This is a genomic window from Aquitalea magnusonii (genome assembly GCF_002217795.2).
Lineage (GTDB): Bacteria > Pseudomonadota > Gammaproteobacteria > Burkholderiales > Chromobacteriaceae > Aquitalea > Aquitalea magnusonii_B.
In genome coordinates this window covers 514,561-572,231 of the sequence record NZ_AP018823.1, presented here as the reverse complement: position 1 = coordinate 572,231, position 57,671 = coordinate 514,561, and the positions used below count along the sequence as shown (strand labels likewise).

53 protein-coding genes (2 of these 53 only partly in view) are annotated in these 57,671 nt (G+C 58.5%); 31 read left to right on the top strand and 22 right to left on the bottom strand.

Translation table 11 applies throughout. From position 1 onward, the window contains the following. Positions 1-801, bottom strand: the 5' portion of a protein-coding gene (locus tag DLM_RS02780; protein ID WP_089085089.1) for a bifunctional 5-dehydro-2-deoxygluconokinase/5-dehydro-2-deoxyphosphogluconate aldolase. 1,137 nt of this gene lie to the left of the window's left edge; the window shows 801 of its 1,938 coding nt (coding positions 1-801); it begins with the start codon at positions 799-801; its stop codon lies off the left edge, out of view. 235 nt (positions 802-1,036) lie between these two features. Here DLM_RS02780 and DLM_RS02775 point away from each other — a divergent pair, with 235 nt between their 5' ends. Beyond that, positions 1,037-1,903, top strand: coding sequence for a MurR/RpiR family transcriptional regulator (locus tag DLM_RS02775; RefSeq protein WP_197715497.1), 867 nt, complete (start codon positions 1,037-1,039; stop codon positions 1,901-1,903). Here the strand turns inward: DLM_RS02775 and DLM_RS02770 are convergent. The 6 genes from DLM_RS02770 to iolD form a co-directional block, all read right to left on the bottom strand. Continuing rightward, on the bottom strand, positions 1,833-2,750 hold the full coding sequence (locus tag DLM_RS02770; protein WP_167467026.1) for a DMT family transporter: 918 nt from the start codon (positions 2,748-2,750) through the stop codon (positions 1,833-1,835). The genes DLM_RS02775 and DLM_RS02770 overlap by 71 nt on opposite strands. 177 nt (positions 2,751-2,927) lie before the next feature. Next, a complete protein-coding gene (locus tag DLM_RS02765) occupies positions 2,928-3,953 on the bottom strand; it encodes an ABC transporter permease (RefSeq protein WP_089084898.1) in 1,026 nt (341 codons plus the stop codon). A gap of 49 nt (positions 3,954-4,002) precedes the next feature. After that, positions 4,003-5,550 (bottom strand): sugar ABC transporter ATP-binding protein, encoded by a 1,548-nt coding sequence (locus DLM_RS02760; RefSeq protein WP_089084899.1) that lies wholly within the window; start codon positions 5,548-5,550, stop codon positions 4,003-4,005. A 58-nt stretch (positions 5,551-5,608) separates the two neighbouring features. Continuing rightward, the gene (locus DLM_RS02755; RefSeq protein WP_089084900.1) at positions 5,609-6,547 is read right to left on the bottom strand and encodes a sugar ABC transporter substrate-binding protein; all 939 of its coding nucleotides are present in this window, start codon (positions 6,545-6,547) and stop codon (positions 5,609-5,611) included. A 362-nt stretch (positions 6,548-6,909) separates the two neighbouring features. Continuing rightward, positions 6,910-7,818 (bottom strand): myo-inosose-2 dehydratase, encoded by a 909-nt coding sequence (gene iolE / locus DLM_RS02750; RefSeq protein ID WP_197715564.1) that lies wholly within the window; start codon positions 7,816-7,818, stop codon positions 6,910-6,912. 29 nt (positions 7,819-7,847) lie between these two features. Then, positions 7,848-9,707 carry a 3D-(3,5/4)-trihydroxycyclohexane-1,2-dione acylhydrolase (decyclizing) gene (gene iolD / locus DLM_RS02745; RefSeq protein ID WP_231960017.1) on the bottom strand — a complete coding sequence of 620 codons (1,860 nt, stop codon included), beginning with the start codon at positions 9,705-9,707 and terminating at the stop codon, positions 7,848-7,850. 418 nt (positions 9,708-10,125) lie between these two features. Between iolD and DLM_RS02740 the strand changes: the two genes are divergently transcribed. The 5 genes from DLM_RS02740 (at position 10,126) to DLM_RS02725 (ending at position 14,284) form a co-directional block, all read left to right on the top strand. Then, positions 10,126-10,950 carry a TIM barrel protein gene (locus tag DLM_RS02740; protein WP_089084903.1) on the top strand — a complete coding sequence of 275 codons (825 nt, stop codon included), beginning with the start codon at positions 10,126-10,128 and terminating at the stop codon, positions 10,948-10,950. Between the two features lie 52 nt (positions 10,951-11,002). Then, a complete protein-coding gene (locus tag DLM_RS02735; RefSeq protein WP_089084904.1) occupies positions 11,003-11,182 on the top strand; it encodes a hypothetical protein in 180 nt (59 codons plus the stop codon). A 690-nt stretch (positions 11,183-11,872) separates the two neighbouring features. Further along, positions 11,873-12,103, top strand: a complete 231-nt coding sequence (locus DLM_RS22915; RefSeq protein WP_145985754.1) for a hypothetical protein — start codon at positions 11,873-11,875, stop codon at positions 12,101-12,103. Positions 12,104-12,222: 119 nt separating this feature from the next. After that, positions 12,223-13,209 carry an inositol 2-dehydrogenase gene (gene iolG, locus DLM_RS02730; RefSeq protein WP_089084905.1) on the top strand — a complete coding sequence of 329 codons (987 nt, stop codon included), beginning with the start codon at positions 12,223-12,225 and terminating at the stop codon, positions 13,207-13,209. Positions 13,210-13,267: 58 nt separating this feature from the next. Next, positions 13,268-14,284, top strand: a complete 1,017-nt coding sequence (locus DLM_RS02725) for a Gfo/Idh/MocA family oxidoreductase (protein WP_089084906.1) — start codon at positions 13,268-13,270, stop codon at positions 14,282-14,284. A 207-nt stretch (positions 14,285-14,491) separates the two neighbouring features. On the opposite strand, the gene DLM_RS02720 is transcribed toward DLM_RS02725, so the two are convergent. Continuing rightward, positions 14,492-15,964, bottom strand: coding sequence for an acetyl-CoA hydrolase/transferase family protein (locus DLM_RS02720; protein ID WP_231960166.1), 1,473 nt, complete (start codon positions 15,962-15,964; stop codon positions 14,492-14,494). A 532-nt stretch (positions 15,965-16,496) separates the two neighbouring features. Between DLM_RS02720 and DLM_RS02715 the strand changes: the two genes are divergently transcribed. The 5 genes from DLM_RS02715 (at position 16,497) to DLM_RS02695 (ending at position 23,469) form a co-directional block, all read left to right on the top strand. Then, positions 16,497-17,111 (top strand): TetR/AcrR family transcriptional regulator, encoded by a 615-nt coding sequence (locus DLM_RS02715; protein ID WP_089084908.1) that lies wholly within the window; start codon positions 16,497-16,499, stop codon positions 17,109-17,111. Between the two features lie 81 nt (positions 17,112-17,192). Then, positions 17,193-18,737 carry an efflux transporter outer membrane subunit gene (locus tag DLM_RS02710; protein WP_089084909.1) on the top strand — a complete coding sequence of 515 codons (1,545 nt, stop codon included), beginning with the start codon at positions 17,193-17,195 and terminating at the stop codon, positions 18,735-18,737. Positions 18,738-18,785: 48 nt separating this feature from the next. Continuing rightward, positions 18,786-19,913: an efflux RND transporter periplasmic adaptor subunit gene (locus DLM_RS02705; protein WP_089084910.1), complete on the top strand. Its 1,128-nt coding sequence runs from the start codon at positions 18,786-18,788 to the stop codon at positions 19,911-19,913. Positions 19,914-19,922: 9 nt separating this feature from the next. Next, positions 19,923-22,979, top strand: a complete 3,057-nt coding sequence (locus DLM_RS02700) for an efflux RND transporter permease subunit (protein WP_089084911.1) — start codon at positions 19,923-19,925, stop codon at positions 22,977-22,979. 265 nt (positions 22,980-23,244) lie between these two features. Continuing rightward, positions 23,245-23,469, top strand: coding sequence for a hypothetical protein (locus tag DLM_RS02695; protein ID WP_089084912.1), 225 nt, complete (start codon positions 23,245-23,247; stop codon positions 23,467-23,469). A 137-nt stretch (positions 23,470-23,606) separates the two neighbouring features. On the opposite strand, the gene DLM_RS02690 is transcribed toward DLM_RS02695, so the two are convergent. After that, positions 23,607-24,089: an Lrp/AsnC family transcriptional regulator gene (locus DLM_RS02690; RefSeq protein WP_089084913.1), complete on the bottom strand. Its 483-nt coding sequence runs from the start codon at positions 24,087-24,089 to the stop codon at positions 23,607-23,609. Next, entirely contained in the window at positions 24,058-24,330 is a 273-nt protein-coding gene (locus tag DLM_RS22910; RefSeq protein WP_145985753.1) for a hypothetical protein, read from the bottom strand. Before DLM_RS22910 ends, DLM_RS02690 begins: the two co-directional genes overlap by 32 nt. Between DLM_RS22910 and DLM_RS02685 the strand changes: the two genes are divergently transcribed. Further along, positions 24,329-24,805: an FKBP-type peptidyl-prolyl cis-trans isomerase gene (locus DLM_RS02685; protein ID WP_089084914.1), complete on the top strand. Its 477-nt coding sequence runs from the start codon at positions 24,329-24,331 to the stop codon at positions 24,803-24,805. The genes DLM_RS22910 and DLM_RS02685 overlap by 2 nt on opposite strands. Before the next feature lie 211 nt (positions 24,806-25,016). On the opposite strand, the gene DLM_RS02680 is transcribed toward DLM_RS02685, so the two are convergent. After that, complete coding sequence (locus DLM_RS02680) at positions 25,017-25,901, bottom strand: LysR substrate-binding domain-containing protein (RefSeq protein WP_089084915.1); 885 nt, start codon at positions 25,899-25,901, stop codon at positions 25,017-25,019. A gap of 106 nt (positions 25,902-26,007) precedes the next feature. Between DLM_RS02680 and DLM_RS02675 the strand changes: the two genes are divergently transcribed. From DLM_RS02675 to DLM_RS02665, 3 genes are read left to right on the top strand one after another with little or no spacing between them, the layout of a single operon-like run. Further along, positions 26,008-26,328 carry a carboxymuconolactone decarboxylase family protein gene (locus DLM_RS02675; RefSeq protein ID WP_089084916.1) on the top strand — a complete coding sequence of 107 codons (321 nt, stop codon included), beginning with the start codon at positions 26,008-26,010 and terminating at the stop codon, positions 26,326-26,328. A gap of 7 nt (positions 26,329-26,335) precedes the next feature. Further along, positions 26,336-26,728, top strand: coding sequence for a tautomerase family protein (locus DLM_RS02670; protein WP_089084917.1), 393 nt, complete (start codon positions 26,336-26,338; stop codon positions 26,726-26,728). Between the two features lie 10 nt (positions 26,729-26,738). Then, on the top strand, positions 26,739-27,305 hold the full coding sequence (locus DLM_RS02665; RefSeq protein ID WP_089084918.1) for a DUF4865 family protein: 567 nt from the start codon (positions 26,739-26,741) through the stop codon (positions 27,303-27,305). 213 nt (positions 27,306-27,518) lie between these two features. On the opposite strand, the gene DLM_RS02660 is transcribed toward DLM_RS02665, so the two are convergent. Beyond that, positions 27,519-27,665: a lmo0937 family membrane protein gene (locus DLM_RS02660; RefSeq protein WP_119313184.1), complete on the bottom strand. Its 147-nt coding sequence runs from the start codon at positions 27,663-27,665 to the stop codon at positions 27,519-27,521. Positions 27,666-27,740: 75 nt separating this feature from the next. Then, the gene (locus DLM_RS02655; protein ID WP_089084919.1) at positions 27,741-28,148 is read right to left on the bottom strand and encodes a PRC-barrel domain-containing protein; all 408 of its coding nucleotides are present in this window, start codon (positions 28,146-28,148) and stop codon (positions 27,741-27,743) included. Positions 28,149-28,399: 251 nt separating this feature from the next. Here DLM_RS02655 and DLM_RS02650 point away from each other — a divergent pair, with 251 nt between their 5' ends. Beyond that, positions 28,400-28,690, top strand: a complete 291-nt coding sequence (locus DLM_RS02650) for a CsbD family protein (protein ID WP_089084920.1) — start codon at positions 28,400-28,402, stop codon at positions 28,688-28,690. Between the two features lie 186 nt (positions 28,691-28,876). Next, a complete protein-coding gene (locus DLM_RS02645; RefSeq protein ID WP_089084921.1) occupies positions 28,877-30,076 on the top strand; it encodes an SAM-dependent methyltransferase in 1,200 nt (399 codons plus the stop codon). A 132-nt stretch (positions 30,077-30,208) separates the two neighbouring features. Here DLM_RS02645 and DLM_RS02640 read toward each other — a convergent pair whose 3' ends face one another. From DLM_RS02640 to DLM_RS02630, 3 genes are all read right to left on the bottom strand, one after another. Beyond that, complete coding sequence (locus tag DLM_RS02640; protein WP_167467025.1) at positions 30,209-30,772, bottom strand: YSC84-related protein; 564 nt, start codon at positions 30,770-30,772, stop codon at positions 30,209-30,211. Positions 30,773-30,853: 81 nt separating this feature from the next. After that, positions 30,854-31,093, bottom strand: a complete 240-nt coding sequence (locus tag DLM_RS02635; RefSeq protein WP_145985752.1) for a hypothetical protein — start codon at positions 31,091-31,093, stop codon at positions 30,854-30,856. Between the two features lie 608 nt (positions 31,094-31,701). Then, complete coding sequence (locus DLM_RS02630) at positions 31,702-33,117, bottom strand: efflux transporter outer membrane subunit (protein ID WP_089084923.1); 1,416 nt, start codon at positions 33,115-33,117, stop codon at positions 31,702-31,704. Between the two features lie 122 nt (positions 33,118-33,239). Here DLM_RS02630 and DLM_RS02625 point away from each other — a divergent pair, with 122 nt between their 5' ends. From DLM_RS02625 to DLM_RS02615, 3 genes are all read left to right on the top strand, one after another. Continuing rightward, positions 33,240-33,857 (top strand): TetR/AcrR family transcriptional regulator, encoded by a 618-nt coding sequence (locus DLM_RS02625; protein ID WP_089084924.1) that lies wholly within the window; start codon positions 33,240-33,242, stop codon positions 33,855-33,857. A gap of 84 nt (positions 33,858-33,941) precedes the next feature. After that, on the top strand, positions 33,942-35,057 hold the full coding sequence (locus DLM_RS02620; RefSeq protein WP_089084925.1) for an efflux RND transporter periplasmic adaptor subunit: 1,116 nt from the start codon (positions 33,942-33,944) through the stop codon (positions 35,055-35,057). Further along, positions 35,054-38,122 carry an efflux RND transporter permease subunit gene (locus DLM_RS02615; protein ID WP_089084926.1) on the top strand — a complete coding sequence of 1,023 codons (3,069 nt, stop codon included), beginning with the start codon at positions 35,054-35,056 and terminating at the stop codon, positions 38,120-38,122. The genes DLM_RS02620 and DLM_RS02615 overlap by 4 nt, the downstream gene beginning before the upstream one ends. 191 nt (positions 38,123-38,313) lie before the next feature. On the opposite strand, the gene DLM_RS02610 is transcribed toward DLM_RS02615, so the two are convergent. Then, the gene (locus DLM_RS02610) at positions 38,314-38,703 is read right to left on the bottom strand and encodes a winged helix-turn-helix transcriptional regulator (protein ID WP_089084927.1); all 390 of its coding nucleotides are present in this window, start codon (positions 38,701-38,703) and stop codon (positions 38,314-38,316) included. A 167-nt stretch (positions 38,704-38,870) separates the two neighbouring features. Here DLM_RS02610 and DLM_RS02605 point away from each other — a divergent pair, with 167 nt between their 5' ends. The 5 genes from DLM_RS02605 (at position 38,871) to DLM_RS02585 (ending at position 44,466) form a co-directional block, all read left to right on the top strand. Next, positions 38,871-39,851, top strand: a complete 981-nt coding sequence (locus DLM_RS02605; protein WP_197715495.1) for an alpha/beta fold hydrolase — start codon at positions 38,871-38,873, stop codon at positions 39,849-39,851. Positions 39,852-39,899: 48 nt separating this feature from the next. Continuing rightward, the gene (locus DLM_RS02600) at positions 39,900-40,658 is read left to right on the top strand and encodes an SDR family oxidoreductase (RefSeq protein ID WP_089084928.1); all 759 of its coding nucleotides are present in this window, start codon (positions 39,900-39,902) and stop codon (positions 40,656-40,658) included. A gap of 21 nt (positions 40,659-40,679) precedes the next feature. Continuing rightward, entirely contained in the window at positions 40,680-41,486 is an 807-nt protein-coding gene (locus DLM_RS02595) for an oxidoreductase (RefSeq protein ID WP_089084929.1), read from the top strand. Positions 41,487-41,527: 41 nt separating this feature from the next. Next, the gene (locus tag DLM_RS02590; RefSeq protein WP_197715494.1) at positions 41,528-43,024 is read left to right on the top strand and encodes a DHA2 family efflux MFS transporter permease subunit; all 1,497 of its coding nucleotides are present in this window, start codon (positions 41,528-41,530) and stop codon (positions 43,022-43,024) included. A 257-nt stretch (positions 43,025-43,281) separates the two neighbouring features. After that, on the top strand, positions 43,282-44,466 hold the full coding sequence (locus DLM_RS02585) for a thiolase family protein (protein ID WP_089084931.1): 1,185 nt from the start codon (positions 43,282-43,284) through the stop codon (positions 44,464-44,466). 199 nt (positions 44,467-44,665) lie between these two features. On the opposite strand, the gene DLM_RS02580 is transcribed toward DLM_RS02585, so the two are convergent. The 5 genes from DLM_RS02580 to DLM_RS02560 all read right to left on the bottom strand — a co-directional run bounded on the left by DLM_RS02580 (position 44,666) and on the right by DLM_RS02560 (position 49,756). Further along, the gene (locus DLM_RS02580; protein ID WP_089084932.1) at positions 44,666-45,517 is read right to left on the bottom strand and encodes an aldo/keto reductase; all 852 of its coding nucleotides are present in this window, start codon (positions 45,515-45,517) and stop codon (positions 44,666-44,668) included. A gap of 44 nt (positions 45,518-45,561) precedes the next feature. Continuing rightward, complete coding sequence (locus tag DLM_RS02575) at positions 45,562-46,998, bottom strand: MFS transporter (RefSeq protein WP_089084933.1); 1,437 nt, start codon at positions 46,996-46,998, stop codon at positions 45,562-45,564. Then, positions 46,995-47,579, bottom strand: coding sequence for an NAD(P)H-binding protein (locus tag DLM_RS02570; RefSeq protein ID WP_089085092.1), 585 nt, complete (start codon positions 47,577-47,579; stop codon positions 46,995-46,997). The genes DLM_RS02575 and DLM_RS02570 overlap by 4 nt, the downstream gene beginning before the upstream one ends. Positions 47,580-47,749: 170 nt before the next feature. After that, a complete protein-coding gene (locus DLM_RS02565) occupies positions 47,750-48,583 on the bottom strand; it encodes an SDR family oxidoreductase (protein WP_089084934.1) in 834 nt (277 codons plus the stop codon). 24 nt (positions 48,584-48,607) lie between these two features. Continuing rightward, on the bottom strand, positions 48,608-49,756 hold the full coding sequence (locus DLM_RS02560; RefSeq protein ID WP_089084935.1) for an iron-containing alcohol dehydrogenase: 1,149 nt from the start codon (positions 49,754-49,756) through the stop codon (positions 48,608-48,610). Between the two features lie 134 nt (positions 49,757-49,890). Here DLM_RS02560 and DLM_RS02555 point away from each other — a divergent pair, with 134 nt between their 5' ends. From DLM_RS02555 to DLM_RS02530, 6 genes are all read left to right on the top strand, one after another. Next, a complete protein-coding gene (locus DLM_RS02555) occupies positions 49,891-50,859 on the top strand; it encodes a LysR family transcriptional regulator (RefSeq protein ID WP_197715493.1) in 969 nt (322 codons plus the stop codon). Between the two features lie 176 nt (positions 50,860-51,035). Further along, the gene (locus DLM_RS02550; protein WP_089084936.1) at positions 51,036-52,475 is read left to right on the top strand and encodes an NAD-dependent succinate-semialdehyde dehydrogenase; all 1,440 of its coding nucleotides are present in this window, start codon (positions 51,036-51,038) and stop codon (positions 52,473-52,475) included. A 222-nt stretch (positions 52,476-52,697) separates the two neighbouring features. Beyond that, complete coding sequence (locus DLM_RS02545; RefSeq protein ID WP_231960016.1) at positions 52,698-53,243, top strand: TetR/AcrR family transcriptional regulator; 546 nt, start codon at positions 52,698-52,700, stop codon at positions 53,241-53,243. Positions 53,244-53,343: 100 nt separating this feature from the next. Continuing rightward, positions 53,344-54,240, top strand: a complete 897-nt coding sequence (locus DLM_RS02540) for a LysR family transcriptional regulator (RefSeq protein ID WP_089084938.1) — start codon at positions 53,344-53,346, stop codon at positions 54,238-54,240. A 299-nt stretch (positions 54,241-54,539) separates the two neighbouring features. Further along, the gene (locus tag DLM_RS02535) at positions 54,540-55,742 is read left to right on the top strand and encodes an efflux RND transporter periplasmic adaptor subunit (protein WP_197715492.1); all 1,203 of its coding nucleotides are present in this window, start codon (positions 54,540-54,542) and stop codon (positions 55,740-55,742) included. Positions 55,743-55,762: 20 nt separating this feature from the next. Next, positions 55,763-57,671, top strand: partial view of an efflux RND transporter permease subunit gene (locus tag DLM_RS02530; RefSeq protein WP_089084940.1) — the 5' portion only. Its footprint extends 1,334 nt past the window's final position; only the first 1,909 of its 3,243 coding nucleotides appear in the window; the start codon lies at positions 55,763-55,765; its stop codon lies off the right edge, out of view.

Sequence of the window (57,671 nt, the reverse complement as noted above, 5' to 3'; positions counted from 1 at the left end):
GATACGCGCCGGGATGGCACCAGGAATCACCGCGCAGCCCAGCGGGCCACGCTTCACCACCAGCGTGGCCTGCGGAGCCAGCTGGCGCACGGTGGCCAGGCTGGTGAGCAAATCGTCCGAGCCCCCGGCGATATTGATTTCTTCTTCGGTGCCGACAATCAGGTCGAACAGCGGCAGCACCGATTGCAAATGGGCAGTCACCCCGTCGCTGGCGATATAGCGCTCCTCGCCATTGCCACGGCCGGTAATGCCCCACAGCACCGGGCGATAGTCGATATCCAGCACGGTGCGCACATCGTGCTTTCGTGCCAGCGCCAGCGCCTTGCGGCTGGCGGCATTCACCTTGGCAGTGGAAAAGTGGGTGCCGGTAATCAGCAGCGCCTTGCTGGAGGCAATGAAGTCTTCATTGATATCCGCTTCTTCCAGCGCCATATCGGCACAGTTTTCACGGTAGAACAGCAGGGGGAAGGTATCGCGGTCCTTGATGCCCAACAGCACCAGCGCGGTAAGCCGCTCCGGGTCTACCTTCACCTGGCTGACATCACAGCCTTCGGCAGACAGGGTGTCCAGCAGGTAGCGGCCCATGTGTTCGTCGCCCACGCGGGACAGCATGGCCGACTTCAGGCCGAGGCGGGCAGTACCGAAAGCGATGTTGGCGGAGGAGCCGCCCAGATAGCGGGCAAAGCTGCTGGCGTCTTCCAGCCGGGCTCCCAGTTGGCGGGCATACAAGTCGATGGCCAGTCTGCCCAGGCAGATCAGGTCCAGCGGTCGGTCGGCAGCAAAATGGGTGGTGTTTTGCATGATGTACATTCTTTGTCTCGTTGAGTGACTGTCCGCCGCTGCGGCCCGCTTCCACCCGCCCGGGGAAGTGCGCCGTCAGCCTTATCGGTGAAGTCCAGCATAAATCGGCGGCCTGACGAATGCAACTTTTTTTTCGTATTTATTTTCTAATAGAAATTATTTTCCGAAAAATGTTTTTGTAGTGCGCCGGTTTCACTCTAAAATGACGCCATCCACATTGCCGAACATTCCTGCCATGACCAAGGAAATAAGCGCCGATCAGCTGATGCAACGCATCGCCGAGGAATACGAAGACCTGAGCAAGCAGCTGAAAGTCATTGCCAAATATGTAGAAGAACACCGCCAGACCCTGGTGCTGGAACGCATTACCGACATTGCCCAGGCCTGCGAGGTGCAACCTTCCGCCATCGTGCGTTTTGCCCAGCGCTTTGGTTTCAGCGGCTTTTCCGATATGCAGACGGTGTTCCGCGATGCCTTTGCCCCGGCCGGTGGCAATGTCAACAATTACCAGAAGCGCATCCGCAGCGTGATTGCCACCCAGGACACGCCGCTGAGCAATACCCAGGTGACGCAGAACTTCATCACGGCCTGCCAGCAAGGGCTGGACGAGTTGTCGCAAGCGCTGGACCCGGCGGCCATCGACAAGGCGGTGGAACTGCTGGTGAAGGCGGAGAATATCTATGTGGTGGCGGTACGGCGCATGTTTCCGATTGCCAGCTATATCAGCTATGCCTTGCAACACACTGCCAAGCGGGTGCATCTGGTTTCCGGCCTGGGCGGCATGTACCACGACCAGATCCGCAGCATCCGCGAAAACGACCTGCTGATTGCCATCAGCTTCCAGCCCTATGGCAAGGAAACCCGTTACTGCGCGCGCGTGGCCGCGCAGAACAAGGCCAGACAACTGGTGATTACCGACAGCCAGTTAAGCCCGCTGGCACGCAATGCCGACGCGGTACTGACGGTAAAAGAGGGCACGGCGTTTTCCTTCCGTTCGCTCACCAGCACCATCAGCCTGTGTCAGGCCTTGTTCATTGCCCTGTCTTACCGGCTGGAACTGGTGATTGAAGAGACCCGCGACGCCGGGGCTTACGACGACTGATCAGCAAGGACGACATGATAAGGCCCGCGCCGGTCAGCTGACTGGCGCTCATGCCGCTGCCAAACCACAACCAGGCCAGGATGGCGGTCCATACCGGCTCCAGCAGCAGGATGAAGGCCGAACGCTGCATTGGCACCCGCGCCTGCGCCCAGCCTTGCAGGAAGAAGCGCCCGCAGGTGGCCAGCAGGATGCTCACCAGCAGCCAGCTCCAGACAGCGGGACTGAGCGCAACTGGCCAGTGTTCCGCATAAGCACTGCCGACAAAGCCGGCGCAGCCAGCCAACAGCAGTTGCAAGGCAGACAATGACAATGCCGGAGCCTGGCTCCCGGCCCTGCCGTTCAGATTGAGAAATACCGACATCGCCAGCGCCGAGGCCAGGAACAGCGCGTCCGCCGCCGCCAGTTGCCCGCCACCATGCAAGGCCATGGCCGCCACCCCCAGCGCCGCCAGCGGCATGGCCCACAAGGTTTGCACCAGCAGCACGGTGCCAAACATCAGCCGCGCCAGCACCGGGGCCAGCACCACCCCCAGGCTGCCAATAAACGCCCCCACCCCCAGGTTATTGCTCAGTTGCAGCGCCAACATCCACAGGGCCATGGCCAGCGCCAGCAAGGCCGCACTCCACCAACTGCTGGCCGGCAAACGCCATGGCAGCGGCTGGCCGCGCCAGCGCGCCAGCAAGGCCAGCACCACACCGGCGCTGCCAAAGCGCACGCCCAGAAACAGCAAGGGCGGCATGCCGCGCAGCACCTCCTTGGAACACAGCCAGCCAAAACCGGCAATCAGGGTAACCAGCACCAGCGTGGCTTCTGCCAGACCGGGACGCACAGCTTGATTCACTCTCACAACAGGATTCGGGCGCACAACAGGTTTCCGCAACAATGAAAAAACGGGAAGGCGCACCTTCCCGATCAACACCCTGCTGAGAGATTCCTGCCGCATTGCCATGCCGCATCAAGACAGCCGGGTGTGACTCCGGCCACAGTTTAACTGCTGCCACACCCGCTGTGTGATAGCGGTCTATCAGCTGCGGCGATTACGCTGGCGGTACTGGTCCGCCACCACGGCCACCACGATGATGATGCCTTTGACGATTTCCTGGTAATAGGCGTCGATACGCAGGAAGGTGAAGCCGGACGTCATGGTGCCCAGAATCAGCGCGCCAATCACCGTGCCGGTAATCTTGCCCAGGCCGCCATTGAGCGAGGTGCCACCAATCACCGCGGCGGCAATGGCATCCAGCTCATACATCATGCCCATGCCGGCCTGACCGGACACCGCCCGCGCCGACGTTACCACCCCGGCCAGCCCGGACAGCAGGCCGGCCACGGTGTACACCAAAATCAGGTGACGGTTGACATTGATGCCGGCCACCCGCGCGGCGGCGCGGTTGGCACCGATGGCGTAGGTATATTTGCCGTAGCGGGTGTAGCTGAGGATGATGTGGAAGGCCAGCGCCGTCAGCAGGAAGATGATGATGGGATTGATGCCGGCACCGATGGCGGCATAGTGGTCCGACAACATGCTGATGGGTTCACCCTGGGTGTACCACTTGGCCAAACCACGGGCGGTCACCATCATGCCCAGTGTGGCGATGAAGGGCGGGATCGCCGTTTTGGCAATCACCGCGCCGTTGATCAGTCCGCACACCAGCCCCACCAGCAAGCCGGCGGCCAGCGGTGCGATTACCGGCAGGTCGGTCAGTGATGGGAATACCGCGCGGGCAAAGTCCGAAGTTTGCGCCAGACTGGCCGACACCATGGCGGTAAGTGCCACCACCGAGCCGGATGAGAGGTCGATGCCGCCCATGATGATGATCTGGGTGACGCCCACCGCGATGATGCCGATGACCGACACCTGCAGCACCATCACGATCAGTCTTTCCTTGTTGGCGATGAAGCTTTGGCCAACAAACAGCCAGCCCAATAATTCAAATACCAGGGCCACGCCCAGCAGCACCATGAAGATGCGCGCTTCGGCGGGAAGCTTGAACCTGAACGCGCCGGACTTGGGGGATTTGCCCAGTGCTTGCGTATTGCTGATTGCCATTTTGTCTTCTCCTGCTGTTATTGTGCTTGGCTGCTCAAGCGTCTGACGCTCAACCGGCAGCCAGCGTCATGATGCTGACCTGGGTGGCGTCGGCACGGTCGACAATGCCGGTCACCCGGCCCTCATGCATCACCATGATGCGGTCACTCATGCCCAGCACCTCGGGCAGCTCCGACGAAATCATGATGACGGCCACGCCCTGCCCGGCCAGCTTGCAGATCAGTTTGTGGATTTCGGCCTTGGCGCCCACATCGATACCGCGGGTGGGTTCATCCAGAATCAGTATTTTCGGGTTGGTCAGCAGCCAGCGGCCTATCAATACCTTCTGCTGGTTGCCACCGGACAGGTTCTCGATGCGTTCTTCCAGATTCGGCGTTTTCACCCGCAGCGTGCCGGACATGGCCGCGCACATTTCATCCAGCGCCTGTTGCCGCACGAAACCGGCCTTGAGATTGTCTCCGCCCAGCACTGAAATCTGCATGTTTTCCTGAATGCTCAGGTTGAGAAAACAGCCGGTGTCCTTGCGGTCTTCGGTGAGAAAGGCCATGCCGTGCTGCATGGCAGTGCGCGGCGAATCCACCGTCACCGCCTGGCCATTGATGCGGATCTGGCCGCTGCTGGCCGGGCTGACGCCAAACAGGGTTTCCGCCACATTGCTGCGGCCGGAGCCGATCAGCCCCGCCACACCGAGGATTTCCCCCTGGCGCACGGAAAAGGACACATCGTGGAATACACCATCGAGGGTGAGCTGTTCCACTTCCAGTGCCACCTCGCCAATCGGCACGATGGTCTTGGGGAACATCTCGGTGATTTCACGCCCCACCATCATGCGGATCACTTCATCGTGGCTGAGCTGTTCCACCCGCTTGCAGCCGATGAAATGGCCATCGCGGAATACCGACACCTCGTCGGCAATCTCGAACAGCTCATTCATCTTGTGGGTGATGTAGATGATGCCCTTGCCCTGCTCGCGCAGCATGCGCACGATGCGGAACAGGTGGGCGACTTCGTGCTCGGTCAGTGCTGACGTAGGTTCGTCCATGATCAGCACGTCGGAGTTGTACGACACCGCACGGGCAATCTCCACCATCTGGCGGCTGGAAATGCTCAGGCTGGCCACCTTGGCCTCGGGGTCCAGATCGATGGCCAGTTGGGCAAACAGCTCACGGGTCATCTGGTACATTCTGGCGTGGTCGATCAGGCCGAAGCGGTTCAGCGGCTCGCGGCGGATCCAGATGTTTTCGGCAATGCTCATGAAGGGCATCAGGTTGAGTTCCTGATGAATCATGGCGATGCCGTTTTCCAGGGCATCCAGCGGCGAAGTCAGCGCGATGTCGCGACCGTGCAGGCGATAGACGCCCTGGTCCGGGATATACACCCCGGCCAGGATTTTCATCAGCGTGGACTTGCCGGCGCCGTTTTCGCCCATCAGCGCATGCACGGTACCGGCACGCAGGCGGAAGGACACATCATCCAGCGCCACCACACCGGGAAAAGCCTTGCGTACACCTTCCACTTCAATCAGCAGCGTTTCGCTGTTCACCGGCGGGTGGGACGGGGCGGCTGCCTTCGGTTTTTCCGGGGCCAGACTCAACATGGCTTGCTCTCCTCCTTGAGTACCGGGCGGCAGTCTCTTGCTACCGCCCGCTTCAGCATTAGTTGCGCGACTGGTAGTTCTTCAGGTTGGCCGGAGTAACCAGCTCGAACGGCACCCAGATCATCGACGGCAGCTTTTCGCCACGCGACAGCTTGAGAGCGGTGTCCACCGCCCCCTTGCCCTGACCGGCGGCATTCTGGAACACCGTCACTTTCAGCTCGCCGTTTTTCATCGCGGTGAGGGCATCCTGGGTGGCATCCACGCCAGCCACGATGGTTTTGTCCAGACGCTTGGCGGACTTGAGCGCCTGGATGGCACCTAATGCCATTTCGTCGTTATTCGACACCACAGCGTCAAACTGCAGGCCGGCACTCAGCCAGTTCATCATCAGGTCGCGGCCATCGGTGCGCGACCATTTGGCGGTCTGTTTTTCTACAACCCTGATGCCGTTACACGGGGCCTTGGCGATGACTTCTTCCACATCCTTGGTACGCTGGCGCGCAGCCTGGTTGGCCAGGTCGCCCATCATCACCACGATATTGCCCTTGCCCTTCATCAGGCGGCACACCTCTTTCATCTGCACGGTGCCGGATTCGGCCTCGTTGGAGCCGACAAAGGCCACCTTGGCAGGCAAGGTCTTGTCAGCCGGCATGCGGTTTACGTACACCAGCGGAATGCCGGCGCTTTGCGCCAGCTTGGTGATTTTCGGGGTGGCATCGGTATCCACCACGTTGACAATGATGGCATCCACTTTCTGGGCAATGAAGTTTTGTACCTGGCTGAGCTGGCGGCCAACATCGTTCTGCGCATCTTCAAACTGGATGTCCACACCCTTCTGGCTGCCGGCATAGGTTTTCATGTTATTGCGCAGCACGGTGAGGAAGTTGTCGTCAAAGGCGGACATGGTCACGCCCAGTTTGGCGGCGGATGCCGGCATGGCCAGCATGGTGAGGGAAAAGAACACTGCGGAACCAGCAAGCTTGGTGATGCGTTTCATTGATGCGTCTCCTGTCCTTATGGTGTGAGTTCGATCCCGACATGCCGCCGACCGCTCATGTTGCAGTGCAATGCGATGCGCATATCGTGTTGTCGTGCAGCTAAGATAAGTGAGCCGCATCAATATTGCAAATAAAATTTCATGCTGCACTGCACGTAGAAATATTTTTCTATATTTTGCCAGCGTCATCGGCCAAACAATGGCAGCAGCAGCTTGCCACACCGCAGCATAAACGGCAGTTATCTTACTGATTAACAAGATTTATTTTTGGCAAAAAGCTGGCAGTACCGAAAAATGAAAAAGCCATGCCGACATGGCATGGCTACTGATACTGCTGCCAGCTTCACCGGCAAGCAGGGATTTCAGGCAACAACCGGCTGGCGCAGGCTGTTGCACAGGGCGGCCAGGTAGTCGTAGCCCTTCTTGGCGTATTCATAGCTGGGTGCCAGCGCCGGGTCCTGCTCGGCTTCCACCACCAGCCAGCCGCGATAACCATGCCGTTGCAGCGTGGCCAGAATGGGCGCGAAGTCGATCATGCCGTCGCCCGGCACGGTAAACACCCCCTTGAGCACGGCATCCAGAAAGCTCCAATTTTCCGCCTTGGCCTGTTGCATCACCGCCCGTCGCACATCCTTGCAATGCACATGCACCACCCGGTCCACATGCTTGAGCAGCTCGACATAGGCATCGCCTCCGGCAAAAGTGATGTGGCCGGTATCAAACAGCAGGCCGACATCCGGCCCGGTGAGCGACATCAACAAGTCCAGGTCGGCACTGGTTTCGCAATACGCGCCCATGTGATGGTGATAGGCCAGGGTGATGCCCTTGCCCTTCAGCCAGGCAGCAAAGGCATCCAGCCGCGCGGCGTAATCGCGCCATTGCTGCTGGCTGGCAAAGCGTGGTCGTTGCGAAAGTGGCGTTTGCTGCTGTCCCTGCACCGAACCGGCCACCTCGCCATACACCAGCACCTGGCAACCGTTGAACACCAGCTTGTCCACATGGGCAGTGGCCGCCACGATTTCATCCTCTACCGAGCCCTCGGCCAGATGGCCGGAATGCCAGCCGGACACCACCGCCACGCCGTATTCGGCCATCTTGTCGCGCAGCGCCTGCGGGTCTTTGGGAAACTTGTTGCCCAGCTCGAAGCCGGCATAGCCGATTTCCGCGCCCTCCTGCAGGCAGGTTTCCAGCGGGATATGACCGCCCAGTTGCGGCAGGTCGTCATTACTCCAGGAAATCGGGTTGATGCCAATACGCACATCGAAATCCATCACGCTCTCTCTCCTTGTTATCATCCGGCTCAGCCCAGACGTTGACGCTGGCGGGCCTGTTCATAGTCGGCACGGGCGCTACGTACCGCTTCGCGTTCGGAAACCTCGGGAATGCCCACTTCCCACCAACTGCCGCCTTCCGGTGTGCATTGCGGGCCATCGATGCGCAGCTGGATCAGATAACTGCGGCTGGCGGCGCGGGCGCGCACCATGGCGGCCTGCAATTCGGCCACCGAGCCGACGGTTTCGGCCTCCGCCCCCAGCGAGCGGGCATTCTGGGCAAAGTCGATCTGCGGGATGCCGTGTTCGCCATGCCGACAGTCGGCCAGCATATTGTTGAAAGGCGCACCGCCGCAGGCTTGCTGCAAGCGGTTGATGCAGGCATAACCGGCATTGTCCAGCAACACCACGATGAGCTTGTGACCCAGCATCACCGAAGTGGCCAGCTCATTGTTCAGCATCAAATAGCTGCCATCGCCCACCATCACGATGACTTCGCGCTCCGGCCGGGCCATCTTCACCCCCAGGCCACCGGCCACTTCATAACCCATGCAGGAAAAGCCGTACTCCATGTGATAACCACCGGGCGTACTGGTGCGCCACAGCTTGTGCAACTCGGCCGGCAGCGTACCGGCGGCGCATACCACGATGTCGCGTTCGGCCGAATCCGCCGCCGAGGCCTGCACTGCGCCGATGGCCTCGGCATAGGTGGGCAGGCTGGCGCGCGGGCTGCGCACAATCTCGTCCACCTGACGGCGCCAGCCATTGCACAGGCGCTGGCTGTGTGCGGTCCAGTCGGCATCGGCCTGCCAGCCCTCCAGCGCTGCACTCAGTGCCGCCAACCCGACCGCAGCATCACATTGCAGGCCGTGGCCGCCCCACTTGCCGGCATCAAAACCATTCACATTAATGGACAACAGCGTGGCCTGGGCATATAGCGCATGCGAACCGGTGGTGAAGTCCTGCAGGCGGCTGCCCACCGCCAGCACCAGGTCGGCTTGGGCGGCCAGCTCGTTGGCGGCAGGGGAACCGGTGACGCCGATGGAACCGGCCAGCAAGGGATGATCCCAGGCCAAAGCCCCCTTACCCGCCTGACTCTCGCCAACCGGAATACCGTGCGTTTCGGCAAACTGGCGTAGCGCGTCAGCACCACCCGCGCTGTACAGCACCCCGCCACCGCAGACGATGAGCGGGCGCTTGGCCTGACGCAGCAGACCGGCCAGTGCCGCCAGCTCGGTGGGTTCCGCCGGTGGCTGACGGAAATGGATATCGCGCTCGGCAAAGAAGGCTTCCGGCCAGTCAAAGGCCTGCGCCTGCACATCCTGCGGCAGGGCCAGTGTCACCGGGCCGCACTGCGCCGGGTCGGTGAGGGTGGCGATGGCACGCGGCAAAGCGGTCAGCAACTGGGACGGCACCACGATGCGGTCGAAGTAGCGCGACACCGGCCGCAGGCAATCCACCGCCGACACGCCACCATCCTGAAAGTCTTCCACTTGCTGCAATACCGGGTCCGGCGCGCGCGAGATGAATACATCACCGGGCAACAGCAACATGGGCAGGCGGTTGACATGGGCCACTGCGGCGGCAGTGACCAGATTGGTACAACCGGGGCCGATGGAGGTGCTGACCGCCATCATGCGGCGGCGGAAATGCGCCTTGGCATAAGCAGTTGCAGCCAGTGCCATGCCCTGCTCATTGTGGGCGCGCAAGGTGGGCAGCACATCCTGCGCTGCCTGCAAGGCTTCACCCAGACCGGCCACATTGCCGTGGCCGAAAATGGCCCACACGCCGCCAAACAGCCGCTGCCGGCTGCCATCCGGCATGGTGACAAACTGCGCGGCCAGATAGCGCACCAGCGCCTGGGCCACGGTGAGACGTACGGTTTTCACATCCATTCTCCAGGGGGCGATGACGGCGGCTGACCGGGCGGTGCCAGCCTGTCGGCATCGAGAGTAAGGAAAATCCAGCCACTACGATATAAGATTTCCGCACGGTTGCAAATTATTTTTCATTTTAATTTTATTTTGAAAAACAATTTCCGCAAAACAAACCAGGCCTGCCCAGGCGGACAGATAGGACGACGCCGACATGTTCTCTGCCAGATACAGACGGAACTGAGCCGCCACAAGCCCACCCTGCGCAACACCGCCAGTGCTGCCAGCACCTATTGCAGCGCCTTGATGGCCTGGCCATCCTGGTGTTGATCGATCACCACGTCCAGCAGCCCCTCAATAGAGTGCTATCTGGCTCAGTACCACTGTAATGGGCAGCAGCGTTGAGTTTTCCCCTCACCACAGAAAGACCGCCATGCACGCCAACATCCGTTTTGCCATCAACCGCATCAGCGCGCCGCGCCTGTCCTTTCCCGACTATCTGGCCATGTGCCGCCGACTGGGCGTCAGCGACATTGAAATCCGCAACGACCTGAACGGCGTGGAAATCAGCAATGGCACTCTGGCCGCCCAACTGCGCGCAGCCACCGCCGAGGCCGGCATCACCATCCGCAGCATCAATGCGCTCTACCCGTTTGATGTGTTTGATACCGGGCTGCAACAACGCGCCGTACAACTGGCCGCCTACGCCCGCGACTGTGGCGCACAAGCGTTGGTGCTGTGCCCGCTCAACCGCCGCGATGACACCCGCACTGCCAGCCAGCGTCAGCAGGAGCTGATTCATGCGCTCAAACAACTCAAACCGATTCTGGACGACCATGGCATCAGCGGGCTGGTGGAGCCGCTGGGCTTTGAGGAATGTGCGCTGCGCCGCAAGTCCGAGGCTGTCACCGCCATTTACGCCGCAGCTGGTGAGCGCCATTTCCGCCTGGTACACGACACCTTCCACCACTATCTGGCTGGCGAGGACATTTTCTTCCCGGAACTGACCGGGCTGGTTCACATTTCTGGCGTGGAATCCACCCCCCTTGCCAGCAGGGAAATGCGCGATGGCCACCGCGTGCTGGTGGGCAGCGCCGACAGATTGGGCAATATCCCACAGCTAAAGGAACTGCTGGCTCGTGGCTATCAGGGTGTGGTGTCGTTCGAAGCCTTTGCCAACGACATCATGGAAGCAGCGGACAGCGAAACCCTGCTGCAAAACAGCATGGACTACATCCACCAGCAACTGGCCGGCTAAACCTGCTGGCACAACTCCGCATCACACAACAAGCAAAACCAAGGAGACAGACATGATATTAGCCATTGGTGTGATTGGCACCGTCCAATGGCTAATGTGGCTTTTTTCATTGCACATCACAGAAATTCATACCAAGCCAGTTGAACATAAAATCATGCTCAACAAAAGTCATGCCTTCCACCATCCAAACCCGATGGAGACTTATTATATTTATTCAACTCGCCTCGCATGACACGATCAAAAAAACAGAAACAAAAGCAATAAAGAAAAGATACAAATAAGGTGCTATTAAACTACGTTAGCGCAAACAAAGTGCTGTAAAATTTTTATTCTTACTTTCATGATGATCATGATGTAGTGAATTCCCATACAACAACGCTGCCTGTATCAAACAATCATGACTCCATGAATACGAAGCAAACTACCAATCTCCCCCTGCGGCAGACAAACCATAATGTTGCACGTATGAAAAACAGTATATGAAAGATGAACATGCAAAGATAATAAACAACAGAGATGCTACTTTACTCTCTACCAGCGCAACACAAACCCACAACATACACGACAGTAAACACTGCAAGACAATAAAAAAAAGCAACCATCAACAAAAAAACACCCGATTCAGCTCGCATCTTTCTTATCAAGTCATCCACATCAACAACTTCAGAAAAATCAACAATTGATTATTCAAGCTATTTATCAGATCCATCAGCATTCTCCATCCTGATCGTTGACACCACTAACTCGCCACAGCAACACTCGGTCGATATCATCCAAAAATATTGCCGACATTGGTCACAGCAAATACGATGCAGGTAATTGGGTGCAAGCAGTTCGAAATCATCAATGAACTGAGATTTGCAATAAGGGCAATCAAATTCCATTTGCAATTCCAATTAAAATTTCAATGGAATTTATCACAATGAACTTCTCTACCCATATCGATTATCTCTACCAAAATAACTGCCCGCATCCATTGACTTCTGCTTGCCAGACTGAATACGCACGCGCATGCCAGCACTATCTGCAAAGTCATGTGGCAGAGCGCTGGAGTCATCCGAGCCTCCATCTGCGACAAGCAGTGACGCCGTGGCTTGATACGGCGATGCATCTGATGCTGCGCTTCTGCGGGAGCTGGGCAGGCCAGATCTGATGCATTGGAAAATATATTTCCAAAAAATTATTTTCAGAATTTTTTTTCTAACATATACTCATCAGCAAGCAGACCAGCCCGCAGCACGGTTGGCCAACAACACGTATGAGGAGACAGCAATGACCGCAGTAGCCCTGTTCGGTGCCGGCCGTATCGGCAAGATCCACGCCGCCAACCTGGCCGCCCAGCCTGGCGCACGCCTGAAGTATGTCGTCGACACTCACCAGCCTTCGGCGCAGGAACTGGCGGCGCAATATGGTGCCAGCGTGTGCGACATCGACAGTGCGCTGGCCGACCCGGAAGTGGGCGCCGTGGTGATTGCCTCCAGTACCGATACCCATGCCGACCTCATCCTGCGCGCCGCCGCGCGTGGCAAGGCCATCTTCTGCGAAAAGCCGGTAGACCTCACGCTGGAACGCGCCCGCCAGTGTGCCGCTGCAGTGAAAGAAGCAGGTGTGGCCTGCCTGATCGGCTTTCAGCGCCGCTACGACCCTACTTTTGCCGCGGTGAAAGCACGCATTGAAGCCGGTGAAATCGGCCAGCCTGAAGTGCTGGTAGTGACCAGCCGCGACCCCGGCGCACCGCCGGTGGACTACATCAAGCGCTCCGGCGGCATTTTCAAGGACATGCTGATTCACGACTTCGACATCTGCCGCTGGATTCTGGCTGACGAAGCCGTCAGCGTGCAGGCCACGGCCAGTGTGCTGACCGACCCGGCCATTGGCGAGGCAGGGGATGCCGACACCACCGCCGTCACCATCCGTACCCGCTCCGGCCGCCTGTGCCAGATCAACACCAGCCGCCGCGCTGCATATGGCTACGACCAGCGCTTTGAAGTGCTGGGCAGCCTGGGCATGTTGCAGGCCGGTAATCACCGCCCTACCGAAGTCACCGCCTATGGTGGCCAACACGTCAGCACTGATCTGCCGGAACATTTTTTCCTGGAACGCTACCGCGCCGCCTACGCGCTGGAAATGGCGCACTTCTTTGACGTGGTGCAGCGTGGCGTCACTCCGCGCACCACGGTGGAAGATGGCGTCAAGGCGCTGGAACTGGCCGATGCCGCTACCCGCTCCTGGCAGGAAAACCGTCTGATCAGTCTGTAAATCTTCCCGTCCGCCATCACATGCCCGCCGCCACCCTGTCGGCGGGCAGGGAGAAGTCATGTCTGAACTCAATATCGGCATTGTCGGCCTGGGCCGGCTTGGCCGCCGTCATGCGCTCAATCTGCGTGATCGCATTCGTGGTGCCCGGCTGGTGGCAGCCTGTTCGCCAGTGGATGAAGAACTGGACTGGGCCGCAGAGCACCTGCCGGGTGTACACCGCCACCATACGCTGGAGGCCATGCTGGCCGAACCCGACGTACAAGCGGTGTTCCTGGTTACCCCCACCGCGCTGCATGCCGGGCAGATCATCGCCTGCCTGCATACGGGCAAGCATGTGTTCTGCGAAAAGCCGCTGGCCTTGAATGTGGAAGATTGTCAGAAGGTGGAGGCCGTGGCTACCGCTTATCCGCAGCTCAAGGCCATGGTGGGTTTTGTGCGCCGTTTTGATGCCAGCTATCAGGACGCAGCGGAAAAACTGCAACAGGGGCTGGTAGGCCAGCCCTATCTGTTGCGCTCGCAAACCTGCGACCTGAACGACGAAAACGGCTTTTTCGTCAAGTTTGCCCCCAGCAGCGGCGGCATTTTCATGGATTGCAGCATTCACGATATCGACCTGGCGCGCTGGCTGCTGGGTTCGCCCAAACCGCTACGCGTCTGGGCCACTGGCACCAATGCGCTGCACCCGGCACTGGCCGATTGCGGCGATGTGGACAATGGCGTGGCCATGCTGGAATTTGCCGATGGCAAGCTGGCCTGCTTCTATGCCTCGCGCACCCAGGCGCATGGCCACGAAACCCTGACCGAAATCTTTGCCACTGCCGGGCGCTTGACTGTCGGTGCCAATCCGCGCGCCAACCGGGTGGACATCAGCGATGTCCATGGCGTGCGCAATGAATGTGTGCAGGACTTCTACCAGCGCTTTGCCGAGGCCTTTGTCAGCGAAGCCCAGCACTTTGTCGATGCCGTGCGACACGACCAGCCCTTGGCGCTCAGCCTGGCCGATGCCACCGAGGCCACCCGCATTGGCCTGGCCATCACCCAGGCACTGCGCAGCAAGCAGGTGGTGGCGCTGTAAACCGATACGCGCTTAAGGGCGGCAGATGATCGCCCCCTCTCGCTTTCTGAAAGGAAAGCGAGGCTCCCTTTCAGGGAAAGGGCGGGGGATTGGGAATAGATGGACAGGCTGCGGAATCAATCACTTGGCCGGCTCCAAGGCAATCGCACCAAATAACTTTGTCAACAGCCTGAGCCCTTGCTACTTAGCAAGGGCTTTTTGTTTCCATCAGTTGGGCCGCATGCTGCCCTGCTCCACCAGCCGCTCATGCCAGGACAGTGCTTCACCCAGCAGATGCGGAGTGTGCTTGCCCTTGCTGTCGCGGCAGGCGCGGTCGAAGTAATCCTGCAGCAGCGGGCGGTAGTCCGGGTGGGCACAATTGGCAATCACCGTGCGCGCACGCTGTTTGGGCGACAGGCCGCGCAAGTCGGCCAGGCCCTGTTCGGTGACGATGATGCAGACGTCGTGCTCGGTGTGGTCGACATGACTGACCATGGGCACGATGCAGGAAATCGCCCCGTTCTTGGCCGTACTGGGCGTGACAAAGCAGGACAAAAAGCCATTGCGGGCAAAATCACCAGAACCGCCAATGCCGTTGATGATGGAGGTGCCGGCCACATGGGTGGAATTGACGTTGCCGTACAAGTCGGCCTCCACCATGCCATTGATGCCGATGCAGCCCAGGCGGCGCACCAGTTCGGCATGATTGGAGATTTCCTGCGGCCGCAGCACGATGCGCTCGCGGTAGTGGTCGATATTGCGGGCAAACTCCTGCACCCCTTCCGGGCTGAGCGACAGCGCAGTGGCCGAGGCCATGCGGATGGTGTCGGTGCGGATCAAATCCAGCATGCCGTCCTGAATCACCTCGGTAAAGGCGGTCAGATTGCTGAAACCACCATCACGCAGGCCGCCCAGCACCGCATTGGCAATATTGCCGACGCCGGATTGCAGCGGCAGCAGGTTCTCCGGCAAACGGCCCATCCTGATTTCATGCTTGAGGAATTCCACCAGATGCCCGGCAATGCGCTGGCTGGTTTCGTCCGGCGGGGTAAAGCGGCCCAGGCGGTCCGGCGCATGGGTTTTCACCACCGCCACCACCTTGGCCGGGTCCACCCGCAGATAGGGTTCGCCAATGTGGTCGCCCGCCTGGGTCAACGGAATCGGCTGGCGGTTGGGTGGCAGTGCGGTGCCGTAATAGATGTCATGCATGCCATCCAGCCCCAGCGGCTGGGTGCTGTTGACTTCCAGAATCACCTTGTCGGCCAGGTCCAGCCAGGTCTTGTTATTACCGATGGAGGTGGACGGAATCAGCCGGCCATCCGGCAGGATGCCCGCCACTTCCACCACCGCCAGGTCGATCTTGCCCAGAAAGCCAAACCAGGTGTACTGCGCCACCTGGCCCAGATGCACATCCATATAGTCGATTTCGCCACGGTTGATGCGCGCGCGCAGCTCCGGGTCTGACTGGTAAGGCAGGCGAAAATCAATGCCACCGGCCTTGGCCAGTGCGCCATCCAGCTCTGGCGCGGTGGAGGCCCCGGTGAGCACACGCAAGGCGAACTTCTCGCCGCGTCCCTGCGCTGCTTCAATACGGCCAGCCAGCGCCAGCGGCACTGCCTTGGGGTAGCCCGAGCCGGTAAACCCGCTCATGCCCACGGTCATGCCTGGCTGGATGTGTGTGGCGGCCTCCTCAGCCGACATGATTTTCCCTGCCAGTCCGGCATGGTGAATGCGTTGTTCCACTTGTTGTTCCCTTGCAATTTCCGGCCTGTTGCGGCCTGGTGTTTTATCGAGCGTTGCGCCGGTCTGATAGAGCCGGCTTGTTTGCGGTTGCCAACTTTGCATTACGTTCACGTCAGCAGACCAAGCCTGCTACTAAAGCAGTTTCCGCCCGGCACGGGAAAACAAATCAAGACAAACATGACTCAGATCAAAACCTGTTTGACGAAACGTGATATAGGGTAGCCCTTGGTATTACGTCCACAATAAATGACAAATGAATTTATTTGCCGATAAAATCAAATTTAATGTCATAAAAATTAAATAAGCCCCCATCCACGGCAAACGCCTGACTCCACCACGCCTCCGGCAGCAAGCACCTCTCTTGTTCTGTATCAAATTTGCATCAAGCCACATCATTTGGCTGTCATTGAGCAAATTTCGGCTACGTCTGCTGGCTTTCATGATTAAAAATTGTTAGCGTCTAGGGGTTTTGGTAAATCAACCAAATACCATGCCAGCAACCATACCATTGCCGGATGCCAACCCACTCCCGGCAGACAAGGACAATCGCAGCCGCCTGATTGATGCCGCGCTGGAAGTCCTGCTGCGTGATGGCATCTTGGGCTTCAGCCAGAGCAAGGTGGCCAGGCAGGCCGGGCTGCGCCAAAGCCACTTGACCTACTACTTTCCCACCCGCAATGACTTGCTCACCGTGGTGGTGGAACATGGCTGCCAACTGGTCATCAATGCCCAGGGGTGTGCCGGGTCAGCAGCAGAATCAAGCCTGGAGAGTTTTCGCCAGCAGATGTGCGACAAAGTCTGTGACAGCCGGATTGCCCGCCTGATGGTGGCCGTGACGGTGGCCGCCGAAACCGACCCCAAGCTCAAAAGCTGGCTGAGCGACTTTGACCGCCGCATGCTGAACAACAAAAGAGAAGCATTCTTGCAATACGGCATCACCTGTAGTCACGACGAGCTGGCCCTGTTTCACAGCACCATTGCCGGCATCGCACTATGCAACCTCAATAGCTGCACCCCGGAAGACCATGCAGAAGCACGGCACCGCTTTCTGCTGGCCTTTGACCGGCTGATCCTTGGGTCACATCCGATTCAAAGATCAGAATAATCTTAAGAATCAACTCGCCCACAAGGCAGGACAATGCCAGAACCCTTCATCAGGCCTGGCATGTAATGAAACAGGAGCATCATGATGCATCCCACCTCCACTCCCGGCCGGCAACTGCGCAACCGGGCCGTTACCACGCAGCGGGCCTTGCTGCCCTTGCTGCTGGGCCTTGGCCTGGCAGGCTGCACACTGACACCCCCCACCCGCGCCCCGCAGATGGTGGACAGCCAGCTTAGCAGCTACGGCAGCAAACTGGCCGACCAGCACACCGCCGCCAGTAGCATCGCCATTGGCAACAGCGGCATTTCCCAGCATCTGGCCTATGGCCAGCAGCTACCCGCAGAATGGTGGCAGTTGTTCCGTTCGGATGCGCTGGACAAGCTGGTGCGCGAAGCCTTGCAGAACAACCCCAGCCTGACGGCGGCCCGCGCGGCCCTCAAGCAGGCTGAGGAAAACTACAATGCGGCCTCGGGCTCATTGCAATACCCATCGGTCAGCGGCCAACTGGGAGGCAACCGCCAGCGCCAGTTGCTCTCGGGCAGCACCCCCAGCGACTACAACGTGCTGAGCGCCGGGCTAAACGTGTCCTATACCCTGGACCTGTTTGGTGCCAACCGCCAGCAATTGCTGGGACTGATGGCGGCCACCGATTATCAGCGCTACCAACTGGAAGCCACTTACCAGACCTTGATTTTCAATGTGGTGACCACTGCCATCCAGGAAGCTTCACAACGCGCCCAATTGCAAGCCACGCAGGAAATGCTGGCCGCCAGCGAGCAGCAACTGCGCATCGTGGAACAACAGGCAAAACTGGGCGCGGTGGGCCGCAGCAGCGTGCTGTCGCAAGCCACACTGGTGGCACAAACCCGCGCGCAACTCTCGCCGCTGGAAAAAGCACTGGACCTCACCCGCCACCAGTTGGCGGTCTATGTCGGCAAACTGCCGTCAGAACAAGGTCTGCCTGAATTCACCCTGGACAGCCTGCAACTGCCTGCGGAACTGCCGGTGTCGCTGCCCTCCGAGCTGGTACGCCAGCGTCCGGACATCCGCGCCAGCGAAGCCCTGCTGCAACAGGCGGGAGCCAATGTCGGCGTAGCCACCGCCAACCAGTATCCGCAAATCAACCTCACCGGCAGCTTCACCCGTGAGCGCCTGTTTGTCGGTCCGGCCACGGCCGGGCTGAGCCTGTGGAGCATTGGTGCCGGGGTCAGTCAGTCGCTGTTTGACGGTGGTGCGCTGCGCGCCAAGAAACGTGCTGCCGACGCCGCCTTTGAACAGGCCCAGGCGCAGTATCGGGACACCGTGCTCAAGGGCTTCCAGAACGTAGCGGACAGCCTGCGCGCAGTCAGTGCCGATGCCAGCACCCTGCAAGCCCAGGCCCTGGCCGAGGCTCAGGCGCGCGAAACCCTGCAACTGACCGAAAAACGCTTCCGCCTGGGCGCGGTAAGCCAGTTGGCCCTGCTGGACGCACAGCGCAGTTGGCAGCAGGCACGCATCAATCTGATCAGCGCCAGCGCCAGTCGCCATGCCGACTCCGCAGCGCTATTCCTGGCACTGGGCGGTGGCTGGTGGAACCGCAACACCAGCACCGACCATGCCGATCAGACCACCCAGGCCAGCCGCTAAGCCCGGCACGCAAACAACACGCAATCTAGAGATAAAAGGGAAAGCAATATGACCAAGCGAATGTTCATCATGCTGGGAGGCATAGTGCTGCTGGTAGTGGTACTGGGGCTGGGCTTCTTCATGCATATCCGCAACCTGATGGCTGCAGCGCCCAAGCCGGCACCGCAAATTGTCAGCACCATCACTGCCAAGAGCAGTAGCTGGCAGCCGCAGCTCAAGTCGGTCGGCACGCTCAGCGCAGTGCATGGCGTGGATATCAGCAGCGAAGTGGCCGGGCAGGTACGCAGCGTCAACTTTAAGTCCGGCCAGGATGTAAAAGCCGGCGATGTGCTGGTACAGCTGAATGCCGATGCGGATATCGCGCAACTGCATTCCCTGGAAGCGGCAGCCGAGCTGGCGGCCATCACGCTGAAACGCGATCAGGCACAGTTGGCCGTACAAGGTGTGGCCCAGGCCCAGGTGGATAACGATGCGGCTGACCTGAAAAGCAAGAAGGCGCAAGTGGCACAACAAGCTGCGCTGGTGGCCAAGAAAACCATCCGCGCACCTTTTGCCGGGCGGGTGGGCATCACCAGCGTCAATCCGGGGCAGTATCTGAATGCCGGTGACAAGATTGTCACCCTGCAGCAGATCGACCCGATCTATGTCGACTTCAACCTGCCGCAAAGCCAACTGGCTGCCGTCAGCGTGGGCCAGAAAGTGCTCATCAAGACCGACGGCACCGCCGACAAGACCTTTACCGGCAGTGTGAACGCCATCAATCCCAAGATCGACACCAGCACCCGCAATGTGCAGGTACAGGCGCTGATCGCCAATCCGGGCCGCAAGCTGCTGCCCGGCATGTTTGCCAACGCCAGCCTGGACACCGGCAAGCAGCAGTCCTACCTCACCCTGCCGCAGACTGCCATTACCTATAACGCCTACGGCTCCACCGTGTTCGTGGTGGTACCCGCCGGCAAGGATGCTGCGGCTGCCGGTGGCAGCCTGATGGCCAAGCAGGTATTTGTGCAGACCGGACCGACCCGCGGCGACCAGGTGGCCATTCTCAGCGGCGTGAAAGAAGGTGAACAAGTAGTGACTTCGGGTCAGGTCAAGCTGAAAAACGGTATTGCTGTTGCCATCAACAACAGCGTACAGCCGGCCAACAACCCCAATCCGACTCCGCAGGAACAGTAAGGGCGCGCCATGAACTTTACCGATATCTTCATCCGGAGACCGGTGCTGGCCACCACCATCAGCTTGCTGCTGGTGGTGCTGGGCTTGCGCTCGCTGTTTGGCCTGCCGGTCAACCAGTATCCGCAAACCCAGAATGCCGTGGTTACCGTTTCCACCACCTATTACGGTGCGGATGCCAAGACCATTGCCGGCTTCATCACCCAGCCGCTGGAAGGGGCGATTGCCCAGGCTCAGGGCATCGACTACATGTCCTCCACCAGCGATAGCGGGGTGTCCACCATCACCGCCAACCTGCGGCTGAACTACGATGCCAACCGGGCGCTCACCGAGATCAATACCCAGGTCAATACCGTGAAAAACCAGTTGCCCGCCCAGGCGCAGCAGCCGGTGCTCACCGTGCAGACCGGGCAAACCACCGATGCCATGTATCTGGGCTTTTACAGCAAGACCCTGGCCAACAACTCGGTGACCGACTTCCTGAACCGGGTGGTCAAGCCCAAGCTGGACGCCATTCCCGGCGTGCAGACTGCCGAATTGCTGGGTGCGCGCCAGTTTGCGCTGCGCGCCTGGCTGGATGCCGACAAGATGGCGGCCCACGGCGTGACGGCCACCGATGTGAGCAATGCCCTGGCCAGCAATAACGTGCTGGCCGCCGTGGGCAAGAGCAAGGGGCAGATGGTCAGCATTCCGCTCACCGCCGCCACCGACTTGCACAGCGTGGAAGAGTTCAAGAAGCTGGCCATCAAGCAAAACGGCGACGCCATTGTGCGGCTGGAAGACATCGCCAATGTCACGCTGGGCTCGGAAAACTACGAATTCAACGTTGCCTTCAGTGGCGAACGTTCGGTATTCATCGGCATCAAGGTGGCCCCGGAGGCCAATATCCTGGATGTGGCCAAGAGCGTGCGCGAGGCCTTCCCGGCCATCCAGCAGCAACTGCCCTCCGGCCTCACCGGACAGGTTGTCTACGACTCCACCGACTTCATCAACACCTCCATCCACGAGGTAGTGAAAACCCTGCTGGAAGCACTGGTCATCGTTACCGTGGTGATCTTCCTGTTCCTGGGCAGCTTCCGCGCGGTGCTGGTGCCGGTGATTGCCATGCCGCTGTCGCTGATCGGTACCTTTTTCATGATGCTGGTGCTGGGTTACTCCATCAACCTGCTAACCTTGCTGGCGCTGGTACTGGCCATCGGCCTGGTGGTGGACGATGCCATCATCGTGGTGGAAAACGTTGACCGCCACATGAAGGAAGGCAAAACACCGTTTGAGGCATCCATCATCGCTGCGCGCGAACTGGGCAGCCCGATTCTGGCCATGACCGTGGTACTGGTGGCCGTGTATGTGCCCATCGGCTTCCAGGGGGGGCTGACCGGCGCGCTGTTTACCGAATTTGCCTTTACCCTGGCCTCGGCCGTTACGGTATCCGGCGTGGTGGCGCTCACCCTGTCACCCATGATGTGCTCGCGCTTTTTCCGCCCGGAACAGGATGAAGGCCGTCTGGTAAAAGCCATCGACCACACCTTTGAAAAAGTGCAGAACGGCTACCGCCGCCTGCTGCACAGCCTGCTGGAAACCTGGCCGGTACTGGTGGTGATGGCGGCCATCATGCTGGCGCTGCTGGGTCTGATGACCAAGATGTCCCAATCCGAACTGGCCCCCGAAGAAGATCAGGGCATCGTGATGGGACAGCTTGTCGGCTCCCCCACCGCCACCGCCGACCAGATGCTGACCTATGCCCAGCAAATGTACGCCATCAGCAAGGCCACCCCGGAATACGCGCAGATGTTCCAGATTACCGGTACCCCCACGGTGAATGCCGGTATTGGCGGCGTACTACTCAAGCCCTGGGAAGAACGCGGCCGCAACGCCAAGGAAATCCAGCAGGATTTGCAAGAGCGCTGGAACAAGATTGCCGGTGTACGGGTAGCGGCCTTCCAGTTCCCGCCGCTGCCGGGTTCCTCGGGCCTGCCGGTGCAGTTTGTCATCAAGACCACCGAGCCGTTTGAAAACCTCAATGAAGTGGCCCAGCAACTGCTGGACAAGGCGCGCAGTTCCGGCAAGTTCTATTTTGCCGACCTGGACCTGAAAATCGATGCACCGCAAACCACCGTGGTGATTGACCGGGACAAAGCCACCGCCATGGGCATGACCCAGCAGGATGTGGCCAATGCGATGAGCGCGGCCATGGGCGGCGGCTATGTCAATTACTTCTCGATTGATGGCCGTTCTTACAAGGTGATTCCGCAATTGCTGCAAAAGGACAGACAAAACCCCGCGCAACTGCTGGACTACCAGGTACGCACGCCCAATTCCGGGATGATTGCCCTGTCCACCATCGCCAAACTGAAAACCGAAGTGGTGCCGGAATCCATCACCCGCTTCCAGCAACAAAACTCGGCCACCCTGTCCGGCGTATCCGGTCAGGCACAAGGCGAAGTGCTCAAATACCTGGAAGACACGCTGAAGGAAATTGCCCCCAGCGGCTACACCGTGGACTATGCCGGCCCTTCGCGTCAGTTCAGCCAGGAATCCGGTGGCTTTGCCCTTACCATGCTGTTTGCCATCATCATCGTGTTCCTGACGCTGGCCGCGCTGTTTGAAAGCTTCCGCGATCCGGTGGTGATCCTGGTGTCAGTACCGCTGGCACTGTTTGGCGCGATGATCTTCATCTTCCTGGGCTTCTCCTCTATCAATATCTACACCGAGGTAGGGCTGGTGACACTGATGGGTCTGATCAGCAAGCACGGCATCCTGATTGTGGAAGTTGCCAACGACCTGCGCAGCAAGGGTGCCAGCAAGCTGGATGCCATTGTCGGTGCGGCAGAAATCCGCTTGCGCCCCATCCTGATGACCACGGCTGCCATGGTGTTTGGCGTCATTCCGCTGGTGATTGCCTCTGGTGCCGGTGCTGCCGGGCGCCATGCCATGGGGCTGGTGATTTTCAGCGGCTTGTCCATCGGTACGCTGTTCACCCTGTTCGTGGTACCGGCCATGTATATGGCACTGGCCTCGGAACACGTCAGCAAGGACAAAGCGGCGGTGGCTGCGCCTGATAGCGTCTGACCGCAGCCTTGCTTGTCAGCAAGCCCGCCTGGTGCGGGCTTTTTTCATGCCCGCCAGCGGCTAAATAATGATTTGTTGACCTAGGCAAAATGGATGGCAGGGAAAATCACCTAAGATCAATCCATCAGCAGCTACAGGGCCGGCCATGCTGCACATGGCCTCAAGTGAATATCTGGCGCTTTGAGTTGTGATGCCCCACCGGGCGTCTGGTCCTGCATGCTGTCATTCTGTCTTTGCAAGACATCCCCCAACAGGAGATAACACAATGGACAAGGCAATCAAGGCAGCCATGGAAGGCTTGCTACGTGTTGCAACTGGCGAAACCCCGCATATCCGCCGCGCCAATTGCCCGGAAAACGGTTCGGCTGATCGCCAGCCAGACTGCCCGGCCTGCCAGGCCATCGAAAGAGCGGAACGGCTGCTGCAACCGCAATGGGCAGACAAATCGCAACTGCTGGAAACCATGATCCGCCGCCTGGACATCGGCTGAAGCAGCACGCGCGCGGCACACCGTGCCAGGCAGCCGCAAGGCAGCAGGCTTAGCGATCGCATGGCGCCAGCCCTGTTGCCTGCCGCGACTGACCGTGTAGCAGGCAGCGCCACGCCAGGCGCACGCACCCAATCTGCTTAGCGCGGCAAGGGAAGGCGGGTGCTGGATTTCACTTCCTTCAGCGCCAGATTGGAATGGATGGAGCTGATGCCGGGAATCATCCGCAACTGCTCCACAAAATGACTGTAGTCATCCAGATCACTGGCCAGCACCACCAGCAAGTAGTCCGCATCGCCGGTAATCTTGTGGCAGGACAGCACCTGCTCATTGTCGCGCATCAGTTCCTCGAAATGATTGGGCTGCTTGTCACCCACATTGCCAAATCGCAGGCTGACATAGGCCAGCACATCCAGCCCCAGCTTGCGCCGGTCCAGATTGGCCTGATAGCCCTTGATATAGCCCTCCTCCTCCAGCCGCTTGAGCCGCCGCCAGCAGGGCGTCACGCTGAGCGACAAGTGCTCGGCCAGTTTGGGTGTCGACATGGCACCGTCTTGCTGCAAATGCTGCAAGATGGCCCTGTCTACCGGGTCAAGACCCGTTGCTGCTTTGTATTTGCTCATTGCGGTGCCAGTTTGGTGATTTCTTGGCAAATCTTGCCGCAAATCCAGCCAGAAAAGCAAAATACCCAGCCGCATGCCGCACGGTCGGCGCGCAGACCACCCAGCCCTGCCTTGCCATCGGCAGGCAGCGCGCAGCGCACCCCGGCAGCAGGCAGAACGACGCTGCTTCTTGGCACGCAGTTGACACGCCAGCAGCGAACTGCCAACCTTCCGGCTTCCATCGATTTGCCACTTCCATCATGAAAATCACCCAGAACACCGCCGTTACCCTGCGCATGAAAGTCACCGACAGCCAAGGCCAGGTTTACGATGACGGCAAGCACCCGGTCTCCTACCTGCACGGCGATTACGACAATCTGTTTCCCAAGCTGGAAGCGGCGCTGGAAGGCCAGGAAGCCGGCTATCAAACCACACTGCAACTGGCCACCGAAGATACGTTTGGCGAACGCGACGAAGCGCTGGTCACGACCATGCCCAAGGCTGAATTCCCGCCCGGCATCAAGGTGGGGGGGCAAATCCGCCGCCCAGGCCCGGATGGCCAGGCGCGCTACTACTTTGTCACCAAGATCAAGGGCCCTACCGTTCTGCTGGATGGCAATCACCCGCTGTGCGGCAAAACCCTGCGTTTTGCCATCCAGGTACTGGACGTGCGCGCCGCCACGGCGGAAGAAATTGCCCACCAGCATGTGCATGGCGAGCACGGGCATCAGCACTGAGCACCCGCAGCAGATTGCCAGACATCACCCAGCCCTCCCGCCACGGAGGGCTTTTTTGTCTGCCTGGCCGCTTAGCGCGGCTAAAAAACAAGGCAGCCGCCCTGAGGCAAGCCAGGCCGATGCAGACACGACCAGCACGACGGCAACAAGCCACAACGCGGTAACAGGTTTTATGCTGGCGACCGTTGCCCGCTAGCGCTTGGCACACCGCTCAATCGCGGCTCAGGCCATACAGATATCCATGCAAGGCATGACGGACAATGTCCGATAGCCGTTCAGCGCCCGCCGCCATCGCCGCTTCGGCCCGATACAGCACTAACTGGATCTCCGGCAGGGCGGGCAAATCCTGGCGCAGTTGCAGTGTGTCGGGCAAACCGGCTGCGGTTCGCACCGTCACGCCCAGGCCCGCCGCCACTGCAGCCCATATCCCGCTCAGGCTGCTGCTGCAAAAGGCCTGCCGCCAGGCCAGGCCTGCCTGTTCCAGGGCGCTGCAAGCCGCGGTGCGCATCAGACAGGGAGCCTCAAACGCCACCAAGGGGATGGCATCGCCCGGCACACACGCAAGCGGGCTGGACTTGCTGTCTATCCAGCACAGCGGCAACGTCGCCATGCGCTGCTGATACGGCCAGGGCTGGCCGCCATCCCAGGCCAGGACCAGGTCAAGCTCCCCTTTGGCCAGGCCATCCAGCAGTTGCTGATTGCGTGCCACTTTTACCTCCAGCCGGAACTGCGGATGGGCACGGGAAAACTGTCCCAGAATGGCGGGCAGCAGCGATTCGCCAAAGTCCTCCTGCATGCCAAAACGTATCCAGCCTTGCTCCAGCCCGCTGCCTTGCACCGCCTGCACCGCCTCGTCATTCAGCGCCAGCAAGCGGCGCGCATAGGCCAGCATGACTTCTCCGGCGGGCGTCAGCACCAAGCCTCTGCCGGCCTTGCGCGTCAGGGGCTGGCCGGCTTGTTCTTCCAGCTTTTTGAGCTGGGCGCTGATGGCGGAGGTGGAGCGGTTCATGCGCTGGGCGGCCAAGGCAAAGCTGCCCATCTCCACCCCGGACACAAAGCTGCGCAGTACATCCAGGTCCAGGCTGATACGGCTCACGACAATAGTCCCAAAAAATTGAACAATAAGAAAAAAACATTTTGATTATCAAAATCATTCTGACTGCTTAAGCTGGGTGCTGTCAAAAACAGCAAGGAAATCCGGCATGTCCACCCCTTCTTCTCACTGCATGCAAAACATGGCCAAGGAGGCCGCCAAGCTGGCCGATATCACCCAAGCGCTCTTGTTTGGCGACATCTGGCAACGCCCCGGCCTGAGCCCGCGCGAACGCAGCATTGCCACGGTTGCCGCCCTCACCGCGCTATACCGGCTGGAGCAACTGCCGTTTCACTTGCAATTGGCCATGGACAACGGCATCAGCCGGGCCGAACTGGGCGAACTCATCACCCATCTGGCCTTTTACGCCGGCTGGCCTGCCGCGGCCTCGGCGGTGGATGTGCTGGCCACCATTCCGCAGGGAAAGTGAGTACCGCATGCCCTATACCCGTATCGCACTGGCGGCAGGCAAGCCGCCATCCTGGCTGAAAGCCATCTCGGACAGCCTGCAGCAGGCATTGGAAGAAAGTTTTGAGGTGCCTGCCGGCGACTGTTTTCAGGTATTCCAGCAATGCCAGCCTGGTGAATTGGTGTTTGACCGGGAATATTTTTCCGCTGCGCGCAGTGAGGATTTCATTCTGTTTCACATCACCGCAGGGCGCGCACGCAGCAGCGCCTGCAAGCGCGCCTTTTTTGCCCGGCTGGCCGAACGGCTGGAAGCCAGCCCCGGCCTGCGCCCAGAGGACATCATGGTGGTGATCAGCACCACCGGACTGGAAGACTGGTCATTTGGCAAGGGCAAGTCTGCACTGCCAGAACACGACCGCTAGGAGACACCTCATGCTCGCCATGCAATACCGTTTTGTCCTGCCCGCCGACTACGATATGGCCATCATCCGCCAGCGCATCCGTGAACGCGGTCATCTGCTGGATGGCTTTCCCCACCTGGAATGGAAAGCCTACCTGTGGTCCGCACATGATGTCCGGCAGCCGGATACCCTCAATACCTATGCGCCGCTCTATCTTTGGCAGGATAACGAGGGCATCAACCAGTTTCTGGCCAGCCCCGGTTTCCAGGCACTGTGTGCCGACTTCGGCAGACCGCAAATCGATATCTGGTCGGTATGGCACTGCAGCGGCAGCGCGGAGATGGCTGCAGCGGCGCACTGTCATCAGCAAACCCTCCCCATTGCACCCGGCCAATCATTGCAGGCACTGCGCCAGCAGGAGCAAGCGCTTGCCACCGCGCTGCACAGGCAAGGTGCCTTATGTGTGCTGAGTGCCTTCGATCCACATCAATGGCGCTTGCTGCGCCTGTCGGCATGGCCTGCGTCACCGGATGACAGGCAACTGGAGACAAGTACGGCCTGCTATCAGATCGGGTATGTCGCAAGCAAGCGAGGATAGCCGCCGCAGCCTTGCGGTATCACCGCTTGCCATGCGTGGCCGAAGCACCTTGGCAAGGCTGCACAGTGCGTAGCAGCAAAAATCGGCACGGTGGCGTTTTTTGCCATCCGTGGACATGGCAGCGCACGGCGCGGCAAGATTGCTGCGCATTGCACCCATGGCTACACCACCTTGCGCCCATGCTGGCAGCAACACGGTTTGCTGCCAGCATGGCTAGAGACGACGCCCCTGCAGCACACGCACCAGCACCACGACCAGCATCCACACCAGCAGCAGGTGGATCAGGCCACCCATGGTGTAGGAAGAGACCATCCCCAAGGCCCACAGCAAAAACAGCATCACCGCCATTGCTTCCAACATGATGACACGCCTGCCAAGAGGCGTGCGATAGCGGGCTGATGCTCATGTTCACACCAGCCGCATGGCCAACCAGACTTACTCGCCGTACAGGTCGGTACCGTAAAAATCATGGACGATGGCGGCCCAGGTGGGGTCGGCCATGTCCGGCCACTGCGCCTTGTCAAAACCCGGCGCATGGGCAAAGCGATCCTTGCTGACATTCAGCATGAAGCGCCTGTTGATGGCATCCAGCACCAGTGCGCGCCAGGGCACGGCAAACAGCTTGCCACCGATGCCCATGAAACCACCAAAGGCCAGCACGGCATATTCCACTTTCCCGCTGCTGACATTGAGCATGATCTCCCTGATATCTCCCAGAACTTCACCCTGACGGTTGACAACAGCATCACCGGTCAGCGTACTGGCCCCCATCAGATAGCTGCCCGACCCGCTGCTGCTGCTGCTGCGGTGACTGCCATCCGTATTGTGATTCATCTGCTCCATTACCCTCTCCTGTGCCTGAAGTGTCGCTCGCTTGTGCCACAAGCAACACGTATTGATGGTGAATACTTGCTTCTACTCCCCGCGGCAGAGGCGCTCTGTTCGGCAACACACCGAAGTCAGGCAAATCACACTGCGCTAGCTGTGTTCAAGGTGTGCGCTGGCGTACAGACCACCGCCATGGCCGCGCCCAAGCTACAGACAGGCCAAGGCACGCCATGTGGCGCAGCACGCCATCCGCAAAGGAGTAGTCCATGGGCAATTCAGCAGAACAAGACAAGGCCACGGCCAGCACACTGGCTGCCGACGAAGTCAGTCACCACGGCAGTGGGCTGCACCTGCCCAGCACCGAAGAACTCAAAGGCAAATGGAAGGAGCACCTAGGGGCCGCCAAAATTGTCTGGGGCAAGCTGACGGACGACGAATTGCTGCGCGCCGAAGGCGAGGTACAGCAACTGGCCGGGCTGATCCAGCAGCGCTATGCCGTGTCGCGTGAAGAAGCTGAGCGTCAGGTCAAGCAATTCCTGGACACGCACAAGTCATAGCGGCATGCCCAGCCGAGGCCGGACTGGTCCGGCCTGTGTCACACGGTTCGGTCACAGCCATTCACATCATGCAACACGCCCGCCGCCGCCCGGTCCCTGGCTGCCGGCAAGCACAGCGGGTCCGGCAATACCCCAAGCACCACAGCGCTGCCATAACCACCTGCTGCGCAAGGAGGAAGGACAAACATGATCTGGCAACAACGCATGCAACGGCTGGCCAGCCATTTGCGCCAGCACAGCCCACTACCTGCCCGCCTGGTCTGGGATGGCCAGGCGATTGATTTTGGCCTGTTCGAGCAGCCGCTGGTCACCATGCACATCCGCAAGCCCGCCGGCTTGCGCTATTTGCTTTCCCCACGGCTGGACCATCTGGGCGAGGCATATGTCAGGGGCCTGGTGGATATCGAGGGCAAGCTTGATGACATCATCGACATGGCGCATGCCCTGGCCCGCCGTGGCAAGCGCTATCCGCTGCAAAGACTGGCCGGCCTGCTGTTTTCACACAATCGCCGGGCCGATCGCCAGGCCATCCAGTACCACTACGATGTGTCCAACCATTTTTACGCCCAGTGGCTGGACCCGGAAATGGTGTACTCCTGCGCCTATTTCCCGCAGGGGGATGAAACACTGGCAGCGGCGCAAATCAAGAAAATCGACCATATCCTCAGCAAGGTGAAACTGCAAAACGGGCATGGCTTGCTGGACATCGGCTGCGGCTGGGGTGCGCTGCTCATCCGCGCGGCGCGTCAATTCGATGTCAACTGCCTGGGCATCACCCTGTCACAACAGCAGTATGCCGAAGCCACACGGCGGGTAAGCCTGGCAGGCCTGCAGGACCGGGTGGAAATCCGCCTGATGGATTATCGCGACCTCAGCGGCCGCTTTGACCGCATCACCAGTGTCGGCATGTTTGAACATGTTGGCATCAAAGGGCTGCCGGGCTACTTCAGACAGATACGGAATCTGCTCACCCCGGATGGCCTGGCCCTGAATCATGGCATCACCTCGGTAAGCACCAAGCAGCGGGACGCGCCATTCGGCGCCGGTAATTTCATCGACAAATATGTTTTCCCCGGCGGCCAGCTACCCCATATCGGCAGCACCCTGAGCAGCATGCAGCAAGGCGGGCTGGAAGTGCTGGACGTGGAAAACCTGCGTCGACACTACGCCTTGACGCTCAGCCTGTGGTCGCAGAATTACGAAGCCAACAGCAGGCAGATCCGGCAGGAAATCGGCGAGCAACGCTACCGTATCTGGCGCATTTATCTGGCCGGGTGTGCCTATGCCTTTCGCAACGATGTAATCAGCATTTACCAGATTCTGTGCCAACCGGCAGGACGCCATGCCGATACGCTGGCATGGTCACGGGAATACATGTACGGATGAATATTGCCTTGCTAACAGCATGCTATTCATGCCGGATGCACACTCCGCCAAGGAATTACACCCGGCATGCAAGCATGCCTGCGCACGGATAAAGCCGCACAATGATCAATGCCAGACATCTTGCCCCAAGCGTTAGGGATCAAGCCTGGACACTTTTGTCCCCTGCAAGGAAATATTGAACATTAATCCCCCATTCGTCATGACAAAGCCAACCACGGGGGCCTTGGCCGTTTCCGTATCCACCGATCCATCTGCGCCAATAGTCAGCAGGGCCACATTGGCATCCACCCCAGCCGTCCAGCCCTTGCCCTGACGGAAGTGATCCAGTGCATCCTGGGTCATGAACAGGAAAATAATGGCCTTGGATTGCGCCCCGGCCTGAAAGCCAAACGAGCCGGTCATGGTCTTGTAATAACCATCGACTTGATTGCCAATGCGCAACTCCCCTTCACCATATGCCCCGCCCACCATCAAGCCGGCAGTCAGCACCGATGGAAATACCAGCACACCTTTGGCTTTTGCCACCAGTTCGCGCGATCCTTTGGCCTGACGATAAAGATTGTTCAATGTCGCGGTGGAGTTGGCATCAATCGCCTGCCGGGTGGACATGGTGCTGGCCTGCTGCGTAGGCATGGTGGTGGTACAGGCACTCATCAGAATACCCAGCGTCAGGGCCATGCAGAAACGTTTGTTCATGAGAATTCTCCAGAGATATCACCATGCATGGTTACGGCAGCAGGCCGCAGCAGCATGAAGGTGATGTTGGGCAGTGAGCTGTCAGTGAGCACGATAGTTTTCCGGGTATGCGGCAATTGCTTTCCCGGCATATTCATCTGCCGCTGCGCGCTGTGCGTCACGGATGACGACAGAAGGAGGCAGATGTTCAGCCGGATCGACTGGCGCTGGCGCAATGGGACTAGTGATGGGAAGCGGACTGTTTGCAGCATCGGTTTCTGCCAACATGCGGTGGGAGGGATGGCTACCGAGCATCATCGACAACAAGAATATATTGATCATGAGAAGACTCCAGTGATCAAAAATCACGACACAGGCAGTCTGCAAAATACTGATCTTGCATGTTTCACCTTACAGACTGATACCTGGCTAGCAAACAAGCCAGCCTGCATGACTCTGCCTGAACTGCCACAGGCCATCTGTGCGCAAGTACACATACCCCGGGCGCAAACAATCTGACGCAATGCATGTGGCGCAGGCCAAGCGGCGCAAGGCGCTGCAATACCAGACGCCATCAGGCCGGGGGAGCAAGTGTTTGAGGGGGCAGGTAACGCCACGCCAGCCGCTGGCGCAATGGTGCAGGGTGCGCGATGAGCGGCCTGCAGCGCTCCGGACGCGAAGCGCGGCTAACAAAACAGCCTAGCGTCTCTGGCGCATGGCGCGCTGCCGCCCGACAATACCTGCAGTACGGCAAGGAGCTGCCAGGCCGCGGCAGGGTTTTTATTCGCGCCGCCAACGCCTTCTGTCACGGCAAACGGGGGAGCTTGGCCCCCCCTGCCGTATTGACAAAGAATGTTAGTGAACGCGGGCTGCGCTGAATCCAGTTGCGGTTTCTGCCGCGCGCCTGCTGCAGAAAGCAGGCAAAATTCCAGCCCGAATCAGTAGCGGGGTTATCCAGCGACGGACGGCTGCCAACCACCGCCCAATGCCTTAAATGCGGCAACTGCGGCGCGGGCGGCTTCTGTGCGCGCTTGCGCCTCTGCATCCGAGGCACTGAGCAAGCTTTCATCTGCCTGCAATACCTCAATCAGACTCACCAGCCCATTTTGATAGGCGGCAAAGGACGCGGACCGGGCGCGGCCAAGTGAATCCACCCCACGGGCAAGGACTGCAGATTGCTCTTCCCGCTTAAGCAGCGCCGAGAAGGCATTTTCAACATCCTCTGCAGCATGCAGCACGGCCAGTCGATAGGCCGCCAGCATCTCGGCCTCCTGCCCCTTGGCTTGATCAATCTGCGCGTTGATGCGAGCAAAATCGAACAAACGCCAACGTAGCCCGAATACCGCGGCAGCCTGGCTGGCACCACTGGTGAACAGATTACCGGAGGACATGGTCGTTGCACTGCCTACCAGCCCGGTCATGGAGAGCTTGGGATAGTACTCGGCAACGGCAACACCAATACGCGCACTGGATGCAGCCAAGCGGCGCTCGGCCACGATGAGGTCTGGCCGCCGCCGCAGCAGTTCACCAGGAGATTCAACACTAGTGATGCGCGGAGCAAGCGGGATCGCCCCGGTTGCAGCCAGTTCGGAACGATGGGTGCCGGGTGGTGAAGCCAGCATCACATCCAGAGCATTCATCGCGGCATCCAGCCCGGTTTCAAGAACGGGGACTGCAGACTGGATTTGAGCAAGCACTCCTTCTGCTTGATTTACCTGCAGCTCTGCCGCCAAACCTTTGCGGTAAAGAAGCTGAATCTTGCCAAGCAGTTCTTGCTGTTTCTGCACCTGTCGCCGGGCGATATCCAGGCGGGTTTGCAATCCGCGGATGCTGATGTAGATGTCAGCAGTCTGGGCGGCAACAGCCAAGCGGGCGGCGTTGGCACCGGCTTCGGAAGCCTGATACTCGGCCAGTGCCGCTTCCCGTTCCCGGCGCAGTCCACCAAACATGTCCAGTTCCCAACTGGCACCGAGATTGGCCGCGTAATCATTGCCGTAACGGTTAAAGCCAGGCTGCGTATTCAACACCTGCCCCAAGGACGTTTCCACCGACTGATAAGCCCTGGCCGCTTGTCCACTGATATTGCCAGAAGGCAGTAAGGCCGCGTTGGCGGCTCCCAGCCCGGCCCGTGCTTGCACCACGCGCGCGGATGCCTGCGCCAGATCGAGATTCTGCGCCAATGCCAGCGAGACATATCGACTCAGTTGTGGGTCGCCGAACCCGGTCCACCATGCCAGCAAGTCGACCTTGGTGGCAGCATGCCCTTGTTCGATTGCAGCAGCACCCATGTAGTGATCGGGCAAGGATATTTTGGGCCGGACGTAATCAGGACCAACGGCACAGCCAGTCAACAGACTGGCTGCCATGAACAAGGCAAGAGGGCGCTTAGTCAACACAGGCAGACTCCGAATCAAGATGAACTATAGTGACCATAATACATATTAGTCACTCATTGTCAATTTTAGAGCCGCTGTGTAAGCTATCACGCATGAAAAATACACACACCACCTCCGCGGCTGCCCGAGGCCCGGCTGATCACGACGTACGCAATCAAATCGTGGCCGCCGCTACCGAGCACTTCAGTCTCTATGGATACGAAAAGACAACCGTGTCCGACCTCGCCAAGGCCATCGGCTTCTCCAAGGCTTATATCTACAAGTTTTTCGAGTCCAAACAAGCCATTGGAGAGATGATCTGCACCAACTGCCTGCTAGAGATCGAACAAGATGTCAGAGCAGCGGTAGACGAAGCCGAAGGCGCACCGGAGAAGCTACGAAGAATGTTCAAAACCATTGTAAAATCAAGCCTCAGGCTGTTTTTTCAGGATCGCAAGCTGTACGAGATAGCCGCCTCTGCCGCCGGTGAACGCTGGGCCGCCACCGTTGCTTACGAACAGCGCATTCAAGACTTGCTGCAAGATATCCTGCAGCAAGGCCGACAGAACGGGGACTTTGAACGCAAGACGCCTCTGGATGAAATGGCCAAGGCCGTTTATCTGGTTCTGCATCCCTATCTGCACCCACTTATCTTGCAGTACAACTTCGACAATGCCGAAGAAGCCCCCACCCACCTATCGAGCCTGGTGCTGCGCAGCCTGGCGCCCTAGCGGCATAACATAATAGTGACTATTGACTAAATTAGTCACAAGAATAATACTGAAAGTCCTGATCATTTCGTCAAAGGGACTTTCATGCCCCGGCATCGCCTCGCCATCTCAACTCTCATCTGTGCATTGCCGTTTGCCCTGGTCGCTTGCGGCGAAGAAGCACCACCAGATCCCCGCACCAATACGCCATTGGTCCGCACCGCTCTTGTTCAGGAAAGCCAGCCTGAAGCACACACCTTTACCGGCACCATCGCAGCACGGATACAGAGTGATCTTGGATTCCGTGTTGCGGGCAAGGTATTAGAACGGCTGGTTGACACCGGGCAAACCGTCAAGCGTGGCCAGGTGCTGATGAGGATAGATCCTATTGATCTGCGACTGGCTGCCAACGCGCAGCAAGAAGCAGTCTCGGCAGCACGCGCACGCGCGCAGCAGACTGCTCAAGACGAAGCCCGCTACCGCGAGCTGCGTGGAACCGGTGCCATTTCAGCTTCGGCCTACGACCAGATCAAAGCAGCAGCGGATGCGGCAAAAGCGCAGCTTAGCGCCGCGGAAGCACAGGCCGATGTCGCCAAAAATGCCAGCCGGTATGCGGAGTTGATCGCGGATGGAGATGGCGTGGTGATGGAAACGCTGGCCGAACCCGGCCAGGTGGTCAGCGCAGGACAGACCGTGGTGCGCATCGCCCATGCAGGTCGCCGTGAAGCCCTTATCCAATTACCAGAAACCATCCGCCCTGCCGTTGGCTCCACCGCGCAAGCCACGCTGTTTGGCCAGGAAGATGTCAGCGTTACAGCCAAACTGCGCCAGCTCTCAGAGACTGCAGACCGCCTGACGCGCACCTTCGAAGCACGCTATGTGCTGGATGGAGACTTGGCCAACGCCCCCCTGGGTGCCACAGTGACCATCCGGATTCCGGCGGGCCGGCCTGCCGCCAATGGCGGCCTGCAAGTACCGATCAGCGCACTGTTTGATGCCGGCAAAGGACCGGGCGTCTGGGTGGTTGATGGTCATCCGAGCAAGGTTTCCTGGCGACCGGTTACCATTCTCAAGCTTGATGACGATGCTGCACGGGTTAGCGGCAGCATCAAACAAGGTAATCGCATTGTCGCGCTCGGAGCCCACCTGTTACATGAAGGAGAACAGGTCAAGGTGGCAAGCCATGCCTCTGCCACCGCCGGACAAGGGGTTAAGCCATGAGTGAGAGTCGATTCAATTTGTCCGCTCTGGCCGTGCGCGAGCGGGCCATCACGCTGTTTTTGATCGTCTTGATTTCATTGGCCGGCCTGGTCTCGTTTCTTAAGCTGGGCAGAGCCGAAGACCCTGCCTTCACCGTCAAGGTGATGACGATTGTCACCGCCTGGCCAGGGGCGACGGCACAAGAGATGCAAGACCAGGTGGCGGAGAAAATCGAAAAGCGCTTGCAGGAGCTGCGCTGGTATGAGCGCAGCGAAACCTACACACGCCCCGGACTGGCGTTTACAACGCTGACCTTGCTGGATAGCACGCGGCCCTCTGAAGTAAAAGAGGAGTTTTATCAGGCACGGAAAAAAATTGGCGATGAAGTACCCAATCTTCCGGCCGGCGTCATGGGCCCCTTCCTGAATGATGAGTATTCGGATGTCACCTTCGCCCTGTTTGCCCTCAAGGCCAAAGGCGAGCCGCAGCGCGTGCTGGTACGGGATGCAGAAACCCTGCGGCAACGCCTGCTGCATGTGGCCGGGGTCAAAAAGGTCAATATCATTGGAGAACAGGCAGAACGGATTTTTATCGAGCTGTCCCACGATCGACTGGCGACACTGGGAATCAGCCCGCAGGATGTATTCGCTGCACTTAACAACCAGAATGCGCTGACACCGGCCGGTTCAGTCGAAACCAAGGGACCGGAAATCTTCATCCGGCTGGATGGTGCGTTCAACCAATTGCAGAAAATTCGCGACACCCCGCTGGTTGTGCAAGGCCGTACCCTGAAACTGTCAGACATTGCCACCGTCAAGCACGGTTATGAAGACCCGGCAACCTTCATGATCCGTAACGGCGGAGAACCAGCCCTGCTATTGGGCGTCGTGATGCGTGACGGCTGGAATGGCCTGGATTTGGGCAAGGCGCTCGATAGCGAAGTGGATGCAATCAATGCGGAACAACCACTGGGCATGAGCTTGTCCAAAGTCACCGACCAGGCGGTCAACATTCACAGCGCAGTCGACGAATTCATGATCAAGTTCCTGGTCGCCCTGTTGGTGGTGATGCTGGTCAGCTTCATCAGCATGGGCTGGCGCGTCGGTCTGGTGGTGGCGGCGGCGGTGCCCCTGACACTGGCCGTCGTCTTCGTGGTGATGGCGGCAAGCGGCAAGAACTTTGACCGCATCACCCTTGGCTCGCTGATTCTGGCACTGGGCCTGCTGGTGGACGATGCCATCATTGCCATTGAAATGATGGTGGTGAAAATGGAAGAAGGCTATGGCCGGATTGCGGCTTCCGCCTATGCCTGGAGTCACACGGCAGCACCCATGCTGTCCGGCACCTTGGTCACGGCAGTGGGCTTCATGCCTAACGGTTTTGCCAGATCCTCTGCAGGTGAATACACCAGCAATATGTTCTGGATCGTAGGCATTGCCCTCATCGCCTCGTGGGTGGTTGCCGTGGTGTTCACCCCCTATCTGGGCGTCAAGCTGCTGCCTGACTTCAAGAAGGTTGAAGGTGGGCATGCCGCCATCTATGACACGCCGCGCTATAACCGCTTCCGTGCATTTCTGGGACGCATCATTGGCCGCAAATGGCTTGTTGCTGGCGGGGTGATTGGCTTGTTTGTGCTTGCCATACTGGGCATGGCGGTGGTGAAGAAGCAATTCTTCCCCATTTCTGATCGACCTGAAGTGCTGATCGAAGTGCAAATGCCCTATGGCACTGCCATCTCGCAAACCAGCTCCGCCACCGCCAAGGTGGAAGCGTGGCTGGCCAAGCAAAAAGAAGCCAGAATCGTCACCGCCTATATTGGTCAGGGCGCTCCGCGCTTCTATCTGGCCATGGGGCCGGAACTGCCGGATCCCTCATTTGCCAAGATCGTGGTGCGTACTGACAACCAGACTGAGCGGGATGAACTGAAACAGAAGCTGCGCCAAGCCATCGCCGCCGGCCTGGCACCCGAGGCGCGCTTGCGTGTTACCCAACTGATTTTTGGCCCCTACTCACCGTTCCCGGTTGCTTACCGTGTCTCGGGGCCGGATCCGGACAAATTGCGCGGGATTGCCGATCAGGTGCGTCAGGTATTGGAATCCAGCCCGATGATGCGCACCGTCAACACGGACTGGGGCGTGCGCGTTCCCACCCTGCACTTCATCTTGCAGCAAGACCGCTTGCAAGCACTGGGACTTAGCTCCAGCGCCGTGGCGCAGCAATTGCAGTTTTTCCTCCAGGGAGTGCCTGTCACAGCGGTACGCGAGGATATCCGCACGGTTCAGGTGGTGGCACGTTCTGCAGGCAGCACGCGGCTGGACCCGGCCAGGATCAACGCCTTTACCTTGGTTGGCATGCATGGTGAACGCATTCCGCTATCACAAGTAGGCAAGATAGAAATGCGCATGGAGGAGCCGATTCTGCGCCGACGCGACCGCACGCCCACCATCACAGTGCGCGGTGACATTGCCGATGGCTTGCAGCCACCTGATGTATCAGCAGCGATCACCAAGCAGCTGCAGCCCATCATCACCACACTGCCAAGTGGCTATCACATCGAGGAAGCCGGATCGATTGAAGAGTCAGGCAAGGCCACCGCAGCCATGATGCCCTTGTTCCCCATCATGCTGGCAGCCACGCTGTTCATCATCATTCTTCAGGTGCGTTCGCTCTCCGCCATGGTGATGGTGTTCCTGACCAGTCCACTGGGCTTGATTGGCGTGGTTCCGACGCTGTTACTGTTCCACCAGCCTTTCGGGATCAATGCACTGGTGGGGCTGATTGCACTATCAGGCATCCTGATGCGCAACACCTTGATCTTGATAGGACAGATCCGGGAAAACGAGCAAGCAGGGCTAGACCCGTTCAGGTCGGTCGTGGAAGCCACCGTGCAGCGTGCGCGTCCAGTGATTCTGACCGCCCTGGCCGCCATTCTGGCGTTCATCCCGCTGACGCACTCCGTGTTCTGGGGAACGCTGGCCTACACCTTGATTGGCGGCACATTCGCAGGAACAGTCCTGACGCTTGTATTCCTGCCAGCCATGTATTCCATCTGGTTCAAAATCAAGCCGGCAGCACATGCCAGCTAAAATAGATGGCTGATGCAAAAGAAGCTGCGCCCAAAGGCGCAGCTTCTTTATTGTCATGCAGATGGCGTTGCAAGCACATGGCGCGGCCCTGCTGTCGGGCCTGCCACAGATGCAAATTGTTTGGCAACGCGATTGCCGCCTGCAGAAGAGTGCCGGTGCGGCCGCATACAGCGGCCTGCGCGCTCAGTTCTTCATTCTCTTATTTCTGCCTGACAGAAATGATCAGGGGTAACGACCCCCGGTATGTGTTTTTGCCCCCACTGCGCCATTGTTTGCAAGACACCGGCCAAATCAGCCCCTTTGCGCGTGATGAAGTACTCCGCGCGTGGTGGCTTGTCTTGATAGAACTCCTTTTTTACCAGACCGGCAGCTTCCAGACGTTTCAATCTGTCCGCCAGGATATTGGTCGGAATGGACTCGGGCGAAGACTGGAATTCTCCGTAGCGATGCTTACCGGCAATCAGCAAGTCACGCACCACAAGCAGCGTCCATTTGTCGCCAACAATGTCGAGCACATTGGCAATCGGACAGGCCGAGCGATAGCCCTCGGGGCATGAGGGCGTTGAGTTTTCATTTTTCATGTACAAAATTCTAGACAAGTCACTTGCATTTTACAAGTTAAGGTCTTAGCATTAACTTTCATTTTGCAAGTGACTAAGCATCCCTGCTCCGTCAAGCGCTCATGTGAGCGGCTGGAAGCCGGAATGCACAGTGCGAATACCACTCAACTGAGCACAGGATGAATGATATGAACAACAGCGATTCCACCATCGACTCTCAGGCGCGCCGCCAAATGCTTCTCGCCGGCGCGGCCATGGCGGCGACGATTTCCGTCCCCTTTACCGCCAGCGCCGCCGCCCAGGCCAGCGCAAGCAGCGATATCAATACCGCCGCCTCAAGCACCCGCTTCGTCGAGGTTGATGGGCGCAAGCTCGCCTACCGTTCCGTTGGCACCGGCAAGCCGATTGTGTTGTGTCATCGTTTCCGAGGTGTACTTGGCCTGTGGGACCCAGCCTTCATCGATGCCTTGGCCGCGCAGGGTTATCAGGTCATCACCTTTGACTATTCCGGCATCGGGCTGTCGACCGGTGAGCGCAGCTATAACCCCGCTGCCATGGTTAAAGATGCCAAAGACCTGATCCATGCCCTGGGCCTCAAGGATGTGGTGATTGGTGGCTGGTCGATTGGCGGGATTGTGGCGCAGATTTACCTGGCCATGTTCGGACAGGAGGTGAGTCATGTCGTACTGCTCGCCACTACGCCTCCCGGTCATCTGGTAAAGACAGCCGAGCAACTCTTCTATGATGCGGCAGCGGTACCCGGCATCGGCCTGGAAAACTTCACCACCATCTTCTTCGAACCAAGCGACGCAGGCAGTCGCCAGGCTTCCAAGCAATCGTTTGACCGCATCATGGCGCAAAAAACCGCGCGCAGCCCTGATGTCCCGGCCGACTGGGCAATCAGCCAAATCGGCACTACACCGCTCAATCCGGTCTTTCCATCCGATGAGGTACTGAATGTCCTGAAAACCACCAAAACCCCCATCCTGCATATCGGGGCGGATCACGACATCATTTTCCCGATTGAAAACTGGTATGCGCTCAATGCGCAACTGCCAACCCTGAATTTGATTACCTACCCCAAATCAGGTCATGCACCTCATCACCAATACCCTGAAATGGCAGCCACACAAATCGCAGCCTTCATCAAGGGTACGCATAAAGCCTGATCAGGGCTGACAACATTCATCACTCAAACGACAAGCAAAGGACACATCATGAAGCTGGAAGGCAACACCATTCTTATTACCGGAGGCGCGTCCGGTATTGGCCGAGGTCTGGCTGAAGCATTTCATCAGCGCGGCAACAAAGTCATCATTGCAGGCCGCCGCAAAGCACTGCTTGAAGAAGTAATTGCCGCCAACCCTGGCATGGAAGCCATTGAACTGGATGTGGCCGATTCCGCCAGCATTGCCGCAGTAGCCAAGGTGCTGATTACCCGCTATCCGACGCTCAATGTTCTGATCAACAACGCCGGCATCATGCCATTTGATAATGCCGCCGGTGAAATTGATGAGGCCACTTCCCGCCGCCTCATCGAAACCAATTTTCTTGGCCCTATCCTGCTGACTTCAGCCTTGATCGAACATCTGAAACAGCAGCCGCGCGCCACCATCATCTACAACACCTCCAGCCTGGCCTACCTGCCCTTGGCACCCAGTGCCGTTTATTCCGCCACCAAGGCCGGCCTGCATTCTTATGCCCTTTCGCAGCGCTTCATGTTGCGCGACACCAATGTAACCGTTCAGGAAATTGCACCGCCCTGGGTAGATACCGACCTGATCAAGAAAGGGGCCGATCCGCGCGCCATGCCGGTGGATGCCTTTATCGCGGAAACCATGCAAGGACTGGCGACAGAAATACCGGAAGTCGTGGTTGAAGCTGTGCGCCCACTGCGCGCCAATCCGGGGCCGAATGAGCATGCCTTGATTGATGCCTTCAATGCCGAGCTGATTGCCAACCCACCCGCTTTCTGAAGTTAAACAGGAGATAGCACCATGACGAATACTAAAGTTGTTGTTGTGACCGGCGTGTCATCCGGTATCGGACGAGCGACTGCGCTGAAATTTGCCGAGCAGGGATGCCAGGTATTCGGCACGGTGCGAAATCTGACCGGCGCGCAGCCCATCCCAGGGGTTGCGCTGCTGGAGCTGGATGTCCGTGACGAAGCCGCCATCCAACGGACCATCCAGCACATCATCAGTCACACCAAGCGAATTGACGTGCTGGTCAACAGCGCCGGCGTCACCTTGCTGGGCGCGATGGAAGAAACATCGCTTGCAGAAGCCCAGGCACTGTTTGATACCAACTTTTTTGGCCTGCTGCGCGTGATCCAGGCGGTACTCCCCTACATGCGCCAGCAGCGCTCAGGCCGTATCGTCAACATCAGTTCGGTGTTGGGCTTTCTACCAGCGCCTTACATGGCACTTTATGCCGCCTCCAAACATGCGGTTGAGGGATTATCCGAGACGCTTGATCATGAAGTCCGCCAATTTGGCATTCGTGTGTCCCTGGTAGAACCGTCATTCACCAAGACCAATCTCGATATCAATGCCCCACAGGCAAGCGCTCAAATACCAGCCTATGAGCTGGAGCGTCGTAGCGCGTCCCAGGCCATTCAACAGCATGTTCAGCAAGCACCCGTTCCGGATGCGGTTGCCTCAAGCATTATCACTGCCGCACTAGGGCCGTGGAAAATGCGCCATACCCCCAAGGGCGAGGCTTCCCTGCTGGCTAAATTACGCCGTTTCCTACCCGCAGGACCTGTCAGCAAGGGGATAAGAAAAACTTTCGGATTAGCCTGATTTAATCCGCCGCCAGCACAAATCAATCATCGCAATAAGCTTTGCACGGCGAAAGCCAGCCAGCTTATCGCCGGGGCAAGTCAATGACAGACTCTGAGAGCAAGCTGATCAAACCCTCGTCCACCGAGATGAAACCAGCCGCTGCAAGCAGCGCCCGCGGCACCGTCAGCCCCTGGCAAGTATTCTGGGTAGCCAGCCTGGCTGTGTTCATCGTATCGATGGACGGGACCATGCTGTTTTCGGCGTTCAGCGCCTTAAGCACTGGCTTCCCGCACGCAACGCCAGCAGATCTGTCGTGGGTGCTTAATGCCTACACCGTGGCCTATGCAGCCATGCTGATACCTGCAGGAGGCCTGGCGGACAAGCATGGACGTAAAAAAGTCTTTCTGCTGGGCCTTGTGCTGTTTTTGATCGCATCAGTCGGCTGCGGATTGGCTGTCAGTGTGACATGGCTGGTGATAGCCAGAGTCTTGCAGGCTATCGGTGCTTCACTACTGACACCTTCCTCACTTTCCCTGGTGATTGCGGCATTCCCGGCGGACAAGCGCGCCATCGCTGTCAGTTTATGGGGAGCGGTGGGCGGCCTGGCCGCGGCGATAGGCCCCAGTCTTGGTGCTTTCGTGATCGCAGCAATTGGCTGGCAGTGGGCCTTCTACCTGAATGTGCCAATAGGTGTGCTGGCCATCTGGCGTGGCACAACAATACTGACGGAAACCAGGCAGACTTCCCGGCTGCAAGCGCCAGTAGACGTGCTGGGCATGGCATTGCTGATCATTGGCATCGCCGCCCTGGCGCTATCCATCGTGCAAGCCGAATCACCAGCGTGGTCGCAAAACGAACTGTTTGCCGCAGCCGGAGTAGGCCTTGTATGCACGCTGGGCTTTATTGCCTGGGCAGGTATCAGCCGCGCACCACTGGTGGACCTGGCGTTGTTTCGCAACGTCACCTACCGGTATGTCAATCTCGCCACCTTGAGCTTTGGCATCGCATTTTCGATGATGTTCTTTGCCTTCTTTTTCTACATGAAGTCAATCTGGCACTACTCGCTGCCACTGGCTGGTCTGGCGGTAGCACCAGGCCCGTTGATGGTCATACCGGTCGCAGCAATCTCGGGCAGGATAGCAAGTCGGCATGGCCACCGCGCCTTACTTGTAGCGGGATGTCTGATCTATGCCAGCAGTGCCTTGTGGTTCTTGCTGGTGCCCGGTGCCGGGCCAGCGTATCTGACCCACTGGCTTCCAGGCATGCTTATCAGCGGGGTTGGTGTGGGAATGGTCATGCCGTCCTTGTCAGGTGCAGCGGTAAGCCACTTGCCGTCCAGTCATTATGCCGTCGGCGGTGCCATTAACCAGGCCATACGGCAAATTGGTTCGGTATTGGGGGTTGCCCTTACCGTGCTCTTGCTGGGTCGTGCAGGTCTGGAGAGAGCTGATTTCAATACAGTCTACCTCTGTCACATGAGCTTGGCCCTGCTGACGGCACTGCTATGCCTGCCTATCAATACACGCCCTGCAATGGCCGCAAGAACCGGCCACTAACGCCGGGCAAACCATCCACTTATGTGAAAAACCCAATTCATTCAACAATATTACCGCGCGATATAAAAAATACAGAACGCTGAGCCATATAAAAACACAGCCAATATCATTGGCAGTACAAATATTCATGAACACAATAAAAGCAATCAATCTCTAAGCCAAGACATCAGCCAGATTCGCCTTACTTTTGCGTAGTCAGCATTAAAACTTTCCATTACCGCAACACGGCCTCATATCTGAACAAACAGGAGATTAAAATGAGCCAACATGAAATTGTACTGTGCCACCCTGTACGAACCGCTATTGGTTCATTTGCTGGGTCTTTGAAGTCCACATCGGCCATGATGCTTGGTGGCGTAGTGATTCGTGAGACGCTCAGACGCTCCGGACTTGATCCTGAGAAAATAGATGGCGTGGTAATGGGCAATGTTGTCCAGGCCGGCAACCGCATGAATCCGGCTCGCCAGGCAGCCATCGCTGGCGGTCTGCCCGACGCGGTACCGGCCTTTTCGGTCAACCGGGTCTGCGGCTCTGGTGTTCAAGCAATCGTATCCGCCGCGCAAGAAATCAGCTTTGGTTACTCCCAGGCGATAATTGCCGGGGGAATGGAAAACATGGATATGGCACCCTACTTGCTGCCCTCCGGCCGATGGGGGGCACGCATGGGCAATGTACAGGTCTATGACAGTATGCTGCACGATGGTCTGATTGATGCATTTTCTCACAAGCACTCCGGGTGGCATACCGAAGACCTGGTGGAAAAATATGGTATCAGCCGCGAGGAGCAGGATCGCTGGGCGCTGCGTTCGCAACGGAATTTCTCTGCCGCACAAAATAGTGGTGTATTCGATGCTGAAATCACGGCAGTTGAGATAGAAACCAAAAAAGGCGTTTATCAGTTCAATCGAGATGAAGCCAATCGACCAGATACCACACTGGAAGTATTGCAAAACCTGAAGCCGGCATTCCGTACACCTGGCACCATTACCGCAGGGAATGCACCGGGCCTGAATAGTGGTGCCGCGGCACTGATTGTGGCGGAAAGAAGTTTTGCTGAAAAAAACCACTTGCAAGCAGTCGCCCGCTTAGTATCGTTTGGCATTGCTGCCGTTGAACCTGGCATGTTTGGAATTGGTCCGGTACCCGCAGTGCAACAAGCGCTGCAGCGTGCCAACTGGACACTGGCTCAACTTGACCGAATTGAAATTAATGAAGCTTTTGCCGCGGTCCCGCTCGCAGTAATGCGCGAATTGGGAATCGATGAGAATATTGTCAATGTCGAAGGTGGTGCCATTGCGCATGGACATCCAATTGGTGCAACCGGTGCGATATTAACAACGCGTCTGATTCATTCCCTCCAGCGAGCCGGGCTGAAACGCGGTCTGGTAACACTATGCATAGGCGGCGGACAAGGTATTGCCTTGGCAATTGAGCTGTTATAATTCTTGCATCGCCCAATCAGGCCTAAGTCAAACTACCGCGTATGATTGATGAAGAAGCGGGGAAAGTCCATCAGACTCTCCCCGCCATTTTTTATTCCACGGCACTGCCTAAAAAACCATTGAATAAAACCACGGCATTCGAATAACCATATCAGTCCTTGATTGCAATATGATTTGAATAACCAGTGCAAGCCTGGCATCAGGTAGGGCGATGTGCTTCGTAGAGCCACTTCACCATCGCAGGATCTCGGTGATCAAAAAATGCACTGCTGGCGGTATCGAGCCTAGCAATTCTGGCCATGTCTGCCGCACTCAATTCGAAGTCGTTGATGGTGAAGTTTTCCAGCATGCGTTCCGGGCGAACCGATTTGGGAATGGCCACCACGCCGCGTTGCAGCAACCAGCGTAGCACGATCTGAGCCACGGAACGGCCATGCTGTTGCGCGATATCTTGCAATACTTCATTACCAAAAAGATTGTTACGCCCTTCCGCAAATGGTCCCCAGGATTCAAGCTGGATACCCTGCTGCTGCAAAAACCGTGCAGTGGCTGTCTGCTGGCAGAATGGGTGGGTCTCTATCTGGTTTACCGCCGGCACCACCTTGTTACGCATCACCAAATCCATGACACGATCCGGATGAAAATTGCTGACGCCAATGGCGCGAATACGACCATCCCGATACAACTGTTCCATGGCTCGCCATGAGCCATGGATATCACCATATGGTTGATGGATCAGGTACAGATCCAGATAGTCCAGTTGGAGTCTGGCCATGGAACGTTCAAACGCCTGCAGCGTCTGTTCGTAGCCGGTATCGTGCAGCCAAAGCTTGGTGGTGATGAACAGTTGCTCGCGTGGAATGCCACTGGATGCAATGGCACGTCCAACAGCCTCTTCGTTGCCATAGGAAGCTGCGGTATCAATCAATCGATAACCGGTTTGCAAGGCTGCAGCCACACAGGCTTCACACTCCGCCGGCTCATTCATCTGAAATACACCGAATCCTTGCAATGGCATCTGAATGTCGTTGTTCAGTGTAATTGTTTGCATATTAATCTTTCTTATCAACAGTTATACGCCAGATACCGACAAACTCAGGCTTCCTGCCCAGTGGCCTGGTAATTGGCTGACTGTGGAGATAACTGAGCCACTGCGTCAAAACGTATGTAGCGCAGCGATACAAACAAAGCGATGCAGAGAAATAGCGCGGACACATAAAGGACGTGGCCGGTGTGTAAAGCCATAGCGGCAGCATCATATGCCGTGGCATGCCCAGCGGAATAAACCACGATCAGAATGGCCAAACCCAATGTGGCTCCAATCTGGTGAGCCACATTGAGAACACCGGAAGCCGCACCGGCATTATTTGCCTCTACCCCAGCCACGCCGGCAACTGTCAGCGGTGCCAACACCCAGCCCTGCCCAAAACCCACCAGCAACATCGGTAACAGCACGCCGCCCAGATAAGATGCTTGTGTGGCACACAAGCCTTGCAATACAACACCAGCCACACACACGGCCAGACCAAGCAGCAAAATACGCCGATGACCAAAGCGTCTGACTGCGACAGGCACCGAAAGCGAGGTCGCCATTTGCGGAATGGTCACTGGAATAAACGCAAGTCCGGCCAGCATCGGGGTGAAACCAAGGACACCTTGCAGATACTGTGCGGTAAAGAACCAGAAGCCAACCATGCCACTCAGAAATAGCAAACGCGCAAGGTAGGCCGCATTACGCTTTGCGTCACTCAAGAGGGTGAGCGGCAGCAACGGTTGTTTGGCCCGCGATTCAATCCAGATAAATGTCGCCAATAACACAAGGCCAATAGCGATGCTGGCCCAGCTTAATGGCGAGGCCCAGCCAGACTCGGCGGCTTCCACGATGCCAAATACCAGTGCGCACATACCAAGCGTGGATGTCAGCGCCCCGGCAATATCAAAGCGCCCGGTTTGCCGGGGAGTTTCATTTATATAACGCAAGCTTCCAATCATCAGCGCTGCGCCAATTGGAAGATTGATGAAAAATCCTGCACGCCAGGAAATAAGATCTGCCAGCAAGCCGCCAAGTACCATGCCAACCGTTGCGCCAATTCCGGCGGCGGCGGCATATAGCGACAGTGCGCGCGTGCGGGCGCGGCCTTCTGCAAAGTGCGTGGAAATCAAGGCTAGTGTCGATGGTGCCAACACCGCAGCACCCAAGCCCTGGACTGCCCGAAAGATGATCATCCAGGCTGGACTGCTTGCTGAGCCAATTGCAAGTGAGGCCAAGGTAAAAATGGCAAGGCCGGTGATGAACATGCGACGACGGCCCAGAATGTCGCCAGTCCGGGCTCCTAGCATCAGGAAACCACCAAACGCCAAGGTATACGCGTTTTGAATCCAGGACAGACCGGCTGGGGTAAAACCCAGTGCCGCCTGGATGCGTGGCAGCCCTGTGAGCACGATGGATGTATCAACAACCAGCATCAGATAACTCAGCATGATGATGCTTAACACCATGCCGTGGTTCACTGGCTTATGTTGAGGGCTCATGCTTTGCTCACACCCAGGCTTTGCCCGATCTCCAAGCCTGGAGTCAGTACAAGCTTGGTAATCAGCGTAGAAAGGCCGTTCAGGGATACGTCATGTCCTTTGAATGGCTCCCCTTTCCTGGTCAACTGGTAATTGAACGATTGTTCTCGTGTGAACCAACCGGGACGCAGCACGGTGTAGTCAAGCCCAGAGGCTTCCACCAGGGCTGCTGAATCACGGTATGGGTTTAGTATGCTGCGGTATTTTTCACCCGGCACTTCGCCATAAATCCCCATGGAACTAATGAAAATAAGACGACGCACACCAGTAGACTGCATGGCAGTGATAATGCACCGTGCCTGAGCCGCCATATCACCCGCAAGATTGGCATAGACCACATCCTGGCCATGCATTGCGGCCTGCAGGGTATCTTGCTCAAGCACATCGCCTTCAATCATGGACACCCGTTCCGGGTCCGGATTGGCCAGACGGTTTTTCCGCCGTAAATAAAGCGTTAACTGTATGTCTTGGTGGGCAAGAAGAAATGGCATGGTATGCCGGGCCAACTGACCATTGGCACCGAGAATCAAAACGCGTGTCATCAACGTATTACCTGTAAGCTGAATCTTGACTACTCTTCCCTTAACGCCATGCACAAATGCACTGGGCATTGACAGCAATATGCAGCTGAGAATAAGAGCATGGAGTAATGGCAAGCCGTCTTTTAAAAAGCGGCTTGCCTATCACTTGGCTAAAACATGCAAGGCAGTTTTTAATCTGGTGTCGCCAACGTGCCGGTTTTCATTGCGGCAATCACACCGCCATCAATCAGCAGATCACTGCCGGTAACGAATGCGGCATCCGGTCCCAACAAGAAAGACGCAGCAATGGCGATTTCCTCCGGCGGTGCCATGCGCTTGGCAGGGGATGCCTCAATCATGGCGCGGTACATGCCACCGATTTCCGAATTGAGTTCATGCAGTGCCAGCGGTGTCACCACAATGCCGGGACTGATGGAGTTGACACGGGCAGCACGCGCGCCCCAGCTGATTGCGGAGGCTTGCACACGCAGGTGGTTGGCGCGCTTGGCGATCATGTAAGCCACCACCGTATTCGGGATGGCCTCTGCTTGCAGGAAAGGCAGGGACAAGAGTTCTTCGGTCGGCGTATGCAGCAGCGCCTGGTCTTGCTCGGGCGGCAGGGCGGGCATCATGTGTCCGGCCATGCTGGAGATGATCAGCCCGGAGCCTTTAGGTGCAATCACCTTCTCAAACTCATCGAACACCACTGCTGCGCCATACAGGTCCACTTTCAACACATCTTCAACGGGTGCCATGTTTGGTGATAGACCTGCGGTATTCACAAGCTGCATCACATCGCCCAGGGCCGCTGCAGTCGCCGCCAGTTTTTGTACCGACTGACGCGAGGTGACATCCACCACTTGCGTTTCCACCGCATACCCAGCGTCACGCATCGATTGCGCAGCCTGATGCAGGGTGGTTTCGTTGTAATCGGCCAGTAGCACCGTACGGCCAAAACCCTGGCGGCGCGCAATGGCCACCCCAATACCACCGGCACCAATAATGACGATAACTTCCTTGCGCATTGTTTTTTCCTTGCTTGATGTGAGTTAGAGGGCCAGTTGCAGAATCTCGGCCACAACGTCTTTCGTGTAGATGTCGGCAATACCAAACCACTGCGCATTGCCCAGCACCACGTCGGTGATGGCCGGCAGATCGGTCTTGCTGATACCCAGTTGTGACAGACGCGTGGGGGTGCCGATGCTGTCAAACCAGTTTTCCAGTGCGGCAATGCCCTGCAGTCCGTCATCCAGAGCGAATACCTGCTTGGCAAAGCGCTGGAACTGCGCCGGATTGCGCTGGTAATACCACTTCATCCAGGCCGGCATGATCACCGACAGACCGGCACCGTGCGGCACATTGAACAGCGCCGACAAGGCGTGTTCGATCATGTGATTGGGGTAGTTAAAGCCGGCAGTTCCGGCATAGATCAGGCCGTTGAGGGCTTGGGTGGCCGCCCAGGCAAACTCGGCACGGGCCGGATAGTTGTCCGGCTGCTCCAGCAGCACCTGGGTGTTGTCGATCACGGTCTTGACGATGGCCTCCACCATGCGCGAATGCAGCTTCGGCTGCACCGTGGCGGTGAAATAGCCTTCAATGCAGTGGGCGATGATGTCGGCGGCCGAATACACCAGATAGTCGCGCGACACCGTCTGCATCAGCGCCGGGTTGACAATGGAAACACGCGGGAAGGTATGCACCGACTGGATGGCAAACTTTTCCTTGGTGGCCTCGTTGGTCACCACCGCGCCACTGTTCATCTCGCTGCCGGTAGCCGCCAGCGTCAGGATGGAAAACACCGGTAATGCAGACTCAATCGCCGCCTTGCCGATGAACAGATCCCACACATCGCCAGCGTATGCCACCCCGGCGGCAATGGCCTTGCTGCTGTCCAGCACCGAACCGCCGCCCACACTGAGCACGGCACCCACCTGATGGCCGCGCGCCAGTGCAATCCCCTCACGCACCTTGCTCAGTACCGGGTTGCTGACAATGCCGCCAAATTCGACAAATTCGATGCCATGCGCGGCCAGGCTCTGGCTTACCGTCTGAAACAGGCCGTCACGCTTGATGCGCTCGCTGCCATAGCACAGCAGCACCTTGCTAATGCCATGCTCGGCCAGGTGCTGACCGATCAGCTGCTCTTTGTCTGTGCCGAAGTCAATCTTGGTGGGATTGAAAAAAGTAAAGTTATCCATGCTTATCCCCTGCCGCCTTGCGACGGATGATGTTGATGGCCGTCACTTTAGCTGTCGGATAAACATTGAACTAGCGCATTATTATTTGAATAATCTACAACTTATTGATGATAATCTTTACCAGGATCCAAGCCATGCCGATTAATGAGCTGCGCTCCATCACCACCTTTGTCCGCACCGCCGAACTGGGCAGCCTGAGCCAGGCCGCCGCCGCACAACAGATTTCACCGCAAGCCGCCAGCAAGGCACTGGGGCAGTTGGAACAATACCTGGGCGTGCGCCTGTTCCACCGCACCACCCGCAGCATGTCGCTGACTGAAGAAGGACAGCGCTTTCTGGAAGCGGTACAACCCTCGCTGATCGGCTTCCAGCAAGCCCTCACCACCGTACGCCAAAGCAAGAATGAGCTATCAGGGCCGCTGCGCATCGTCGGGCCGCGCACCGTGCTGCACGCCGTCATCGGCCCGGTAATGGACGAATACTGTCGGCTCTACCCGGAAGTACAACTGGACGTGCAACTGGATGACCGCATCGGCAACTGGGTGGAAGACCGCATCGACGTCGGTTTCCGCTTGGGCAACTCGCCACAGGAAGGACTGGTGGCGCGCCGCCTGTTTCCCATGCAGCTGATCATCTGCGCGGCACCCAGTTATTTGCGCAAGCACGGCAGGCCACACAGCCTGTACGAACTGGGCGCGCATCGCTGTAGCGCCTTTCGCCGGGCCAGTGATGGCCGCGTGGTGCCGTGGCGCGTGCGGGTAGGTGACAGCATGCAGGATCAACCGGTCAATCCAGTCTTCTGCACCAATGATGAAGCGATTGAATTGCGCGCCGTACTGGCAGGTGAAGTGATTGCCCAACTTGCTGCGCCCACTGCTGCGCACCTGATCCGCAGTGGCCAGTTGGTACCCATCCTGCTGGACAACATGGCCGACAACTACAGCCTGTTTATTTATTACGGCAGTCGCGCTGCCCAGCCGGCAAGGGTAAGGCGCTTCATTGATCTTGCGGTGGACCGGCTGACTGATTCCGCTGACTTTTTACTGAGCCGAGAAGAACTCACCCTGGCCCATGAGCGCGGGGTAGAGGGGGCCAGAAGTTAATCATCCTGCGGATCACTCATTAAGACTTCCATGCTGGCAAGGCAGCGCGGCAGACCTGCGTACCAATTACACCACAGGACAAATGTCACTTGGTGACATTTGTCACCAAGTGACATATTATCGCTATGGATAGCAGGCCGCACAGCGCCTTTCCTTTAACCGACCGGAGTCTACCCATGTCCTCAACCCCCTACCTTCCACTGTATCTATGGATCGATGGCCAAAAACTGGCTGGCGGCGATCGGGCGCACAGCGAGGTAATCAATCCCCTGAACGGCCAGGTACTGGCCCGCATGCCGCATGCCACCGCTGACGATCTGCAGGACGCCTTAAGTTCGACAGCACGCGGCTTTAAAACTTGGCGTACTGTCCCGGCATGGCAGCGCGCAGCCGTCATCGAGCGCGCCGTTGCCTGGTTGCGTGAGCGCCGCCAGCAACTTGAATCCTTGCTGACGCTGGAGGTGGGCAAACCCAATGCGGAAGCCCGCATGGAAGTGGATTTGACGCTGGATTCAATGACCTGGTGCGCCGAAGAAGCCAAGCGCATTTATGGCCGCACCCTGGAACCACGCCTCCCCCATGGCAGGGCCGTGGTATCCCATGAGCCAATCGGCCCCGTGGCCGCATTCGCGCCATGGAATGTCCCGGCACTGCTGACCGGGCGCAAGATTGCAGCAGCGCTCGCGGCGGGCTGCTCGATGGTGATCAAGCCCTCCGAGGAAACCCCGGCCACTTGCCTGCTGATTGCCGAAGCCTTCGCTGCAGCCGGCTTGCCTGCAGGGGTGCTTAATGTGGTGCTGGGCGATCCTGACTTTATTTCCCGTACCCTGCTGGCATCCAAAATTATCCGCAAGGTTTCATTCACAGGTCCGGAACCGGTTGGGCGACAGTTGGCAAAACTGGCGGCAGAGAACATCACGCCCATCACGATGGAATTGGGCGGCCACGCACCGGTTATTGTTTGTGACGACGCAGACATCGAAGCGGCAGTGGCCGCATCGGTATCGAACAAGTTCTTTAACGCAGGTGCCAGTTGCATTGCGCCGACTCGCTTCTATGTACAGGACGCTGTCTACGCGCAGTTTGTCAGCGCGTTTGTGCAAGGAGCCAAGGCAATCAAGCTGGGCGACGGCTTTGACCCCGAGACCACCATGGGACCACTGGCCAATGCGCGCCGCCTGGCCGCGATGGAGCGTTTGATTTCCGATGCCGTCACCCGCGGCGCTACGCTTGAAACCGGTGGATACCGCATCGACAGAGAGGGATATTTCTGGGCTCCGACGGTGCTGACCAACGTACCTGAAGAGGCGGAGATCATGAATCAAGAACCATTTGGTCCGGTAGCAACCATCTCGCGCTTTGAGAAGCTGGAGGATGCAATCGACCAGGCCAATCGCCTCCCCTTCGGCCTTGGGGCATATGCATTTACCCGCTCACTTGCGCGCGCCAATTTGCTTGCGGATCGCATCGAGAGTGGCATGGTCGGTATCAACACCTATTACTTTGGTATGCCAGAAGGCCCGTTTGGCGGGGTCAAGCAAAGTGGCTACGGTAGTGAAAATGGTATCGAAGGCATCAGTGCTTATCTGCTTACCAAATTCGTCCACATGGTTTGAACCCGGTCATACCCGGTAAGCTTGCTGGCCTGAGTTGCAAGCCTGATCGGCTTGCAACCAGCAAGATGCGCCATACCTTCGTGTATGGCGCATGTCCATTTGGCCCAGCCCCTCTGCTATGCTATGCAGCCTAATCAATCAGCTAGCTGACGGCAGCACCCGAATTTGAAGGAGTCGACCTTGGGTTTAAGGCAGTCAAAGAAGGACAAGACCCGCCTGCAATTGTTGGAAGCGGCATTGGAACTATTCGGCCAACAAGGCTTTGAGGTCACCACCATCAATCAGATCGCCGCGGCTGTCGAGATCTCCCCGCGCACCTTGTTGCGTTATTTCCCCACCAAAGAAGACATCGTGCTCAGTTGGCTGGAGGACAGCATGTCTGGCTTTCTTGCAGGTTTGCTAAACCGGATAGCAGCAGAGCCGATTCCGGATGCGCTGATTTCAGGCGCACGAGAATTGCTGGCCTTGTATGCATCGCGCAAGGAATTTTATCTGGCGCTGGAGCGTGTCATCGCATCTTCCCCGCAAATCAGTGCGCGCAAACATGCCATGACTGCGCAACTGGCGGATGAGGTGGCCGACATCATCGCACGCAACGCCCCGGCGGAAGATGCTGCCTTGTCCATGCAAAGACACCTCTACCCTAACGTCCTTTTTACAATCATCCGGGTGGTGGTGACCCAGTGGGTAAGATCTCAGGGGGAAGCAGATTTACAGCTACTGTTCAGCGATGCCCTGCGCGTGGTCCGATTCCAACACACCCTCTAACCATTGACGGCACGCAGTCTCGATACGGCAACGGAACAGCACTATTCAAAGTTGCATTATTCCGAAATAATCGCCCAATCCAGATGAGATTATTTCAATAATGGCCCGCGAAAACCTGAATGATCTGCGCACCTTTGTCCTGGTGGCCCGCGAAGGCAGTTTTACCCGTGCAGCGGCAAAACTGGGGGTGTCGCCCTCGGCGGTGAGCCATACCATGCGTGGGCTGGAAGAAAGCCTGGGCATGCGGCTGGTTACCCGTACCACGCGCAGTGTGGCGCTGACCACGGCAGGCGAGCAGGTGCTGGCCATTTTTGCCCCCCGGCTGGACGAAATCGAAGCCGAGCTGTCGGTACTGCGCGAGCAGCGGGACAAACCGGCGGGCAGCATCCGCATCACCGCAACGGACTTTGCCGCCGAGCATTACCTGCTGCCCAAGCTGGCACAACTGCTGCCTGACTACCCGGATGTGCAAGTTGAGTTGTCCATCGACTACGGGCTGACCGATATTGTGGCGCAGCGTTTTGATGCCGGTATCCGTTTTGGCGACCAGGTGGCACGCGACATGATTGCCGTGCGCATCAGCCCGGATATCCAGACCACCGTGGTGGCCACCCCGGCCTATTTTGCCCGCCATGGTGTGCCAGAGCACCCGCGCGACCTGACCGAACACAACTGCATCGGCATGCGTCTGCCCACCTATGGCGGGCTGTACGCCTGGGAATTCGAACAGGGCGACAACAAGTTTTCCATTCGGGTAGATGGCCAATTGACCATCAACACCCTGCCGCAAATGCTGCATGCCACCCTGTCCGGCATCGGCCTTGCCTACACCGCGCGCGACTATGTGCTGCCTTATCTGGCCGATGGCAGCCTGCAGGAAGTGCTGCAACCCTGGTGCGCGGTATTCCCCGGTTTTCATCTCTACTATCCCAGCCGTCGCCAGTCCTCCCGCGCGCTGATGCTGCTGGTGGACGCCTTGCGCTACCACGCGGCATAAGACCGTCTTGCCTTGCCAGCGCGATCACTTGGCGCAGTTGCGGCGATATTGATGAAAATATCTCACAACGGCATAAATCCAAATGCATATAGTTCATTAAGTTTTTGACTGATAAGATCACCGACCTAATTCAGATGGTGAGTATCAGGCGGACATGTGCTGGCCGTTCCTGCGTATTCACCCGACAACAAGGCTCTGGCCACACGGTTGATCTGCTGTGGCAAATCCCCTTCATCGCATGCCCGGTGGCACGTCGTCCCTGCGTTGGCCATCCATCCTGACTTTACGGAATGAATAATATGAACCTACCCATCAAGGGCCGGCGACCGCTGGCCATGACTGCCATTTCCTTTGCCGTGCTGGCTGCCATTGGCACTGCCGGCTGGCTGGGCCTGCACAGCCAGGCGGTGCAGGCGGATGCGCCGGCTGCCGCCAACCAGGCTGTTCCCGTTTCTGCCGCCTTGCTGGTGCAGCAGGAGGTGAGCACCTGGCAGGATTTTTCCGGCCGCCTGGAGGCGGTGGAGCGGGTGGAGCTGCGCTCGCGCGTGGCCGGTGCCATCCAGGCCGTGCATTTTCGTGAAGGTGCGCTGGTGAAGGCGGGCGACCTGCTGGTGAGCATCGACCCGGCACCGTATCAGGCCGAGGTGGACCGCGCCGCCGCCCAGGTGGCCGCTGCCCAGTCCCAACTGGTATTTGCCCGCAGTGAGCAGGACCGCGCCAACCGCATGCTGGCCGATCACGCCATTGCCCAGCGCGATGCCGACGAGCGCAACAACGCCGCCCGCGCCGCCGATGCCAACCTGAAAGCCGCGCAGGCCGCCTTGCAGACAGCACGGCTGAACCTGAGCTACACCGCCATTCGCGCACCGGTATCCGGCCGGGTGGGCAAGCTGTTGGTGACTACCGGCAACCTGGTATCGGCCGGGCCGGACTCGCCGGTGCTCACTACCCTGGTATCGGTAAACCCGGTGTATGCCAGCTTTGATGCCGACGAGGAAACCGTGAACAAGGCGCTGGCCGAGCTGCCGGATGCCGGCACTGCCCGTGCGCGGCTGGGTGACATTCCGCTGCAGGTCGCTACCAGCACGGCGCAAACCTTCCCCGCCAAGCTGCAACTGGTGGACAACCAGGTGGATGGCAAGAGCGGCACGGTCAAGCTGCGCGCCACGGTGGACAACCGCGACGGCGTGCTGATTCCCGGCCAGTTCGTGCGCATCCGGCTGGGGCAGTCCAAGCGGCATCCGGCACTGCTGCTGAATGAACAGGCCATCGGCACCGATCAGGACAAGCGCTTTGTGATGGTGATCGACAAGGACAGCAAGGCGCGCTACCGCCAGGTGCAGTTGGGGGCCAGTGTCGATGGCTTGCGCATTGTCAGCGCCGGCCTGCATGCCGGTGAACGGGTGATTGTGGACGGCCTGCAGAAAGTGCAGCCGGGCGCAGCGGTAGCGCCGCACATGGTGCCGATGCAGCCCCCGGCTACTGCGGCGGCCAATAGCTGATTTCCACGCGAAAGACATTCATGAACCTATCCAAATTCTTCATCGACCGCCCGATTTTTGCCGGTGTGCTGTCGCTGCTGATTTTCCTGGCGGGCCTGCTGTCCTTGCGGGTGTTGCCGATTTCGGAATACCCGGAAGTGGTGCCGCCGCAAATCATCGTGCGGGCGCAGTTTCCCGGTGCCAACCCCAAGGTGATTGCCGAATCGGTGGCCACGCCGCTGGAAGAAGCCATCAACGGCACCGAGGGCATGCTGTACATGAGCAGCCAGGCCACCACCGACGGCCTGATGACGCTGACGGTGACTTTCCAGATCGGCACCGACCCGGACAAGGCGCAGCAACTGGTGCAGAACCGTGTGTCCCAGGCCGAGCCACGCCTGCCGGAAGACGTGCGCCGCCTGGGCCTGACGACAATCAAGAGCAGCCCGGACCTGACGCTGGTGGTGCATTTGCAGTCACCCAACGGCCGCTATGACATGAACTATCTGCGCAACTACGCCATTCTGAATGTGCGTGACCGGCTGGCGCGCATCAATGGCGTAGGTCAGGTGGGGCTGTACGGTGCGGGCGATTACTCCATGCGCATCTGGCTGGACCCGCAAAAAGTGGCCATGCATGGCTTGTCGGCCAGCGATGTGGTAAGCGCCATCCGCGAGCAGAACGTGCAGGCCGCCGCCGGTAGCATCGGTGCGTCCCCCAGCGCCAAGGGCATCCAGCTGCAATTCCCCATCAACGCGCAGGGCAGTCTGCAAACCGAGCAGGAATTCGGCGACATCATCGTCAAGACCGGTGCCGACGGTGCGGTTACGCGCCTGCGTGAGCTGGGCCGCATCGAGCTGGGCGCGTCGGAATACGCGCTGCGCTCCACGCTGGACAACAAGGCGGCGGTGGCCATTCCCATCTCGCAAGCCCCTGGCTCCAATGCCTTGCAGATTTCCGACCAGGTGCGCGCCACCATGGCCGAGCTGAAGAAATCCATGCCGGAAGGGGTGGACTACGCCATCGACTTCGACCCCACCCAGTTTGTGCGCGCGTCGATCGAATCGGTAGTGCACACCCTGCTGGAAGCCATTGCGCTGGTGGTGCTGGTGGTGATCCTGTTCCTGCAGACCTGGCGTGCCTCGCTGATTCCGCTGCTGGCGGTGCCGGTGTCCGTTGTCGGTACCTTTGCGGTGATGCACGGCTTTGGCTTCACCATCAATACCCTGTCCTTGTTTGGCCTGGTGCTGGCCATCGGCATCGTGGTGGATGACGCCATCGTGGTGGTGGAAAACGTGGAGCGCAATATCGAGGCCGGGCTGGACCCGCGTGCGGCATCCTACCGCGCCATGCGCGAAGTGTCCGGCCCCATCATCGCCATTGCGCTGGTACTGGTGGCGGTATTCGTGCCGCTGGCCTTCATTGGCGGTCTGAGTGGCATGTTCTACAAGCAGTTTGCGCTGACCATCGCCATTTCCACGGTGATTTCCGCCATCAATTCCTTGACGCTGTCACCGGCGCTGTCTGCCTTGCTGCTGCAACGCCACGACGCGCCGCAAGACTGGCTGACCCGCCAGATGGACCGCTGGCTGGGCGGCTTCTTCGACCGCTTTAACAGCCTGTTCAACCGTGGGGCCACGCGTTACAGCCAGGGCGTAAAGCAGGCCATCAGCCGCAAGTTTGTCATGCTGGCCATCTATGCCAGCCTGGCAGCAGTCACCGTGGGCTTGTTCCACAGCATTCCGGGTGGCTTTGTCCCGGCGCAGGACAAGCAGTATCTGATCGGCTTTGCCCAGTTGCCAGACGGTGCCACGCTGGACCGCACCGATGCGGTGATTCACCGCATGAGCGACATCGCAATGAAGATACCCGGTGTGGATCACACCATCGCCTTCCCCGGCCTGTCGATCAACGGTTTCACCAATAGTGCCAATTCCGGCATCGTGTTTG

Excerpts from the sequence above, each read along its gene's own strand:
- DLM_RS02775 (WP_197715497.1), top strand. The coding sequence starts at position 1,037 with ATGACCAAGGAAATAAGCGCCGATCAGCTGATGCAACGCATCGCCGAG.
- DLM_RS02765 (WP_089084898.1), bottom strand. The coding sequence starts at position 3,953 with ATGGCAATCAGCAATACGCAAGCACTGGGCAAATCCCCCAAGTCCGGC.
- DLM_RS02760 (WP_089084899.1), bottom strand. The coding sequence starts at position 5,550 with ATGTTGAGTCTGGCCCCGGAAAAACCGAAGGCAGCCGCCCCGTCCCAC.
- DLM_RS02755 (WP_089084900.1), bottom strand. The coding sequence starts at position 6,547 with ATGAAACGCATCACCAAGCTTGCTGGTTCCGCAGTGTTCTTTTCCCTC.
- iolE (WP_197715564.1), bottom strand. The coding sequence starts at position 7,818 with ATGGATTTCGATGTGCGTATTGGCATCAACCCGATTTCCTGGAGTAAT.
- DLM_RS02740 (WP_089084903.1), top strand. The coding sequence starts at position 10,126 with ATGCACGCCAACATCCGTTTTGCCATCAACCGCATCAGCGCGCCGCGC.
- DLM_RS02735 (WP_089084904.1), top strand. The coding sequence starts at position 11,003 with ATGATATTAGCCATTGGTGTGATTGGCACCGTCCAATGGCTAATGTGG.
- DLM_RS22915 (WP_145985754.1), top strand. The coding sequence starts at position 11,873 with ATGAACTTCTCTACCCATATCGATTATCTCTACCAAAATAACTGCCCG.
- iolG (WP_089084905.1), top strand. The coding sequence starts at position 12,223 with ATGACCGCAGTAGCCCTGTTCGGTGCCGGCCGTATCGGCAAGATCCAC.
- DLM_RS02725 (WP_089084906.1), top strand. The coding sequence starts at position 13,268 with ATGTCTGAACTCAATATCGGCATTGTCGGCCTGGGCCGGCTTGGCCGC.
- DLM_RS02720 (WP_231960166.1), bottom strand. The coding sequence starts at position 15,964 with ATGTCGGCTGAGGAGGCCGCCACACACATCCAGCCAGGCATGACCGTG.
- DLM_RS02715 (WP_089084908.1), top strand. The coding sequence starts at position 16,497 with ATGCCAGCAACCATACCATTGCCGGATGCCAACCCACTCCCGGCAGAC.
- DLM_RS02710 (WP_089084909.1), top strand. The coding sequence starts at position 17,193 with ATGATGCATCCCACCTCCACTCCCGGCCGGCAACTGCGCAACCGGGCC.
- DLM_RS02705 (WP_089084910.1), top strand. The coding sequence starts at position 18,786 with ATGACCAAGCGAATGTTCATCATGCTGGGAGGCATAGTGCTGCTGGTA.
- DLM_RS02700 (WP_089084911.1), top strand. The coding sequence starts at position 19,923 with ATGAACTTTACCGATATCTTCATCCGGAGACCGGTGCTGGCCACCACC.
- DLM_RS02695 (WP_089084912.1), top strand. The coding sequence starts at position 23,245 with ATGGACAAGGCAATCAAGGCAGCCATGGAAGGCTTGCTACGTGTTGCA.
- DLM_RS02690 (WP_089084913.1), bottom strand. The coding sequence starts at position 24,089 with ATGAGCAAATACAAAGCAGCAACGGGTCTTGACCCGGTAGACAGGGCC.
- DLM_RS02685 (WP_089084914.1), top strand. The coding sequence starts at position 24,329 with ATGAAAATCACCCAGAACACCGCCGTTACCCTGCGCATGAAAGTCACC.
- DLM_RS22910 (WP_145985753.1), bottom strand. The coding sequence starts at position 24,330 with ATGATGGAAGTGGCAAATCGATGGAAGCCGGAAGGTTGGCAGTTCGCT.
- DLM_RS02675 (WP_089084916.1), top strand. The coding sequence starts at position 26,008 with ATGTCCACCCCTTCTTCTCACTGCATGCAAAACATGGCCAAGGAGGCC.
- DLM_RS02670 (WP_089084917.1), top strand. The coding sequence starts at position 26,336 with ATGCCCTATACCCGTATCGCACTGGCGGCAGGCAAGCCGCCATCCTGG.
- DLM_RS02665 (WP_089084918.1), top strand. The coding sequence starts at position 26,739 with ATGCTCGCCATGCAATACCGTTTTGTCCTGCCCGCCGACTACGATATG.
- DLM_RS02660 (WP_119313184.1), bottom strand. The coding sequence starts at position 27,665 with ATGTTGGAAGCAATGGCGGTGATGCTGTTTTTGCTGTGGGCCTTGGGG.
- DLM_RS02655 (WP_089084919.1), bottom strand. The coding sequence starts at position 28,148 with ATGGAGCAGATGAATCACAATACGGATGGCAGTCACCGCAGCAGCAGC.
- DLM_RS02650 (WP_089084920.1), top strand. The coding sequence starts at position 28,400 with ATGGGCAATTCAGCAGAACAAGACAAGGCCACGGCCAGCACACTGGCT.
- DLM_RS02645 (WP_089084921.1), top strand. The coding sequence starts at position 28,877 with ATGATCTGGCAACAACGCATGCAACGGCTGGCCAGCCATTTGCGCCAG.
- DLM_RS02640 (WP_167467025.1), bottom strand. The coding sequence starts at position 30,772 with ATGAACAAACGTTTCTGCATGGCCCTGACGCTGGGTATTCTGATGAGT.
- DLM_RS02635 (WP_145985752.1), bottom strand. The coding sequence starts at position 31,093 with ATGATCAATATATTCTTGTTGTCGATGATGCTCGGTAGCCATCCCTCC.
- DLM_RS02630 (WP_089084923.1), bottom strand. The coding sequence starts at position 33,117 with ATGGCAGCCAGTCTGTTGACTGGCTGTGCCGTTGGTCCTGATTACGTC.
- DLM_RS02625 (WP_089084924.1), top strand. The coding sequence starts at position 33,240 with ATGAAAAATACACACACCACCTCCGCGGCTGCCCGAGGCCCGGCTGAT.
- DLM_RS02620 (WP_089084925.1), top strand. The coding sequence starts at position 33,942 with ATGCCCCGGCATCGCCTCGCCATCTCAACTCTCATCTGTGCATTGCCG.
- DLM_RS02615 (WP_089084926.1), top strand. The coding sequence starts at position 35,054 with ATGAGTGAGAGTCGATTCAATTTGTCCGCTCTGGCCGTGCGCGAGCGG.
- DLM_RS02610 (WP_089084927.1), bottom strand. The coding sequence starts at position 38,703 with ATGAAAAATGAAAACTCAACGCCCTCATGCCCCGAGGGCTATCGCTCG.
- DLM_RS02605 (WP_197715495.1), top strand. The coding sequence starts at position 38,871 with ATGAACAACAGCGATTCCACCATCGACTCTCAGGCGCGCCGCCAAATG.
- DLM_RS02600 (WP_089084928.1), top strand. The coding sequence starts at position 39,900 with ATGAAGCTGGAAGGCAACACCATTCTTATTACCGGAGGCGCGTCCGGT.
- DLM_RS02595 (WP_089084929.1), top strand. The coding sequence starts at position 40,680 with ATGACGAATACTAAAGTTGTTGTTGTGACCGGCGTGTCATCCGGTATC.
- DLM_RS02585 (WP_089084931.1), top strand. The coding sequence starts at position 43,282 with ATGAGCCAACATGAAATTGTACTGTGCCACCCTGTACGAACCGCTATT.
- DLM_RS02580 (WP_089084932.1), bottom strand. The coding sequence starts at position 45,517 with ATGCAAACAATTACACTGAACAACGACATTCAGATGCCATTGCAAGGA.
- DLM_RS02575 (WP_089084933.1), bottom strand. The coding sequence starts at position 46,998 with ATGAGCCCTCAACATAAGCCAGTGAACCACGGCATGGTGTTAAGCATC.
- DLM_RS02570 (WP_089085092.1), bottom strand. The coding sequence starts at position 47,579 with ATGACACGCGTTTTGATTCTCGGTGCCAATGGTCAGTTGGCCCGGCAT.
- DLM_RS02565 (WP_089084934.1), bottom strand. The coding sequence starts at position 48,583 with ATGCGCAAGGAAGTTATCGTCATTATTGGTGCCGGTGGTATTGGGGTG.
- DLM_RS02560 (WP_089084935.1), bottom strand. The coding sequence starts at position 49,756 with ATGGATAACTTTACTTTTTTCAATCCCACCAAGATTGACTTCGGCACA.
- DLM_RS02555 (WP_197715493.1), top strand. The coding sequence starts at position 49,891 with ATGCCGATTAATGAGCTGCGCTCCATCACCACCTTTGTCCGCACCGCC.
- DLM_RS02550 (WP_089084936.1), top strand. The coding sequence starts at position 51,036 with ATGTCCTCAACCCCCTACCTTCCACTGTATCTATGGATCGATGGCCAA.
- DLM_RS02540 (WP_089084938.1), top strand. The coding sequence starts at position 53,344 with ATGGCCCGCGAAAACCTGAATGATCTGCGCACCTTTGTCCTGGTGGCC.
- DLM_RS02535 (WP_197715492.1), top strand. The coding sequence starts at position 54,540 with ATGAACCTACCCATCAAGGGCCGGCGACCGCTGGCCATGACTGCCATT.